Consider the following 57,671-nt stretch of genomic DNA (forward strand, 5'->3'; position numbering starts at 1 on the left):
GGAGGTCTACTGCGGTGCGGCCGAGGTCGTGGACGGGGAGGGAGGCGGCGGCGACGGTGAGAGGCAGGACGCTGGCGGGGCCGGCGTCGTCCATGCCGGCCAGTTCGATGTCGCCGGGGACCTCGTAGCCGAGGTCTGCGAGTTCACGGGCAGCGGTGGTGACGATGAAGCCGTCGGAGCAGAGCAGAACCGTCGGTGGGTCGGGCTGACTGAGCAGTGCGCTCAGGCGGGCCTTGCGTGCCTCAGGTGCCAGGAACTGGTGAGTGCTGAGTGCAGTGAGGTCCGGGCGGCTTGGCAGATCGTGTGCGCGGAGCGCTTGCTGGTGGCCGCTGAGGCGGTCGCGCACACTCGTGCAGTCGACCTCTCCCCAGAGCGTCGCCATCCGCTGGTGCCCAAGACCGATCAGGTACGTCGTCAGCTCGTACCCGACCGCGAACTGGTCAGCCAGCACCGCGTCGGTCGGCACATCGGGTTGGTACCGGTCGATCAGCACCACGGGCAGCGCCAACTCCCGCAGCACCTGAGACGCACCCTCTACTGCGTAGAGCGCGATCCCGGACACGCCACTCGCCACCGCCCGCCTTAGCGCGCGCTCCTGCAGTTCCAGCGAGCCCTTGCTGTCATAGAGCAGTAGCTCGAATCCCAGCTCGTCGCACCGCGATTCGACCCCGGTGATGATGCCCTCCTTCACCGGCCCCTGCCCATGAATCACCAGCGCGACCGCACGCCGCCGTACCGGCGCGACCACAGGACGCTCGGCGACGAATGTGCCGCGCCCCTGCTGCCGGACCAGCACCCCGTCGGCGACCAGATCGTTCAGTGCGCGGATCGCGGTCGTCGTACTGACGCCGTACCGCTCACAGACCTCGCGCTGGGTGATGAACGGCCGGTCCGGGCTGTGACCGCCCTGGGCGATCAGTGCGAGCAGCTCCCGCTTGACCTGCTCATACCTCGGGAGCATTTGACCGTCCTCGAATCGGTTGCCGCATTAATGCATTAAATCCTACGGTGCGATCATGCGACTCCTCGCCACCGCCCTCACCGCCGCCCTGCTGGCCACCGGCCTCCACGCCACGGCCACCGCTGCCCCGGCAGCCACCGCAGCAACCGCTGCCACGACCCTGACCGCCGACTTCTCGGTCGACAAGGGATCCGGGTACGCCGAGGTGTTCGGCTCCGGGATCAACGTCCCGGCCCTGACCGACACCGCCAAGATCGACACCCTGCACCAGGCCGGCACCCGGTTCATCCGCGGTGACGCCTACCTGCAGCAGATCCTTCCGCGCAACACCTCGATCGACGCCTACCTGGCCAGTCTCGGCACGCCCGGGAGCGTCTCCGACCCGAACACCTGGGACTGGAGCAAGTACGCCTGGGTCGACGAGCACCACAAGCGCGGTACGAAGACGATCCTGATCCTGAGCTACTCGATCGACTGGCTCGGCTACAACGGCAGCGACTACAGCCCGCCGAAGGGCGAGGCAGGCTTCCGGGTCTACGAGGACGTGATCAAGAAGATCTACCAGCGGTTCCGCGGCAAGGTCGACCTGATCGAGGTCTGGAACGAGCCCGATCTGCCGGGATTCCTGCAGATGGGCGGATCACCGTGGGGCGACACGCAGAACGATCGGATGGCCGCGTACAGCCAGATCTACCAGCGCGCGTACGCCGCCGTGCGCAGCGTCGACGCCGACATCCCGATCGGCGGGCCGACTGTGTCCAACCCGGGCCAAGCGCTGGCGTGGGTCGACAAACTGCTGGCCGATCCCGCGCTGAAGAACAAGTTCGACTTCCTCAGCTACCACGAGTACAACCCCTACACCGGCAACCGCACCGAGCCCGTCGAGACCTTCCGGCAGCACGCGGCCGCGCAGGGCCGGCCGAACATCCCGGTCTATGTCACCGAATGGAACTACTCCGCTGCCTACGAACGCGTCCCGATGAACGCGAGCGACGCCCGCAACCTCAGCTACTCGGCGCTGCGGATGACCAACCTCTACAACCAGCGCGCGAACGGCGCGAACGTCTTCGCCGACAACGACGAGGCGATCGAACCGAACTTCTTCGGCGTCCACAGCAACGGCATGCTCCCCGCCCGGGCCCGCGCGTACCAGCTGCTGTCCCGCGACCTCGGCCTCGGCGACGGCGTCAGCACGCTCCGCCAGGTCTCCACTCCCCCGAACACCTTCACCGGCTTCGGCGCGGCCACCACCGCGAGCGGCGACAACGTCAGTTGGGTCGTCAACGACACCGCCGAGCCACTTCAGGTCGACCTGCAACTCACCGGCCTCGGCTCCGGTACGTCGACGGTCGCGAACCTGTTCGAGGCCAGTCCGAACCAGAATCCGGTGACACCCAAGTCCGCCGTCAACCTCACGATCACCGGCGGCGCGGCGCGCGTGACACTGCGAGTCCCGCCGTACTCGGTCAGTGGCGTCCGGCTCGGAACCAATGCCCTCAGCAACAATCTCGCGCCCTCCGCAACCGCCACCGCGTCGAGCGTGAGCAAGGCCGATCCCGAACTGGTCGCGGCGAACGTCCTCGACGGGAACGTCGGCCTGCACGGCGGCGGCGAATGGGCATCGGACCAGGAACTCAGCCCCAACCTCACCCTCACCTGGCCTTCGGCCCAGACGGTCGGCCGCATCGTCCTGTTCGATCGCGCGAACCCCGAGGACACGGTGCGCTCCGGCAGACTCGTCTTCAGCGACGGCAGCGTCGTACCGATCCCGGAGCTTCCGAACAGCGGCTTGGCGAAAGACATCACCTTCGCACCCCGCAGTACGACGTCCGTCCGCCTCGAACTCACCGGCGCCGGCCTGAACGTCGGTCTGTCCGAGATCCAGGTGTACGACGGCGCCGACGTCGCTCGGGAAGGCACGATCACGGCCGGCACCGGGTCGCCGTACAACGCGATCGACAGCCGGCCGTCCTCGGAGTGGCGCTCAACGGAAACCAATCCGTGGATCCGGATCGATTGGGTGAACACCCACCAACTCGACCGCGTCGTACTCAACGATCGCCCCGACCCGGCCGCGAACATCACCAGCGGAACCTTCACCTTCAGCGACGGCACCAGTCTCGCCGTCACCGGCATACCGGCCGACGGTTCGGCCAAGGTCGTCAGCTTCCCGGCCAAGTCCGTCACGTGGGTCAAGTTCACCGCGACCGGCTCCGGCAGCAACGTCGGCCTGTCCCAGCTCCGCGTCCTCTCGGCCCCGAACCTCGCGTCCAGCGCCGCCGCGACTGCCTCGTCGACGTACCGCAACGATCCCGCGTACGGCGCTTCGGCCGCGACCGACGGTGTGGTCAACCAATGGTTCGCGGGCGAATGGGCCTCCGACGGCGAGGTGAATCCGAAGCTCACACTGGCGTGGTCCGTGCCGCAGCGTCTCAGCCAGGTGATTCTCTTCGACCGCAGCAACCTCGAGGATCAGACCCGTGCCGGCACCCTCACCTTCAGCGACGGCAGCAAGGTCGCGGTCTCCGGACTCGACAACACCGGCACTGGACTGGTCGTCAACTTCCCAGCTCGCACGACCACCTCGGTGCTCTTCGAAACAACCGGCGGGCAGGGCCTCAACAACGGCATTGCCGAGATCCAAGCCTTCGCCGTCAACGACACCCGCCGGATCGAGTCCGTCGACGAACCCGGCAAGTTCTGGCGGCACCGCAACGGCCTGGCCCGCATCGACGTCCCCGGTCAGCCCGAGGCGGACTTCGACTTCCGCATCGTGGCCGGTCTCGCCGACCGCGACGCCGTCAGCTTCCAGTCCGTCAACTACCCCGGCGACTATCTCCGGCACGCCGACGGACTTCTCCGATTGAATGCCTACAGCAACCAACCGCTCTACCGCGCCGACGCCACCTTCCACCCCGACGGCCGCACCTTCCGCGCCCACAACTACCCCACCGACACCATCCGCCACACCCCGGACGGCCAGCTCCGGATCGGCTCCGGCGGCACCTCCGCAGCGGAGTTCATCGTCCGCTGACCAGGAATTCGGTTTCCGGTTTCGACCCTGCTCGAATGGTCCAGCCGCCACCTTCGAGCAGGGTCGAACAGGTTGTCGAACCAGTTCCTCAATCGTTGGAATACCAGTGCCCACGCACATCTGCCACGAAGAGAGCACCCATGCCCAGTGCCCTTTCTCCCCGGCGCCAGTCCTGGCACCGGGCCGGCCGGATAGCGATCACCACCACGGTCGCTTCCGCCCTGATCGCCACGCTCTGGGGCCCCGCCGCCAACGCGGCGCCCCTCAAGGACGATCCGACTTGGAAGCCCAAGAAGGAAAAGTCCGTCCCCACGAAGCCCTTCAAGTCCATCCCGAAGGCGGCTGACCCGGCCGAGGCCGCGGCTGCGAAGCCGGTCACGAACAAGGTGTCCTGGCCCAAGGCCGGTTCCGCCGAGGTCGCCGTACCGGCTGCTCCGTCGGCGTGGAGCGCGGCACTGGCCGGCGGCCGCCAGGCCGGCACCAAGACGCAGGCCGGCACGCTGCCGATCTGGATCGGCTCGGCCCCGGCATCGACCGCCAAGGCCGCGGCTGCCGATGCCACTCCGGCCAAGGTGAAGATCGATCTCGCTCGCCGCGGTACCGACGGTCTGGAGCTGAGGCTCAACCGCACCGACGGCGTCGCGAAGAGTGGCAAGGTCTCCCTGCAGCTGCGCTACGAGGACTTCCGGGACGCCTTCGGTGGCGACTGGGCCCAGCGCCTGCGCGTGATCGACCAGTCGACAGGCAGACCTCTCGCCGTACAGAACAACGGGAACGGCAACCTCACCGCCGATGTCCCGGTCGGCGCCAAGACCTCCACCTTCGCCGTCCAGGCCGCGGCTGCCGGCGGCACCGGCAACTTCGGCGCCTCGCCACTCGCCCCGACCGCGACCTGGCAGGTCGGCGGCGCCTCCGGCGACTTCGCTTGGCAATACCCGATGAACGTTCCGCCGAGCAACGGCGGCCCGACCCCCAAGCTGAGCCTGGACTACAGCTCGGGTGGCGTCGACGGCCGGACGTCGGCCACGAACAACCAGCCCTCGTGGGGTGGCCAGGGGTTCGAACTCGCACCTGGCGGTTCGATCGAGCAGCGATTCGCCTCCTGCGCCTCGAAGACCGAAAGCTCGGGCAACAACGGCACCAAGGCCACCGGCGACATGTGCTGGGCCGGCGAGAACGCGACGTTCACGCTGAACGGCAAGGGCGGTGAGCTGGTCCGTGACGACGTCACCAAGACCTGGCACCCGCGCGCCGACGACGGCTCGGTGATCGAGAAGCTCAACGGCGCCGAGAACGGCGACGACGGCCGCGTCGACGCCGAGAAGGGCGAGTACTGGCGGCTGACCACCAAGGACGGCACCAAGTACTACTTCGGCCTCAACAAGTTGCCCGGTGCAACCACTCAGCGCACCAACTCCGGTTTCACGATGCCGGTCTTCGGCAACCACTCCGGTGAGCAGTGCTTCACGGCCGGCAACTTCGCCGCCTCGTGGTGCCAGCAGATCTACAAGTGGAACCTGGACTACGTCGTGGACCGTCAGGGCAACACGATGAGCCTGTTCTACGACACCGAGACGAACTACTACGGCCGCAACCAGACCGACACCGCGCCGACGGCCTACACCCGCGGCGGCAACATCCGCACCATCGAGTACGGCCAGCGCGACGGCACCACGTTCAGCACTCCGGCCGTCGGCAAGGTCGAGTTCAGCACCACCGAGCGCTGCCGCGACGGCAGCGGCTGCTCCGCCCCGGACGACTATCCGGACACCCCGCTGGACCAGCGCTGCATCGGCACGAACGGCGCACCGCCGGTCAAGTGTGACAAGTTCAACCCGTCGTTCTTCACCACGAAGAAGCTGAGCAAGGTCAGCACCTACGTGTACCGGGGTTCCGCCTTCGACCTGGTCAGCAGCTGGAACCTGCGCCACACGTTCCCGGACAACGGTGACGGCACCAAGCCGGGTCTCTGGCTCGAAGCGATCACGTACGCCGGCCACGTCGGCAACGCCGGCGGTATCGCCATCCCTGAAGTGAACCTGGACGGCATCCAGCTGGCCAACCGCGTGGACAAGGTCGGCGACAACCTCCCCGAAATGAACTGGTGGCGCGTCAACCGGGTCTCCTACGGCACAGGTGGCGAGCTTGCCGTCGACTACTACCCGACCGACTGCAAGCCCGGCGACGTACCGCCTGCGGACACCAACGGCCGCCGCTGCCACCCGATGAAATGGACGCCCCCGGGCTCCACGACGGAGCGGCAGGACTGGTTCCACAAGTACGTCGTCAAGTCCGTCACCGAGTCCGACCGGGTGACCGGCAACGAGCCCATGATCACGACGGTCGAGTACCCGGGCGCCCCGGCCTGGCGGCACGACGACGAGGACGGATTGGTCGAGATCGGCCAGAAGACCTGGTCCCAGTGGCGCGGCTACGACCGCACCATCGTCCGCAAGGGCAACGTCGGCGGTCCGCAGACCGTGACCGAGAACCGCTTCTTGCGCGGCATGGACGGCGACAAGCTCGCGGCCGGCGGCGTCAAGGACGTCAAGGTCGCGGACTCCACCGGCGCCCTGGTCGAGGACCAGCCGCCGCTGTCGGGTCAGCCGCTCGAGACCCGCACCTTCAACGGCACCGAAGAAGTTCAGCGCACGATCAACGACCAGTGGATCTCCCCCGCCACCTCGACCCGGGTCCGCTCCTGGGCCACGGTCAGCGCCTACCAGGTCCAGCAAGGCGGCAACCGGCAAGCCGAGCAACTGGCCGGTGGCGGTGAACGCAAGAGCCAGGCCTTCAACAAGTACGACGATGACGGTGTCCTGGTCAGCAAGACCGATCTGAAGGACCTGAGCACGCCCGCTGACGACACCTGCACCAGCTACGAGTACACGACCAACCCGGCCGCCGGCATCAGCGAGATCCCGAAGCGGGAACTCACGGTCGGCGTCGCCTGCGGCAAGCCGTACACCAAAGAGCAGGTGATCGGTGACGCCCGCACGTACTACGACGGTGCCACCTCGCTGACGGCCGCACCGGTCCGGGGCAACGCGACCAAGACCGAGCGGCTGTCCGGCTTCGCGGCCGACGGCACCCCGCAGTACCAGGTCACCGGCACCACCAAGTACGACGACCTCGGTCGCGCGATCGAGATGACCAACCCCAAGAACGAGACCAGCCAGGTCGTCTACACCCCCGCGGGTCCTGGCCCGGTCACCAAGGTCGAGTCGACCAAGCCGAACGGCCAGAAGAACATCGTCGAGCTGGAGCCCGCGTGGGGCCAGCAGGTGGCCACGACCGACGAGGCGGGCAAGCGGACCGAGGCGATCTACGACCCGCTCGGCCGGACCACCAAGGTCTGGTACCCCGGCCGCACCGGCGCCATCACGAGCAAGTTCGCCGCCGCGGGCGCCAACGAGGCCGGTCTGGCCTCGGCTGCCGACAACGCCGCGGTCGCGGATGTCTCGTACACCTACGGCATCCACTCCAACGACCCGCTGACCGTCACCACGACCACGCTGCAGGCCGATGGCAGCACCGAGGCCGCGATCCAGATCTACGACGGCCTGATGCGGCCGCGCCAGTCCAAGTCGGCCGGGAAGACCGGCGGCTCGATCGTCAACGACATCAAGTACGACAGCCGCGGCCTCGAGGTGAAGCAGAACGGGCCCTTCTACACCGACACCCCGGTCAGCGAGACGATCCTGACGCCGGTCGAGGAGGAACTGCCGACCCAGAAGGTCACGCTGTACGACCTGGCCGGCCGTCCGACCACCGAGCAGGTGAAGTCCTTCAACCGGGTGCTGTGGGAGACCAAGCACACCTACTCCGGTGACAGTGAGACAGTCGACCCGCCGACCGGCGAAACCCCGATCACCCGGATCACCGACGTACAGGGCCGGCTGGTCGAACTGCGCCAGTACACCGGCGACTCGGCGTCGGGCACGTACGACAAGACGACGTACACCTACGACGCGCGTGGCCAGCTGGGCGTCATCACCGACCCGGCCGGAAACAAGTGGGGTTACGAGTACGACGCTCTGGGCCGGAAGGTCAAGGAGACCGACCCGGACAAGGGCCCCACCACCTATACCTACGACCAGCTCGACCGGGTGGCCACCAAGACGGACTCGCGGGGCCAGACCCAGGCCTACGAGTACGACTCACTCGGCCGGACGACCGCCGTCCGTGACGGTTCGGCCACCGGACCGAAGCGTGCCGAGTTCGTCTTCGACACGCTGCTGGCCGGGATGCCGACCTCCTCCACCCGCTACGACAAGGACGGCAACGCCTACATCAACCGGGTCACCGGCTACGACGCTCGTGGCCGAGCCACCGGCAACGAGTACGTGATCCCGGCGAACGAAGGAAAGCTCGCCGGTACGTACAGGTTCGAGAGCACCTATCGCGAGGACGGTCAGCTGGCCACGGAGACGCTCCCGGGCGTCGGCGGGCTGCCGGGCGAGACGCTCACCTACGGCTACAACGCGCAGGACCAGCAGACCACGCTGGGTTCTGGCACGACGTCGTACGTGCGTGGAACGACATACACGGCGTTCGGTGAGGCCGAGTCGATCACGATGGGCTCGACCAACGGCAAATGGGTCTCGATCGGTTACAGCTACGAGGAAGGCACCCGCCGGCTCTCCAAGGTCACCACCGAACGCGAGCTGTCACCGAGCCTGGTCTCGGAGGTCGAGTACCTCTACGACGACTCCGGGAACATCAAGCAGCTCAACGACCGGCCGTCTTCGCTCAGCGGAGAGCAGACCGACACGCAGTGCTTCAGCTACGACTATCTGCGCCGGATGACCGGTGCCTGGACCCCGAAGCCGGGAGCGGACAACGCGCCGGGCGATTGCAACGGTGCCCCGGCAGCCGCGAACCTCGGCGGACCGGCGCCGTACTGGCACAGCTGGACGTTCGACAAGGTCGGCAACCGCAAGAGCGAGACCAAGACCTCAGCGACCGGCTCCACCACGGCGACCTACAACTACCCCGCGGCCGGGCTCGCCCAGCCGCACGCGGTGCAGAGCGTCGTCACCACCGGTACCGGTATGCCGGCCGGCGGCCGGACCGACAGCTACACCTACAACCAGAACGGCGACCGGCTCACCCGCTCCAGCGGTGGCACCACGGAGAACTACACGTGGAACTCCGAAGGCGATCTGGAGAAAGTCACCAAGGGCTCCCAGGAGACGTCGTACCTGTACGACGCCAACGGCACCCGGCTGATCCGCCGGGACAACACCGGTACGACGCTCTACCTCGGCGACACCGAACTCCTGCTCAAGCCCGGTGCGGCAACTGCCGAAGGTACCCGGCACTACGACCTGGGCAGCAAGACCGTCGCCGTCCGGGTGCAGGACAAGCTCACCTGGCTCGGTGCGGACCACCACGGGACGTCGACCACGGCGATCGCCGACGACGCCACCCAGACGATCCAGCGCCGTCGCGAGGACCCGTACGGCAACCAGCGCGGTACGGCGCCGGCGGCCTGGCCGGGACAGCGTGGCTTCGTCGGTGGTACGAACGATGCGTCGACCGGGCTCGTGCATCTCGGTGCCCGGGAGTACGACCCGACGATCGGCAAGTTCATCTCGATCGATCCGCAGCTGAACGGCGAGGATCCGCAGACCCTGAACGGGTACATCTACAGCAACAACAACCCGATCACCTTCTCCGACCCGGACGGTCTGTCCTGGTTCAGCAGCATCGTCGAGAGCATCAAGACCGTCGCGACCACCGTCACCAACCGCGTGGTGGAAACGGTCAAGGAAACGATCAACGTCGCCTCGACGGTCGTCAACTGGGTCAAGGACACCGCGACCCAGACCTTCGAAGCGATCAAGTACGTCGTCACGCACCCGGTCGAAGTCATCAAGAAGATCGAGAAGACCGTCAAGACGATCGTCAAGACAGCGGTCAAGGTCGCGGTCAAGGTCGCCAAGAAGGTCAACGAGATCCGCAAGGATCCGGTCGGCTCCTTGAAGAAGGCGGCCGCCGCCGTGGTCAAAACGGCCAAGGCCGTTGCCCACACGGTCAAGGCCGTGGCGGTGAAGGCGGCGAAGTGGGTCTACGAGAACCGCGCGATGATCCTCCAGGTCGTCGCCGAGATCGCCATCACGGTGGCCATCGGCGCGGTCACCGGCGGCGTCGGAGCGCTCGCCTTCCGCGGTGCGATGGCGGCGGTCCGGCTGGCGTCGAGCGTCAAGCGGATCGAGACCGTGGCCAAGAACATCGAGATGGCCACCAACAAGTTCCACTCGGCACGCTCCCTGATCCGCGCGTCCAAGGAACCCGGGCCGTTCCACAACTTCCCGGAATCGTTCGACGACGTGATCTTCTCCAAGGGCACCCGTACGGTGAAGCCCGACTTCTACAACAAGCCGAAAGCAGGCCTGAGCAATGACTCGATCATGTACAAGCTCCCCGGCACCGTGAACGGGAAGGCCGGCAACTTCGAGATCGCCACCCGGCCGACCGTCAGCGGGCGCTCCGAGCTGATCTGGCACCGCTTCTTCAACCCGACGAGAAGCAAGTGATCGGGCCGGCGCGGGTCTTCCCCGCGGCGTACGAGGCAGCTGTGACGGACTATCCGGCGTCCGGCGGCGTCGATCACGAGTTCGTCGAGGGGCGGGACGGCCGCAGCGTCGTCGTCCTGATCGAGCCTTCGGAAGGCGCCTCCTGGACCGGCGCGTTCGGCGGCGGCGAAGCGATCTCGCGGCGGGCGGTGTCGGGCCTGTACCCGACACCGAGCCCGGTGCGGCTGTGTGTCGTCGACCGCGGGACGGCCTTCCTGGTCGATGTTCTGGACCCCGAACGGACCGAGCGGGTCCCCACGGACGATCCGGTGATGAGTGTGGAGCCCGCCGTCGGCGAGCGCCTGCTGCTGCTGGTCGGCCGCTGGACGATCACCGCGATCGGCCCGGACGGCGTCGTCTGGACCTCACCCCGGATCGCGTTCGACGGACTGCGCGTCGACGAGATCGAGGACGGGCTGCTCCGTGGCGTGGCGGACCCGGACGACGAGGAGCCGCGCGACTTCGCGGTCGATCTGCGGACCGCGGCCGTCACCGGCGGCGCCGGGATCGATTAGTCCCAGCAAGACGGAGGAGACGGGCCGACCCGTCTCCTCCGTCACCTGCGGGCCGGCATCGTTTCGAGCTGACTCGAAACGATGTCCGGTCCGCTGTGAGCGTGTGAAAGTGAGCTGGGCCCGGCACGGTGCTCGGTTTGCCCGTTTCCGTGAGGTCTTCACAGTGAGGTGATCGCAGATGCGATGGGGAGCACTGACGGCGGGACTCGCCGCTGCTGGGTTGTTGTTGCCGTCCGCCGTCGTTCCGGCCGGCGACGCCGTGGCGGCGCCGAGTGGGCCGGCGGCCCAGGAGGCTGCACCGGCGGCGGAGGACGTGTCCCCGGCGGCGAAAGCTGCGAAGGCCGCTCGGGAGACCGGGCGCCGGGTCGAGATCGAGAACCTGCGATCCGAGACCGGAGAGGTGTACGCGAACCCGGACGGCACCAAGACGATGGACCAGCATGCGCTGCCGGTGCGGGTGCGGCAGGCGGACAAGTGGGTGACTCCGGACCCGACCCTGGTCAAGGGGGCCGACGGGAGCATCCGGCCGAAGGCGGCGATGACGCCGATCGTGTTGTCGGGTGGGGGTTCGAAGCACCTACTGACGATCGGGAAGCGCGGGCAGCGGATCAGCCTCGGCTGGCCGGGCGTGCTGCCGGCACCGCGGCTGGAGGGGGACACGGCGACGTACCCCGAGGTGCTGCCCGGGATGGATCTGCGGATCGTGGTGGGAGTCACCGACTTCAAGCACTTGCTGGTCGTGAAGACCCGGTCCGCGGCGACCAACCCGGCGCTGAAGACGCTGCACTACCCGGTCAGCAGTGACAGTCTGCGGCTGACGGTGCGCAAGGACGGGACGACGGTTGCCAAGGGCAAGAAGGGTGAGACCGTCTTCACCGCTCCCCCACCGACCATGTGGGACGCGGCCGAGCACAAGGCCAAGGTCGGGATCAAGCTCACCGGGTCGGCCATCGCGCTGACGCCGGACCAGAAGATGCTCGCCGACCCGAAGACGAAGTACCCGGTGCTGATCGACCCCGACATCGGCGGTACGCCGGTGAACTGGTTGCACGTCAGCACCAAGATGTCCGGCAGTGACCAGGGCTGGACCTACGACCGCAACGACGAGGGCGCCAAGATGGGCGCGATCTACGGCGAGACGAACCACAAGTACCGGTCGATGTTCCTGATGAACACCACCAACGGCGCCCAGACCATCGGCGGCAGCCAGATCATCAGCGCCACCTTCCGGATCACCATCAACAAGTCGCCGGACGGCACCGCGCGTCCGGTGCGGCTGTACTGGCTGCACGACCTGAAGACCACGGACGTCGTCAACTGGGGCAGCCAGGAAGACTACTGGCGCGAGCACGTCGCGACCGGCCACGGCGAGGCCTATCCCTGGAACGAGGACAACCCGATCGAGTTCGGCAACGAGCGCCTGCGCCAGATCATCCAGGACGTCGCGGACAACCGCCGTACGACGGTCTCGTTCGGGCTGCGCGCCGACAACGAGGGCGACGGGTGGCAGTGGAAGAAGTTCCACCCGTGGACCGCGGTCATCTCGATGACCTACAACACGGTGCCCCGGATGCCGAAGGACTTCAACTTCGTCCGGCCGCGGCCCTGTGGCACCCAGGCTGCACCGACCGCGATCTCCGATGCACCGGCCCAGTTCGCCGCGATCGCGAACGACCCGGACGCCGGCGACAACGTGACCACCAAGCTGCAGATCTTCGACGCCGCGGGAACCGAGGCACATTCCTCCGACGTCGGGCCGACGGTCAGCGGCGCGGCCTTCTCCTGGCCGGAGGTCCCGGCCGGCAAGCTGCTGCCGAACACGCCGTACCGGTACATCGCGACCACCCGGGACGGCCGGGCCAGTGGCCCGTCGACACCGGACTGCTGGTTCGTCATCGACACGGTTCGGCCGGCGCAGCCGATCATCTCCTCGACCGACTTCCCGGCCAGCGAGGCCTTCCTGCAGACCCGCACGGTCGGCAAGGTCAATTTCAGGATCGGCAACGCGGCCGACACCGATGTGGCCGAGTTCCTGTTCGGCTACGCGCAGGACAAGATGACGATGCGGGTGAAGGCGGCGCCGGACGGTACCGCTTCGATCCCGGCCACGCTCTACAAGGACCCGATCACCCAGAAGGCCCAGGCGACCCTGTTCGTCAAGGCCGTCGACCGGGCGAACAATCTCAGTGAGCGGTACACCCAGTGGAGTCTGCGGGCCCGCACCGACGCCCCGCCGCCGGAGACCAAGGTCCGCAACGACATCAACGCCGACGGCCGCGCCGACATCACCTCCGTGGTCGATCACGGCTTCGGCCGGACCTCGGTCTGGAACTTCGCCTCGCGCGCCGACGGCACCTTCCACTCCGGCTACATCGGCTGGGACAGCCGGGAAGGCAGTGGCTTCAACCTCTACCGCACGCGGCCGGTCCAAGGCGATCTCAACGGTGACGGCCGGACCGATCTGGCGATGTTCCGCGAAGGCGCGGGCCGGCAGATCTGGCTGTACCGGCTGAATTCCGACGGCAACCGGTACGACGCGCCGCCGGCGGTGTGGAGCAGCGGGGCGAACGGCTGGCCGCTGAGTACCGCGCGGATGATCGGCGGTGACGTCGATGCCGATGGCAAGGACGACATCGTCGTCCAGAACGCAGGTAGCGACAAGTGGAGCGCCCTGGTCTTCCGGAGCTCGGACAACTTCGCGACCCCGACGACCTGGGCCACAGCCGCGGCCGGGAACCCGTGGTCGGCCAGCGCGCCACTGCTGGCCGATATCGACGGCGACAACAAGCTCGATCTGCTCAGCGTGCGGAACCTGAACGGGTGCCGGACGACGGTCGACCTGTACCGCTCGACCGGTAGCTCGTTCGCTGCCGCGCAGACAGTCTTCGACTCCGGCGCCGGCAACCTGTGCTGGGAGAAGACCCGGCCCGCGGTCGCCGATGTGGACGGCGACGGCAAGGACGACATCGTCGGCCTGTACGAGTACGGGACGTCCGGCACCCAGACCGACGCCGGCCTGACCGTCCTGCACTCGAACGGCAGCACGCTCACGCAGAGCTCGTGGTGGCGCAAGACCGTCGATCTCGACCTGTCGAAGGCGACCTTGACCACCGGCGACTACAACAAGGACGGCAAGGACGACGCAGCGATCACGTACGCCGGGGGCACCGCGCCGGTGGATCGTCAGGTCTTCACGTTCCACTCCACCGGTACGGCGTTCGCCGACCGGGTGACCGGCTGGCAGGGCCAGGTGGGCGCGGTGACCGGGCCGAAGTTCGACATCGAGCGCCGTACCTATGAACTGGTCAACCGCAACAGCGGCAAGTGCCTGAACGTCTCGGGAGCGAGTGTCGAGAACCTGGCCAAGTACGTCCAGTACCAGTGCCTGCCGGTCGATCTGAACGCCCGGTTCCACATCACCCAGATCGCCGGCACCGACCAGTACGCACTGAAGCCGGTGCACACCGCGACCGGTGAAGGGCCGCTCAAGTGTGCCGACCTGGGCGGCTGGAGCATGGCTGACGGCGGCGAGCTGATCCAATGGCCGTGCGGCAACGGCAACGGGGAAGCGACCGCCAACCAGCAGTTCACGCTGTCGTACGTCGACGGTGCCAGCTACGACACGGTCGTCCAGTTGAAGGTCGCCCACAGCGGGAAGTGTCTCTCCATCATCGACGCGTCACCGGCCGACATGGCACCGGTGCAGCAGGAGAGCTGCGGACAGGGTGCGAACCAGCAGTGGATCCTGCGGCCGTCGTACAACGCGGCACCGGCGGTTCCGGATCTGACCGCCAAGTACCGGACGTCGGCGGCCACCAGCAACCTGGCCGTTCTGGACGTCCAGGACTGCCAGATCGAGGACGGCGCCAACGTCCGGATGTGGGACGAGGTGCCGGGCAGCCAGTGCCAGTCGTGGAAGCTGGAGAGTCTCGGCGACGACGTCTACAAGATCGTCGACGGGAAGACCTCGAAGGTGCTCGACATCGTGGGCTGCTCGAAACTGCCGACGGCCGAGATCACGCTCTGGACGAGTAACGAGTCGGAGTGCCAGCTGTGGCGTATCGAACCCAGTCCGGGCGGCAACAGCGTCATCCAGGTGGGCACCGGGTTGTCGATGGACGTGGCCGGCTGTAACCGCACCTCACAGGCCGAAGTGATCACGTGGTTCTACCACGGCGGCCCGTGTCAGCGGTGGATCTTCCAGCGGCGCTAGTCGGAGTTTGGGGCTAATCGTTGTGGCGGGTGCGGTAGTTGCCGACCTTGTGGCGATTACCGCACCGCTGCATCGAGCACCAGCGGCGGTTGCCGGGGCGTGAGGTGTCGTAGAACATCAGGGCGCAGTTGCTGCCCTGGCACATCCGTAGGCGGGAGACTCGGTCACTGCCGATGATCTCGATCAGGTCCTGGGCGGCTGCGCCCAGGACCTGGCGCATGGTGATGGGTGTTTGCCAGCGGATGGCGCCATGCTCGTCCAGCTCGGGGCGGGGCGTCTCCCCCACTGTGGAGTTGAGGTATTCGCGGTCCGCCGGTGTCAGGTCCCGGGCAGCGATCCCCGGAACCTCCTTCGCATCAGCGATCAGAGCCGGTACGACGTGCCACAGCATCGTGCGGAATTCCTTCAGGCGGGTGAGATCCGGCTTGCTGATCCGCACGTCTTCCGCAGCGAACGGCAGGTCCGCGGCCAAGTACGAGCCGGCCAGCCACGCGGCGGCGTCGTCGGGTGTCTGCAGCTGCTCGTAGCGGTCCCATGGTGGCGGGCCGCCGCTCAGGATCAGTTCCAGCGCGAAGCTGCCCGGATCGAACGTGTGACTCACGCCGTCCGAGCCGGTCAGACGCCTTGCCCCTGGCTTCATGTAACCACTATAGTCGGTGTCGAACACCGGTATAACCAGTTACAGCTTTTCAGGAGGGCGTTATGACCATCGCGGAAACCCTGCTCGAGCTCGAAGATCAACTGTGGCGCGCGAACCGGGAGGGTGACGGATCCTTCTACGCGCACTGGCTCCGCGACGACGCGCTCGCGGTCAGCAAGTACGGCATCATCGACAAGGCGACCGCCGTACCGGGCATCCAGGCGAACCACAACCCCTACCTGAAGACCCCGCGCACCGACGAGAAGGTGATCGTGGTCGACGAGCACACCGCCATCGTCACCTACCGCGTGGACGTGACAGTCCTGTTCGAAGGCGAGGAGAAGGTCTTCCCCTCCTACGCAAGCAGCATCTGGAACAACGGCTCCGGCGACTGGCGCGTCGTCTTCCACCAGCAGTCGGCCCTCTGATGCCGACCGGGCAGACCAAGGACGCCGGCTGGAACATCGGCGTCTCGAAGACACTCCCCTACCCGGTGAACGAGGTCTGGGAGTTCGTCGTGAGCCCGGCCGGCATCGCCCTGTGGCTGGGTGACGGCGTGGAGCTGACGGACGGAGCGCCGTACAAGACTGATGACGGGACCGTCGGCGAGGTCCGCAGCCTGCACGAGGACGACCGGGTGCGGCTGACCTGGCATCCGGCCGACTGGCCACACGAGAGCACCGTGCAGGTGGCGGTGTCGGCGGCCGGGAGCAAGACCGTACTGCGCTTCCATCAGGAGAGGCTGGCGGACGCGGACGAGCGCGAACGCCAGCGCACTCACTGGCAGCAGGTCATGGCCGCGGTGATCGAAGGGCTAGACGGTCGCGAGTAGCGCGTCGTCGAGTTCCTTGAGCAGCTTGGCCTTGGGGCGGGCGCCGACGACGGCCCAGATCGGCTCGCCATGGTGGAAGAGCATCAGGGTCGGCAGCGCCATCACCCGGTAGTTGGCGGAGATGGCCGGGTTCTCGTCGGCGTTGAGTTTCACGACCGTCAGCTGATCGTTGCGCTCGGCACCGATCTGCGTCAGGACCGGCAGGATCTGGTGGCAGGGTCCGCACCACTGCGCCCAGAACTCCACCAGCACCGGCTTGTCCGCCCGCAGTACCAGCTCGTCGAAGGTGGTCTCGTCGACCTCTTGCAGATCACTCATCGTTGGTTCGTCCTCCAGCTCTCGGCATCGGTCAGGAGGCCGGTCAGCCTGCCGCGCAGCGCGGTGAGTTCAGCGATCCGCTGATCCACCTCGGCGATCCGGATCCGGTACGCCGTCAGCGACGCCGGGCACACGTCGGCCCGGTCATTGCCGGCGCGCAGGCACTCGATGAACGGGTACGTCTGCTCCGCGGTCAGCCCGAGACTCAGCAACGCCTTCACCTCGCGCACGATCACCACGTCCTCGGCCTCGTACGCGCGGTACCCGTTGGACTCCCGGCGCGGCTTCAGCAACCCCTGCGACTCGTAGTACCGCACCGCCTTCACCGTCACCCCGGCCGCTGCCGCCAGATCCCCGATCCGCATCCCGCCTCCTTGTGATCCCCACGCTAAACCTTGCCCCCAGGGTCAAGGTCAAGTCCAAGTCTGCCGTACCCACACCAACTCTGACTTCGACCTGCATCGAACGGCTTGCCGGTACCGGGGTGAATCGTTGGAATGGCATCGCCCACCCATCTCGCCGAGAGGACGCACGCATGCGCCTCCCCCGCCCGAGTTCGAAGACCACCCGGATCACGATCTCGACCGCCACCGCCCTTGCGCTGCTCGCGACCGTCTGGGGGCCAGCTGCCCAAGCGGCCCCGGTCCGCGACGACCCTGCGTGGAAACCGACGAAACAGAAGTCCGTCCCCACCAAGCCGTTCACTCCGGTCCCCAAGGCCGCCGACCCTGCCGAGGCCGCGGCGGCGAAGCCACGCACAGCGAAGGTGAGCTGGCCGGCCGACGGCGCCGCCGACGTGTCCGTTCCGGTGCCGAAGGCCGGCTGGCAGACCCAACTGGCGGGCGGCCTGGCCACCGGCCCCAAGGTCCAGGCCGGCAAGCTTCCGATCTGGGTCGGCACGCCGGCGGCGAACTCCGCGTCCGCCGCCACCACTGTCGCCGAGAGCACGCCGGGCAAGGTACACATCGGCCTTGCCCGCCGCGGTACCGACAGCCTGGAACTGAAGGTCAACCGCACCGACGGCGTCGCCAAGAGCGGCAAGGTTTCGCTCCAGTTGCGCTACGAGGACTTCCGGGACGCCTTCGGTGGCGACTGGGCCCAGCGCCTGCGCGTGATCGACCGGTCCACGGGCAAGCCCATCGCTGTGCAGAACAACGGCAACGGCAACCTCACCGCCGACGTCCCCGTCGCCGCGCGGACATCGACGTTCACAGTCACCGCCGGTCCGTCCGGCGGCACCGGCAACTTCGGCGCCTCGCAGCTCGCCCCGACCGCGACCTGGCAGGTCGGCGGCTCCTCCGGCGACTTCGGCTGGCAGTACCCGATGACGGTCCCGCCGAGCAACGGCGGCCCGACCCCCAAGATCAGCCTCGACTACAGCTCCGGCGGCGTCGACGGCCGGACGGCCTCGACCAACAATCAGCCGTCGTGGGGTGGCCAAGGGTTCGATCTGCAGCCTGGTGGTTCGATCGAGCAGCGGTTCGCCTCCTGTGCGTCGAAGACCGAGAGCACCGGGAACAACGGCACCAAGATCACCGGCGACATGTGCTGGGCCGGCGAGAACGCCACGTTCACACTGAACGGTAAAGGTGGCGAGCTCGTCCGTGACGACGTCACGAAGACCTGGCATCCGCGCGCCGACGACGGCTCCGTGATCGAGAAGCTGTCCGGCGCCGACAACGGCGACGACGGCCGCACCGACCTCGAGAAGGGCGAGCACTGGCGCCTCACCACCAAGGACGGCACGAAGTACTACTTCGGGCTGAACAAGTTGCCTGGGGCCACCACTCAGCGGACAAACTCCGGCTGGACGGTGCCGGTGTTCGGCAACCACTCCGGCGAGCAGTGCTTCACCGCCGGCAACTTCGCCGCCTCGTCCTGCCAGCAGATCTACAAGTGGAACCTCGACTACGTCGTCGACAGGCAAGGCAACACCATGAGCCTGTTCTACGACACCGAGACCAACTACTACGGCAAGAACCAGACCGCGACCGACGTGGCGCCGTACATCCGCGGCGGCAACATCCGCACCATCGAGTACGGTCAGCGCGACGGCACCACCTTCAGCACTCCGGCCGTCGGCAAGGTCGAGTTCAGCACCACCGAGCGCTGCCGGGACGGGAGCGCCTGCACCGGGGCCGACGACTACCCGGACACGCCTCTCGACCAGCGGTGCATGGGTCCGAACAACACCAAGCCCGACAAGTGCGAGAACAAGCACAATGCGACGTTCTTCACCACGAAGAAGCTGTCGAAGGTCAGCACCTACATCTACCGCGGCACGAGCTTCGACCTGGTCAGCACCTGGAACCTGCGGCACAGCTTCCCCGAGAACGGCGACGGCACCAAGCCCGGTCTCTGGCTCGAAGCCATCACGTACGCCGGCCACGTCGGCAACGCCGGCGGCATCGCCATCCCCGAGGTCAACCTCGACGGCATCCAGCTGGCCAACCGGGTCGACAAGGTCGGCGACAACCTGCCCGAAATGAACTGGTGGCGCGTCAACCGCGTCTCCTACGGCACCGGCGGCGAACTTGCCATCGGCTACTACCCCACCGACTGCAAACCGGGCGATGTACCGGCCGCTGACACCAACGGCCGCCGCTGCCACCCGATGAAATGGACACCTCCAGGCTCCACGACCGAGCGGCAGGACTGGTTCCACAAGTACGTCGTCAAATCTGTCACCGAGACCGACCGAATCTCCGGCAACGAGCCGACCGTGACGACAGTCGAGTACCCCGGTGCCCCGGCGTGGCGGCACGACGACGAGGACGGATTGGTCGAGATCGGCCAGAAGACCTGGTCGCAATGGCGCGGCTACGACCGCACCATCGTCCGCAAGGGCAACGTCGGCGGTCCGCAGACCGTGACCGAGAACCGCTTCTTCCGCGGCATGGACGGCGACAAGACCGGCACCCCTGGCACCTTCAAGGACGTGAAGGTGCAGGACTCCACCGGCGCCCTGGTCGAGGACCAGGCACCCCTGTCCGGCCAGCCGCTCGAGACCCGCACCTTCAACGGCACCGAAGAAGTCCAGCGCACGATCAACGACCAGTGGGTGTCCGGAGCGACGTCGACCCGGGTGCGGTCCTGGGCGACAGTCAGTTCGTTCCAGGTCGAGCAGGGCGGCAACCGGCAGACCGAGCAACTGGCCGGTGGCGGTGAACGCAAGAGTCAGGCCTTCAACACCTACGACGATGACGGCGTACTGAAGAGCAAGACGGACCTCAACGACCTGAGTACGGCGGCCGACGACAGCTGCACGTCCTTCGAGTACACCTCGAACCCGGCCGCCGGGATCAGCGAAGTCCCGAAGCGGGAGCTCACGGTGGCGGTTGCCTGTGGCAAGCCGTACACCAAGGAGCAGGTGATCGAGGACAACCGCACCTACTACGACGACGCGACGTCACTGGATGCGGCGCCGACGAAGGCCAACGCGACCAAGACGGAGCGACTGTCCGGCTTCGCGGCCGACGGCACCCCGCAGTACCAGGTGGCCGGCGTGACGAAGTACGACACGCTCGGTCGCGCGACCGAGATGAGCAACCCGAAGAACGAGACCAGCAAGGTCGTCTACACCCCGGCCGGTCCGGGTCCGGTCACCAAGGTCGAGTCGATCAAGCCCAACGGCCACACGACCATCGTCGAACTCGAACCGGCCTGGGGCCAGCAAGTCGCCACCACGGACGAGTCCGGCAAGCGGACCGAGGCGATCTACGACCCGCTCGGCCGGACCACCAAGGTCTGGTACCCCGGCCGCACCGGCGCCGTGACGGCCAAGTTCGCCACCGCGGGCGCGAACGAGGCCGGTCTGGCGGCCGCTGCCGACAACGCCGCCGTACCGGACGTCTCCTACACCTACGGCATCTTCGACAACTCGCCGTTGACGGTGACGACCACTTCACTGCAGACCGACGGGACCACCGACGCGGCAGTGGAGATCTACGACGGCCTGATGCGGCCGCGCCAGTCCAAGGAATCGCTACGGACCGGCGGGAGCGTCGTCAGCGATGTGAAGTACGACAGCCGCGGCCTCGAAGTGAAGCAGAACGGGCCGTACTACCAGGACTCCCCGGTGACCGAGAAGCTCGTCACTCCGGTGGAGGAGGAACTGCCGACCCAGAAGGTCACCTTGTACGACCTGGCCGGCCGTCCGACCACCGAGCAGGTGAAATCCTTCAACCGGGTGCTGTGGGAAACCAAGCACACCTACTCCGGTGACAGCGAAACCGTCGACCCACCCACCGGCGAAACCCCGATCACCAGGATCACCGACGTACAGGGCCGGCTGCTCGAGATGCGCCAGTACACGGGCGACTCGGCGTCGGGCACCTACGACAAGACGACGTACGGGTACACCCAGCGTGGCCAGCTGGCCGCGGTGACCGACCCGGCCGGCAACCAGTGGACCTACGAGTACGACGTTCGCGGCCGCAAGACCAAGGAGGTCGACCCGGACAAGGGCACCACCACGTTCGCCTACGACGACCTCGACAAGGTCAGCACCCAGACCGACAGCCGTGGGCAGACGTTGGCCTTCGAGTACGACGTCCTCGGCCGGACGACCGCCGTCCGCGAGGGTTCGGCCACCGGACCGAAGCGTGCCGAGTTCGTCTTCGACACCCTGCTGGCCGGGATGCCGACCTCCTCCACCCGCTACGACAAGGACGGCAACCCCTACATCAACCGGGTCACCGGCTACGACGTCCGCGGCCGAGCCACCGGCAACGAGTACGTGATCCCGGCCAACGAAGGAAAGCTCGCCGGCACCTACCAGTTCACCAGCACCTATCGCGACGACGGCCAGCTCGACACCGAAACCCTGCCGGCTGTCGGCGGGCTGCCGGGCGAGACACTCACCTACGGCTACAACGGCAAGGACCAGCCCACCACGCTGGCGTCCGGGAACACGTCGTACGTGCGTGGAACGTCGTACACGGCGTTCGGTGAGGCCGAGTCGATCACGATGGGCTCGACCAACGGCAAATGGGTCTCGATCGGTTACAGCTACGAGGAAGGCACCCGCCGGCTCTCCAAGGTCACCACCGAACGCGAACTGTCACCGAGCCTGGTCTCCGAGGTCGACTACGGGTACGACGACTCGGGAAACATCAAGCAGGTCAACGACCGGCCCTCCTCGCTCACCGGCGAGCAGACCGACACGCAGTGCTTCGACTACGACTACCTGCGCCGGATGACCGCGGCGTGGACTCCGAAGCCGGGAGCGGACAACGCGCCGGGCGACTGCAGCACGGCTCCGGCAGCCGCGAACCTCGGCGGGCCCGCGCCGTACTGGCACAGCTGGACCTTCGACAAGATCGGCAACCGCAAGACCGAGACGAGGACCTCGGCCAGCGGTTCGACGACCGCGACGTACAACTACCCGGCCGCCGGACAGGCGCGGCCGCACGCGGTGCAGAGCGTCGTCACCACCGGCACCGGTATGCCGGCCGGCGGCCGCACCGACACCTACACCTACAACGAGGCCGGCGACCGGACGGCGCGATCTGTCGGCGGGGTCGGCGAGACGTACACCTGGAACTTCGAGGACGACCTGGAGAAGGTCACCAAGAACGGCCAGGACACGTCGTTCCTGTACGACGCCAACGGTGAACGGCTGATCCGGCGCGACAACACCGGTACGACGCTCTACCTCGGCGACACCGAACTCCTGCTCAAGCCCGGTGCGGCCGAGGCCGAGGGGACCAGGCACTACGAGTTCGGCGGCAAGACGGTGGCGGTGCGGACCAAGGGCCAGCTGTACTGGCTCGGCGCCGACCACCACGGCACATCGACCACCGCGATCGCCGACAACGCCACCCAGACCGTCCAGCGACGCCGCGAGGACCCGTACGGCAACCAGCGCGGTACGACGCCGACAGCCTGGCCGGGACAGCGTGGCTTCGTCGGCGGCACGAACGACCCGACGACCGGACTCGTGCATCTCGGTGCCCGGGAGTACGACCCGACGATCGGCAAGTTCATCTCCGTCGACCCACAACTCGACAACACCGATCCGCAGTCGCTGAACGCCTATGTCTACGGGAACAACAACCCGATCACGTTCAGCGACCCGGACGGCATGTCCTGGTTCAGCAGCATCGTCGAGAGCATCAAGACCGTCGCGACCACCGTCACGAACCGAGTGGTCGAGACAGTCAAGGAGACCATCAACGTCGCCTCGACCGTGGTCAACTGGGTCAAGGACACCGCGACCCAGACCTTCGAAGCGATCAAGTACGTCGTCACCCACCCCGTCGAAGTCATCAAGAAGATCGAGAAGACCGTCAAGACCGTGGTCAAGACGGCGATCAAGGTCGCGGTCAAGGTCGCCAAGAAGGTCAACGAGATCCGCAAGGATCCGATCGGGTCGATCAAGAAGGCCGCCAAGGCGGTGGTCAAAACAGCGGTCGCGGTGGCCCACGGGGTCAAGGCCGCCGCGGTGAAGGCGGCCAAGTGGGTCTACGAGAACCGCAAGATGATCCTGCAGGTCGTCGCCGAGATCGCCATCACGGTCGCCCTGACAGCGGTCACCGGAGGGATCGCCGGAGCGGCGATGCTGGCCGTCCGTGGGGTGATGATGGCCAGCCGGGTCGCGTCGGCGGCGAAACGGCTCACCTCGGTCGTGAAGGGTGTCGGGCAGGCCGTGCAGAAGGCCAGCGCGAACCGGAAGCTCGAGCGGATCTTCGACAAGCCGAGCCGGATCCTCGACAAGGATCCGGGCAAGATCAAGTCGGTCGTGGAGAAGTCCGGAAACTTCCGGACCGGAACACTCGGGCGGGGCAGCGCGCGCGGCCGCGGCTTCAAGGCCCAGGAGGTCAACGACGCCGGCAACCTGACCGGACGCAACCTCCAGTGGCATCCCGGCGGCGGGCATCATGGACCCAACCCGTACTGGAAGGTTTCCAGCGGCAAGGGCACCGAGCGCATCGGCCACAACCTCGAGAACATCTAAGGATCACGATGACCGGCAACTCGCGACAACTGATCGCCTTGCTGCGGGCGGTGGCCCGGCTGGCGCTGCCCGCAGCAGATCAGGAGGCCTATCTCGCGGGGATCGGAGTGGGTGACCTCGCGGACGAGCTCGCGCTCGACCTCGAGGACGCACCCCAACTGGGAGTTCAGCTCGGCCTCACCCAGGCCGAGCTGGACCTCCTGACCACGATCGACCAGCACCTCGAGCAGATGTCCGGCCCCGGCAACGAAAAGCTCTGGCGCGGCCCGGCCCTGCACACCGACGAACGCTGGGCCGAGGTTCGTCAGCTCGCTCGCCAGTTCCTGTTCCTGCAGGGGCAGTGACCTCGAGCACCCGGTCTCCTCTCAGGAGGCCGGGTGCTCAGGCGTGGCAGTACACCTCGTCCAGTTCGTCCCGGCAGCGGACGCGTCATACCTGCCGGACGTACTGCGTCAGCCACTCGCCCAGCACCTTGGCGCTGGCGTCGACCATGGCCGGCCAGTCGTAGGCGGAGTCGTCGGCCGAGTCCGACACGTGCTTGACGACCTTCACCGGTACGCCGAACTCGCGGCAGGCGTAGACGACGCCGTACGCCTCCATGTCCACCAACTGCGCCCGCTCCGCGAGCCGGTCCCGTACGACGGGGTCGGCCACGAACACGTCGCCCGACGCCAGCACCGTCCCGTCACCCCCGTCGATCGGCAACTCCTCCTGCGGATCCAGCCCGATCGCCCGGATCGCCTCCGCGTTCAGATCGTGATTGATCACCACGCTCGGCAGATAGATCCCCGACAACCCGTCCCGCAGCGCCCCCGTCGTACCAACATTCAGCACCACCAGCTCCGAAACATCTCGAGCCGCCAACGCCCGCGCCACCGCCACCGCAGCCTGCGTCTTCCCGACCCCCGTGATCAGCACCGGCAGCCCCTCCGGCACATACCGAGCCTCACCAGGGATCGCGGACACCACAAGGTAATTGGTCACGGCGCGAGGCTATCGGAGGTCGACTCCCGGGCCTTCTCGATGAGCCTGTCGAGGTCCCGGCCGCCGCCGTACCGCCATCCATGCTCCGACGGGCCGAACTCCATCTCGACCTCGTTCAATGTCGCAATGAGCTCCTCGGCACGCTCGCGACTCCACGGCCTTCCATCGCCCGTGCGGATGTCATCCAGGTGCGTTGGCTCGTCCCCCACGTTCAGCCGACCGTGACGGAGGGTTCGCCGGTGGCGGTGTCGCCCATTTCTTCGGCGATGCGGAGGGCTTCTTCGATCAGGGTCTCGACGATCTTGGACTCGGGGACGGTCTTGATGACCTCGCCCTTGACGAAGATCTGGCCCTTGCCGTTGCCGGAGGCGACGCCGAGGTCGGCTTCGCGGGCTTCGCCGGGGCCGTTCACGACGCAGCCCATGACGGCGACGCGGAGCGGGACCTCCATGCCTTCGAGGCCGGCGGTGACCTGCTCGGCGAGGGTGTAGACGTCGACCTGGGCGCGGCCGCAGGAGGGGCAGGAGACGATCTCGAGCTTGCGCTCGCGCAGGTTCAGCGACTGCAGGATCTGCAGGCCGACCTTGACCTCTTCGACCGGCGGGGCCGAGAGCGAGACGCGGATGGTGTCGCCGATGCCCTTGGAGAGCAGGGCGCCGAACGCGGTGGCGGACTTGATCGTGCCCTGGAAGGCGGGGCCGGCCTCGGTGACGCCGAGGTGCAGGGGCCAGTCGCCGCGCTCGGAGAGCAGCTCGTAGGCGCGGACCATGATCACCGGGTCGTTGTGCTTCACGGAGATCTTGAAGTCGTGGAAGCCGTGCTCCTCGAACAGCGACGCCTCCCAGACCGCGGACTCGACCAGCGCCTCGGGCGTGGCCTTGCCGTACTTCTTCAGCAGCCGCGGGTCGAGCGAACCGGCGTTGACGCCGATCCGGATCGAGGTGCCGTGGTCCTTGGCGGCGGCCGCGATCTCCTTGACCTGGTCGTCGAACTTGCGGATGTTGCCCGGGTTCACCCGGACCGCCGCACAGCCGGCCTCGATCGCGGCGAACACGTACTTCGGCTGGAAGTGGATGTCGGCGATCACCGGGAGCTGCGAGTGCTGCGCGATCTCGGCCAGCGCGTCGGCATCGTCCTGCGACGGGCAGGCGACCCGGACGATGTCGCAGCCGGCCGCGGTCAGCTCGGCGATCTGCTGCAGCGTGGTGTTGACGTCGGAGGTCAGCGTCGTGGTCATCGACTGCACCGAGACCGGCGCGTCGCCACCGACCAGCACCTTGCCCACCTTGATCTGGCGGGTCTTACGGCGCGGGGCCAGGACGGGCGGCGGCAGCGCGGGCATGCCCAGGGAGATGCTCATGATTCCTTACTCGTGGGTGAGAGGGTCAGCCGTTGAACAGACGGATCGGGTTCACGATGTCGGCGATGACGAGCAGCACACCCATCACCGTGATCACGCTCGCCATCACGTACGCGATCGGGAGCAGTTTGGCGACGTCGACGTACCCGGGGTCAGGGCGGCCGAACAGCCTGGCGAAGCCGCGCCGGACGCCTTCCCAGATCGCGCCGATCATGTGGCCGCCGTCGAGCGGCAGCAGCGGGATGAAGTTGAACAGAGCAAGGAACAGGTTCAGCGAGGCGAGCAGCGAGACGCCGAAGGCGAGCCGCTCACCGACGGTCCAGGACTGGTTCGCCGCGACCTCACCAGCCACCCGGCTGGCGCCGACCACACTCATCGGGCCGTTCTTGTCACGCTCACCGCCGACGATGGACTTCGCGACACCGACCAGCTTCTCCGGGAAGTTCCCGATCGCCTTGACGGTGGCGACGGTCAGCTCGCCCATCCGGTCGACCACGTACGCCGGCCCCTGCCGCTCGAGCTTCATCTCCGGCGATACGCCGAGGAAGCCGACCGAGACGACCTCGTCGGACCCGGCCTCCTTCGGCACCTGGTTCACGATCGTGTTGGTCTTCAGGGTCTTCTGCTGACCGTTGCGCTCGACAACGATCGTGGCGGGCTTGTCGGTGTTCGCCCGGATCAGCGGGGTGAGCTGCTCCCAGCTGGAGATCTGGGTGCCGTTGAAGGACAGGATCTTGTCGCCCACCTGGAAGCCCGCGGTCTTGGCCGGCGACACCTTGTCGGTGTCGGTGCACTTGCGCTCCGCGCTGGCCTGGCTCGCCGGGATCACGCAGTCCGTGACGGTGGAGACGGTCGTCTGCGCGACTCCGGCGCCGTACAGCATGAAGAGACCGCCGAACAGGACGAACGCGATCGCGACGTTGACCAGCGGGCCGGAGGCCATCACGATCAGCTTCTGCCACCACGGCTTCTGGTAGAAGAGCCGCCCGTTGTCGGCCGGGTCGATGGTCTCGTACTCCGCGTTGCGGGCGTTCTCGGCGATCGACTGGATCGGGCCGGTGCTTGCCTTCCGCACCTTGCCGGGGTCCGCTCCCTTAGCGGGCGGCAGCATCCCGATGATCCGGACGAAACCACCGGCCGGGATCGCCTTGAAGCCGTACTCGGTCTCGCCGCGCTTGGTCGACCAGACCGTCCGGCCGAATCCGACGAAGAACTGGGTCACCTTCATCCCGAACGCCTTGGCCGGGAGCATGTGACCCATCTCGTGCAAGGCCACCGACGCGATGATGCCGAGGGCGAAGGCCAGGATGCCGAGGAAGGTGAGCAGTGCGGTCATGCGTTCGTGGTCTCCTGTACTCCGGTGATCTCGCGCGCCCGGGTCCGTGCCCAGGCATCCGCGGCCAGGACGTCGTCGACGGACAGCTCCTCGTACGAGGGTACGTCGTGATCGGTCAGCACCCGGGCGACAGTGTCGACGATGCCGAGGAAGGGCAGCTTCCCGTCCCGGAAGGCCTGCACGCAGACCTCGTTCGCCGCGTTGAAGACGGCCGGAGCGGTACCGCCGCGGGTCCCGGCCTCACGGGCCAGGCCCACCGCCGGGAACGCCTCGTCATCCAGCGGGAGGAACTGCCAGGTGCTCGCCGTGGCCCAGTCCCACGGCGGCGATGCGTCCGCTATCCGGTCGGGCCAGCCCAGACCGAGCGCGATCGGCAGCGTCATGGTCGGCGGCGAGACCTGCGCGATCGTCGAGCCGTCGTGGAACTCGACCATCGAGTGCACCGCCTGCTGCGGGTGGACGACGACCTCGACGCGCTCCATCGGGATACCGAAGAGCAGGTGCGCCTCGATCAGCTCGAGACCCTTGTTGACCAGCGTCGCGGAGTTGATCGTGACGACCGGGCCCATCGCGAAGTTCGGGTGGGCAAGCGCTTGCTCCACGGTGACCTCGCCGAGCTCGCTGCGCTTCCGGCCGAGGAACGGCCCGCCGCTCGCGGTCAGCAGCAGTTTGCGGACCTCATCGGCCGCTCCACCGCGCAGGCACTGCGCGATCGCACTGTGCTCGGAGTCGACCGGCACGATCTGACCGGGCTTCACCCGCCGGGTGACCACCGGGCCGCCGATGACGAGCGACTCCTTGTTGGCCAGAGCGAGGGTGTTCCCCGCGTCGAGAGCGGCCAGCGTCGGGCGCAGGCCGACCGAGCCGGTGATGCCATTCAGTACGACGTCGCACGGGGTGGCGGCAAGCTCGCTCGACGCGTCCGGACCGGTGATGATCTTCGGGATCCGGAACTCGCCCTGCGCGTATCCCTGGCGCTGGGCCTCGGCGTAGAACGCCAGCTGCAGATCCTGCGCCACTGTGGCCTTCGCCACCGCGACCACCTCGACCTCGAACGCCAGCGCCTGCTCCGCCAGCAGCCCGACGTTGTCGCCACCGGCCGACAGACCCAGCACCCGGAACCGGTCGCGGTTGCGCCCGATCAGCTCGAGCGCCTGGGTGCCGACCGATCCGGTCGAGCCGAGGATGACGACGGTGCGCGGATTCACGTCGCCATCATCCCAGGTGGCCACCCAAGGTGACGACCCCGGTGTATGTGACGACCCCGGCCAATTGAGGTGCCGTCCCGACTCCGGTACGGCGTACCGTTGGCGGCATGAGTCTGGAGCAGCCGCCGCCCGGTCAACGGGCCTCTGACAACGACCGCGAACATGCTGCCGCCGTGCTCCAGGAAGCACACACCGACGGCCGCCTCGACTTCCAGGAGCTGGACGAGCGGCTGACCCAGGTCTACTCCGCCAAGACGCAGCTCGAACTGCGCGACGCGACCGCCGATCTGGTCCCGGTCCGGGACACCTCCAAGTCGACCGAGGTGACGATCCGCGCCACCCACAGCGCGCAGAAGCGCGAGGGGGCCTGGCAGGTTCCGGAGCGGGTCGCCGCCGAGCTCGTGCACTCCTCGGCCCGCCTTGACTTCACCGATGCCACAGTTCACTGGCGAGAGGTGACCGTCACCGCGAACCTCACCCACAGCTCGATCACGATGATCGTGCCGGTCGGCTGGTCCGTCACCCTCGACGATGTCGAGCTGCACGGCGGCTCCGCTTCGAACAAGACAGCTCCGGCCGGACCGAACGGCGTACATCTGATTGTGAAGGGCGCTGCGCGCTACAGCTCTCTAACTGTCCGGCATCCGCGCAAACGGCGCTGGTGGTGGCCCTGGTACCGGAAGTGAGATAAACCTCCCTTCACTGTGGTCTGGTTAGGGCTAGCGTTTGGCCATGACCGTTTCGCTGGATCTCGTTGACGTCGACTCGCTGCTGACCTCTGAGGAGGTCGATGTCCGGGCGGCTGCGCGGCGGTATGCGGATGAGCGGTTGCGGCCTTCGCTGCCGGAGTGGTTCGAGAGCGCTTCGATTCCAGCCCGGGAGTTGGCCAAGGAGCTGGGCTCGCTCGGGTTCCTGGGGATGCATCTGACCGGGTACGGGTGTGCGGGGCTGGGGCCGGTGGCCTATGGGCTGGCCTGTCTGGAGATCGAGGCTGCGGACTCGGGCATGCGGTCGCTGGTGTCGGTGCAGGGGTCGCTGGCGATGTACGCGATCTGGAAGTACGGCAGCGACGCGCAGAAGGAAGAGTGGCTCCCCCGGATGTCCGCGGGTGAGGCGATCGGCTGCTTCGGGCTGACCGAGCCCGACTTCGGTTCGAACCCTGGTGGGATGCGGACGAACGCGCGGCGCGACGGCGACGACTGGGTGCTGAACGGTTCGAAGATGTGGATCACCAACGGCTCGGTCGCTGACGTCGCAGTCGTGTGGGCGCGGACCGACGAGGGCGTGCGCGGTTTCGTCGTACCGACGGCGACGCCTGGGTTCTCGGCGCCGGAGATCAAGCTGAAGATGTCGCTGCGCGCCTCGGTCACGTCGGAGCTCGTGCTATCAGATGTGCGTCTGCCTGCTTCCGCCCTACTGCCTGAGGCTTTGGGATTGTCCGGGCCACTGGGCTGCCTGAACGAGGCGCGCTTCGGCATCATCTTCGGTGCGATGGGAGCGGCCCGGGACTGTCTGGAGACGGCGATCGCGTACGCCGGTGATCGGACCGTCTTCGACAAGCCGCTGTCCGGCTACCAGATCACGCAGGCCAAGATCGCCGACATGGCGGTCGAGCTGAACAAGGGCATCCTGCTGGCCGTCCACCTCGGCCGGCTGAAGGAGAAGGGCACCCTGCGACCCGAGCAGGTCAGCGTCGGCAAGCTGAACAACACCCGCGAGGCCATCGCCATCGCCCGCGAGTGCCGCACCATCCTGGCCGCCAACGGCATCAGCGGCGAGTACCCGATCATGCGGCACGCCAACAACCTCGAGTCGGTCCTCACCTACGAGGGCACCTCCGAGATCCACCAACTGGTCATCGGCCAGGCCCTGACCGGCCAGAACGCGTTCCGCTGACCGCATGCTCGCAGAACCCACGGTCGACCGGTCAGCCCTGCTCAAAACGATCAAGACGTCGTACGGCGTCTCCGGCGAACTGACCTTCATCCCGCTCGGCTGGGGCTCGGTCTGCTATCGCCTGGGCGACGAGTACTTCGTCAAGCTGTGGGTAGATGCGGAGAGCGCGGCCGGTGCCCTCCTCCGCTTCCCCCTGGTCGACCAGCTGCATGGCGCTGGCTTTCGCGTCCCCTATGCGCTGCCGACCAGCACCGGTGAGCTTTCGGTCTCCATTCCCGACGGCATCGTCGCTCTGTTTCCCCTGCTTCCAGGCAGGTCCCCTGACAGCTGGACGGTGCCCCTGCTGCACCAGCTCGGCCAGGTGCTGGCCCGGCTCCACACAGTCGTGCCGACAGTCGCCCTCCCCCGTGAGGAGTTCGCCCTGCCGCACGAGGCTCAGCGCGAACGCCTCATCCGGTTGCAGACCGCCGTACGGCGGCTGTCGCAGCGTCAGGTCCTGTGTCACACCGACCTGCACAACGGCAACCTGCTGGTGGACGACGCCGGGCAACTGAGTCTGCTCGACTGGGAGAGTGCGCGGCTGGCTCACCCGGAGTGCGATCTGGCGCTGTTGCTGCAGACAGCACAGCCTGTCGACACCTATGCGCTCACACACGTGCTGGAGACCTATCCGGCCGATGTGCCGCTGCACCTCGACCTGTTCGCGTTCTACCTGCTGCGGCGGTATGTGGCGGACTACTCGGCCAGAGCGTGGCGACTGGAGCAGCCCGGACTAACAACGGCCGACGAGGCTGAGGCGCGCGAGGGGATGGTGACGTGGGGCTCGGCACAGTGGGACGCGTTGGAGCGGACGCTGGATCTGGTGCGGGACGCGCTGCGCATGCGGGGGTGATGCCTTGGGTACAGGGAGTGAAATCCATTACTCCATGTCACGGAGAGGGTCACGGGGCTCAGGAGTTCCGAGAGGAGTCAGGCATGCGAATCGGAGTCGGAATCGCGCTGGTCACCATCGGCGCCATCATTGCGTTCGCTGTCCGGGACACATCGGGCAGCCTGAATCTGCGCGCTCTGGGCATCATCGTCATGCTGGCCGGTGCGGCCGGCATCTGGTTGTCCTACCGCCTCGCCAACCCGCGCAACCGCGACGAGGCCACCATGCTCAAACCGGACGTCGAGAAGCAGTACAGCGTTGCCCCGCACGACAAGGTCGCCGACACCACCATCGACGTCACCCCCACGCACCTGCGCAAGGATCACAACGACTTCAGCAAGTAGTCACACTCATCGGCATGTGACCGTACGACGCTCCCGTCCGCCGCCTGCTCGGTCCACCGATCAACAACCCGCGCCCCGGACCACAGCTGGTACCCCAGTCGTTCGTACAGCCGCCGGGCACCGTCGTTCTCCAGCCCGACACCGAGGCCGATCCACGCCCGGCCCCAGTCCCCCGCCAACGCCTCGGCCGCCCGGACGAGCGCCGTACCGACGCCTTCGTTGCGAACGAACGCGTCCAGCCCGTTGATCTCTGCCGGGTCCTCGGCAGCACGCAGTTCGGCGTACTTCGACTGCCGCAGCAGCATGGTCTGCCCCACCAGCGCACCTGCGCGGCGGGCCAGCAGGTAGACGCCGTCGCCGCTCTCCTGCGTCTGCCAGCGGCCCCGCACATGGTGCTGCGCGGCGGACGCGCCGGTCAGCGACTCGATCAACTGATCGACATCTGCACGGGTGGCCGGCGCAATCTCCATCACCCGACCGTACGACGTACCTGCGCCCGCCCGCAGCGGGTTAAGCCGAGGCCGGTCAGCTGGGGGGCACTCCACGAGCCGGTACGACGTTGAGCACGGGTCAACCATGCGCGCGGCCGGAATGTGGTTGAGGGGTGCTCAAGGTGAGCCGGCCGGGCGACCTTGAGCATGGTTCGACCACTGCGCCGGGGTGCCGGATGGTTGGTGGAGTCTCAAGGTGAAGCTCGCACCGCGATCCCGGGTCGGAGGGGTTCGCTCTGAGGTTCCCCGTAACGTCCGAAAACACGCCGACCATGCCCTCCGATCTTTCGGACGTTGTGGCGGGGGCGGGCCGAGTACGGCGGTCTTAGACCAGGCGGGCGCCGCCGTCGAGGTGGAGGACGGTGCCGGTCAGGAACGGGTTGGTGATCGCGGCTAGGACGGCGGTCGAGACGTCGCGGGTGGTGCCGATGCGGCGGGCGGGGTTCCGGGCGGCGGTGTCGGCGAACAGCTTGTCCTTGCCGACGCCGTCCCAGGCACCTGAGTCGATGATGCCGGGCGACACGGCGTTCACCCGGACCGGCGCCAGCTCGACGGCGAGGGTCTGGGCCAGGAACGCCACCGCGCCGTTGGTGGTCGCCGTCACGGCCATCCCTGCTTTGGGGCGCCAGGCAACGATCCCGGAGAAGAGCGTGACGGAGACGGTCGGCCGGAGGTGCTTGACCAGGAGCAACGCGCCGATCACCTTCGCGTCGAAGGCGCGGACGATCGCCTCGCGCTCCAGCTTCTCCACCGGAGCCTTCGCCGGCGCATTGGCGAGCGAGATCAGGTGCTCGACCACAACCTCCCGCCTGCTGAGTTCGTCGGCCAGTTCAGCGATCGATTCTTCGTTGCTCAGGTCAACGACCGCCGTGGCGACCGTGCCCTCGATGCTTGCGGCGACAGCCTGTACGGCGTCGGCGCTGCGACCCGTGATGGTCACCTGCGCGCCCTGATCCACGGCGTCCTGCGCCAACTGCCGGCCGATCCCCGAGGATCCCGCAACGATCAGCAACTGCTTGCCCGCTAGTTCTGTTGTCATGCCCTCAGCCTCGCCGCCTGCAGGCATCAGCACAAAGACTTGTTTTCGATGTCTGCCATAGGCTGCGTCTATGCCTACGTTGCGAGCCCTGGAGTGCTTCGTCGCGACCGTCGAGACCGGCTCGATCACCGGGGCCGCCGCCAAGCTGCACCTCTCGCAGCCCGCTCTCTCGCACCAGATCGCCATGCTGGAGAACGAGCTGGGCTCCCCACTCCTCGAGCGGCTCCCCCGCGGCGTCCGCCCCACGTCCGCCGGACGCGAGGCGCTCCCGTCTGCGCGAGCAGCCCTTGATGCCGCCGACCGCGTCGTACAGGCCGGTCGTGCCGCCCTCGACGAAGGCGAGCTCCGGATCGGCTGCGCCGGATCGATGACGGCGGGACTGCTAGCACCACTCCTCCGCAACTGGCGCCGCCGGCATCGGAAGATTCGCCTCGTCCTGCAGGAGCGGTCCAGCGCCGACGAGCTCGCCGCGATGGTCACCAACGACGAGATCGACGTTGCGATCTGCCCTCGCCCGACTCGCTGGGACGGCGCGCTCGAACTGCTCGCCAGCGAGGAGGTTGTGATCGTCTTCGCCACCGACGACCCCCTCGGCGACCAGCCCGGCCCGGTTCCGATCAGCGCGCTGCACGGCTACCCGGTCATCCAGTACGCCGGTCCGCACGGGCTGGCCGGCTGGCTCGACGGGCTGTTCAGGGAGCACCAGGTGTCCCCGGAGGTCGTCATCCGGACTCGTCAAACCACGACCGCGCCTGCCTTGGCCGCGGCGGGGCTCGGGGCGGCCGTCGTACCGGTGAGTGGTATTCCGGCCGGGTTCACGGGGTCCGTGCACCGGCTTGATCCGCCGCAGGCGCGGGATGTCGTCGCGTTGATGGCTGGACGGAGCGACGTACTGGTCCAGCAGTTCGTCGGCAGTCTGCGCGAGACCGGTCTCCGGATTCCGGCGGCGGTTCTGCGACAGTTGGAGGCACGGACCGATGGTGCACGGTCGGGCCGCTGATCGGGCACGGTCCTGACTGCGGCTCGACTCGCGTGGTCAACTGGAAAGAAACCTTCCAGTTGCCGGGGGCATGCATGTGCGCGGACAGACCGATCCTGATGGTTTCACCTCATCTCGACGACGCAGTACTGAGTGTCGGCGCGACCGTGGCCGCTCTGGTCGACCAGGGTCGGGATGTCACCATCTGCACGGTGTTCGCCGGTGAGCCGACGCCGCCGTTCTCGGAGTTCGCCGACGCATTCCACACGATGTGCGGGCTCGGCGACGACGCCGTACCGCGGCGACGTCAGGAGGATCTGGAGGCCACCGGCATCCTCAGAGCGCGGTCGCTGCATCTGCCGTTCCTGGACTCGATCTACCGCCTGGACGCGATCGACTCCTTTGCCTTCTTGTTCGAGGCACCGGCGAACGACGCGCTGGTCGAGGAGATCGCTCAGTCCATCCACAAGTCCTTCGGTGACGAGTGGCCGGCCGAGCTGTGGACTTGCGCGGCCTTCGGCGACCATGTCGATCATCGGATCACCAGGGCTGCGGTCGCCCGCGTGGCGCGCGAGCACAACCTGAAGCTGGTGCTGTGGGAGGACTTCCCCTACGCGGCCGGGCAGGCGCACTCCGCGGCCGGCCGGCCGGTGTCCGTGCCCGACGTGACCCCGGCGCATCTGCAGCAGAAACTGGACGCCGTCGCCCGGTACCCGTCGCAGCTCGCCATGCTTTACGACGCGGAGCGGGACTGGCGCGACGGCATGGAGCTGGACTGGCGCTCAGAGCTGCTCGGGCACGCGGCCGATCGACTCCAGCACGGCGGCTACGAGCTGCTCTGGCAGGCTGCTACTTCGCGACCTCGGTAGCCCGCGACTCCCGTACGACGGTCACCCGGATCTGGCCGGGATACGTCAGCTCCTCCTCGACCTGCTTGGCGATATCGCGAGCCATCACCTGCGCGGCGATGTCGTCGACGGCGTCCGGCAGCACCATCACGCGGATCTCGCGACCGGCCTGCATCGCGAACACCTTCTCGACCCCGTCGTGGTGCATCGCGATCTCCTCGAGCCGCTCGAGCCGCTGCACGTAAGCCTCCAGCGACTCCCGGCGCGCACCCGGCCGGCCGCCACTGACCGCATCCGCGGCCTGGGTCAGCACGGCCTCGACAGTCCGGACCTCGACCTCGTTGTGGTGCGCCTCGATGCAGTGCACGACGTCGTCGCTCTCGCCCCACTTGCGAGCCAGGTCGGCACCGACGATCGCGTGGCTGCCCTCGGACTCGTGCGTGAGTGCCTTGCCGATGTCGTGCAGGAACGCACCACGCTTGCACAGCTTCGGATCCAGCCCGAGCTCGGCCGCCATCATCCCGGCGATGTGCGCGGACTCGATCAGGTGCTTCAGCACGTTCTGCCCGTACGACGTCCGGTACCGCAGCAGGCCCATCGTCCGCATGAGTTCGGGGTGCAGGTCGGTGATGCCGACCTCGGCCATCGCATCCTCGGCGGCCCGCTCGCACAGCTCGGCGACCTCACCCTTGCTGCGCTCGTAGATCTCCTCGATCCGGCTCGGGTGGATCCGCCCGTCCAGCACCAGCGAATCCAGCGTCAGCCGCGCGGTCTCCCGCCGTACTGGGTCGAAGCAGGACAGCAACACTGCCTCGGGGGTGTCGTCGATGATCAGATTCACACCGGTGGTCTGCTCGAACGAGCGGATGTTCCGCCCCTCGCGGCCGATGATCCGGCCCTTCATGTCGTCGCTGGGCAGGTGCACGACGGACACCACCGACTCGCTCGTCTGCTCGCTCGCGAGTCGCTGGACGGCTCCGGTGATGATCTTGCGCGCCTTCGTCTCGCCCTCGTCCAGCGCCTGCCGCTCGAGATCGCGGACGATCGTGTGCGCGTGCCGCTTCGCCTCGGCCTCGATCGACGCGACCAGCTCGGCTCGGGCCTGCTCAGTGGTCAGGTTCGCGACGCCTTCGAGAATGCGACGGCGCTCGTCCTCGAGATCCTTGATCTCCGCCTTGCGCTGGTCGAGCTCGGCCAGTTGCGCGGCCAGCTCGGTCTGCCGCTCCTCAGTCTGGCGGTGCTGCTCGTCGAGCCGCTCCTCGCGCTCGGTCAGCCGGTGATCGCGCCGCTCCATCTCCAGGCGCTGCTCGCGCAGATCGTCGCGGATCGACTGCGCCTCCGCCTCGGCCTCGCGCCGGACATCGGACGCTCGCTGCTCCGCATCCCGCCGTACCTCCGAGGCCCTGTCCTCCGCGGCACGGCGAATCTCCTCCGCGCGCTGCTCGGTGGTCTCCGCCCGCACCCGCAGTACGGCGGCCTCTTCCTCGGCCTGACGCTTGATCAGCTCGGCCTGCGACTTGGCGCCACTCGTGATCGTCGAGGCTTCGAGCTGGGCGTTGGCCAAGGCGGCCGAGTTGTCGGCGGCCTTCCGGCGGGACAGCGTGAAGCCGATCCAGGCCAGCAGGCCGGCGATCACCAGACCGACCACGGTCAGGCCGATCACGGTCGGCCCGGCGGAGCTCGCCAATGCCACGAGTGCCATCGGCCTCTCCCCTCGTCGAGTCACGCACCAGGCGGGACTGTGTCAGTCGGTCGGAGAGATCACTCACTGTGACCGGGTACGGCGATATCCGGTGCCAACCGGTCCAGCTGCGACGGCTCGGCCTCCAGGCGACGGGGGCATCGTCACCAAGGCACCGTCGAACCGACGGCAGACCTGTCGCCGTCGTTCCGCTCAGCTCGTGAGAACTGCCAGCTCGCTATAACCGCCACCGTGAGGTGGAGTGATCCCTTCGTATTCCCGAGGCTAGGCGTGCCCCACCACCCGGTCAAGACGGACACTCACCCGGGGCACAACCACATCCGCGACCCGATCGCAGCAACAGACCAGCACGCCACTGGTCCACCGAGCATGAGCGTGCGCCGCGGTCGCGGCGCCGCCCGTCACGCGGTCGAACGACTACTCTCCGCAGTGAACTACTCGCGAGGGCCGGGGAGGCCGGTGGCGGTGCCGCCGGTCTCGGCGCCTTTGGCCGATGAGCCGGCTGAGGCCGCGTCGGACGGCTCGGGGGCTTCGCCGCCTACAGTCCAGCCTTCGGGATCTGCGGCCGCGGCGTCTTCCTCGGCGCCAGCTGCATCTTCCGCTGCGCCTACCGCATCTTCCTCAGCACCGGCTGCGTCTTCTGCTGCGCCTGCAGCGTCCTCTTCGGCTCCGGCTGCGTCTTCCGCAGCGCCGGTCGCGTCCTCAGCTGCGCCGGTTGCGTCGTCGGCTGCGGCGGTTGCGTCGTCGGGGGGTTGCGGGGTGCTCTCGGGGGTGGCCTCCGGCGTTGCGGTGGAATCGCCGGACTGCTTGTCGACGAAAGAGCCGACTCTTTCTTGTACCGCGTCGACCTTGGCCGCGTACTTCCCGCCGGTCTGCTGGTCGATCAGATCACCGGCTTTCGTCACGCCGGCCTTGATCTTGTCCGGGTTCTGCTTGACGACGTTCCGGAGCCAGTTCTTCGCCTGTTCCTGGAATTCGTTCATTGCACCCTCCGCGGTGTGTCAGGGGCGGATCGACGGAAAATCCCCAGCGTACGGACCCGGCAAAACACCGGGCCTACTTCGGATAACACACCGTTGCAACCGACCCGTCAACGCCCCTCGCCGCTCACACCGCCACGGATTCGGCCGCCAGCGCCCGGCTCGTCGGCGTACCGCGGTCCAGATAGTCCCCCGGCCGCCCTTCGAACAGCACCGTTCCGCCGTGCCGGCCGGGCCCCGGCCCGAGGTCGATCAGCCAGTCCGCCCGCCGGATCACCTCCAGATTGTGCTCGACCACGACCACGCTGTGACCGTGCCCGACCAGCCGGTCCAGCACCGCCTGCAGGGTCTCGATGTCGTCCAGGTGCAGCCCGGTCGTCGGCTCGTCCAGCACGTACGTCGTCTCCCCCTCCGCAACCCGCAGTTCCTTCGCAATCTTCACCCGCTGACATTCACCACCGGAAAGCGTGTTCAGCGACTGCCCGAGCCGCAAATATCCCAACCCGACCGCCGCCAGTTGCTGCAGCCCGCGGGCGATCCCCGCATCGGGCAACTCGGTGATCGCCTGCTCGATCGTGAGGTCGTCGACATCCGCGATCGAATATCCGTTCACCCGATAGGTCAGGGATTCCGGTGAAAATCGCCGGCCACCACAGGCCGGGCAGACGACTTCCTGCCCTTCCATAAAGGCGAGATCGGTGTGCAGCACCCCAAGTCCCCGGCACTCCGGGCACGCCCCGGCCGAATTCGCGCTGAACATCGCCACCGGTACGTCGTTGCTCTGGGCAAACAACTTCCGAATGGCCGGCGCGATCCCGGTGTACGTCACCGGCGTGGACCGCCGGCTCGTCCCGACCGCCTTCTGGTCGATCACCACGGCGGCATGCTGCGCCACCAACTCGGCCGCCAGACTCGACTTCCCCGAGCCCGCAACCCCGGTCAGTACCGTCATCACCCCGCGCGGAATCCGCACCGTCACATCCTGCAGGTTGTTCCGTACGGCGTTCGCCACCACCATCTCGCCGTCCGGCCGCCGTACACCGTCGTCGCCCGACCGGCCTGGCCGCCTCAGCGCGCGCCCGGTCGGCGTCTCGGCCGCCCGGAGTTCGTCGTACGAGCCTTGGAAAACCACTCGACCACCCGCGACCCCGGCGCCTGGTCCGACCTCGATGATCTGGTCGGCGTGCCGCATCACGGCGGGATCGTGTTCGACCACGAGCACGCTGTTGCCGCTGTCCCGCAGTTGCTCGAGCAGGGCGATCATCGACTCCACATCGGTCGGATGCAGACCGACAGTCGGCTCGTCGACCACGTACGTCAGCTCCGTCAGACTCGATCCGAGCTGCTTCACGGTCTTGATCCGCTGCGACTCACCGCCCGACAAGCTCGTCGTCGCCCGCGCGAGCGCCAGATAGCCGAGCCCGATGGTGACCATCGCCTGCAACCGCGCCGTCAGCGCCGACACCACAGGTACGACGGCCGGCTCGTCGATCCCCCGCACGAATTCCAGCAGCTCGGTGACCTCCCACCGAGCCAGCTCACCGATCGTCCGGCCTCGTACGGTCGCGGTCCGTGAGGGTTTCGCCAGCCGATCCCCGTCGCACTCCGGGCATGTATCCGACCGGGTGAACTTCTGGATCGCCGCCTGCTTGCGCTCCGACAGGTTGTCCGCGGTGTGCAGGTAGATGCGCTCGAACCGCTCGACGACACCCTCGTAGTCCTTCGGCAGTTTGCGGCCGAGTTCAGCGGCTGCGCGTCCGCCGTACAGCAGCGCTTCGCGCTCGCCCTCCGACCAGTCGCGCAGTGGGGTGTCGATGGCGAACGAACCGATGTCGGCGTACTGCGCGTACCAGTACTTGCCCGGGCCGAAACCGGGTAGCCGGATCGCGCCTTCGGCCAGCGACTTGTCGAGGTCCAGGAATCGGTCGATGGCACTCACCACAACCTCGCCCAGGCCGGAACACGTCGGGCACATCCCACTCGGGTCGTTGAACGAGAACCGAGTCGATTCACCGACGTACGGATCACTGAGCCGCGAGAACAGCAGCCGCAGGTACGTCCACGTGTCGGTGACCGTGCCGACGGTCGACCGCGCATTGCCGCCGATCCGGCGCTGGTCGATCACGATCACCGGCGTCAACCCGTCGATATGTTCGACCTCCGGGCGCGCCCATTTCGGCAACCTGTTGCGGGCGAACGGCGGGAAGGTCTCGTTCAGCTGGAATCCGGCCTCGGCGGCGATCGTGTCGAACACCAGCGACGACTTCCCCGACCCCGAGCGGCCGACGAACACGACCAGCTGATTGCGCGGTACGTCGAGGTCGAGATTGGCGAGGTTGTTCGTCCGGGCCTGGCGAAGGGTGATGGCTCGATCGGTCATGGGACTGACGGTATGAGCAGATGTGGACGGATTCTGGCCGCATCTTTTGCCATCATGGGTGGATGGCCGACGTCACCGCCCGGATGCTCGCGTTGCTGTCGACGCTGCAGTCCGGGCGCTCGTTCAGCGGTGACGAGCTGGTTCAGCGACTCGGTGTGAGTCCGCGCACCCTGCGGCGGGACGTCGATCGGCTGCGCAGCTACGGCTACCCGGTGCAGACCCAGCCCGGGCCGGGCGGCTTCTACCGGCTCACCGCCGGGCGCACGATGCCACCGCTGGTCCTGGACGACGACGAGGCAGTGGCGACGCTGCTCGCGCTGGCTTCGCTGGGCTCAGTCGGTTCGGCGGAAGAGGGAGGGATCGACGACGCGGCCACGCGGGCCTACGGGAAGGTCGATCAGTTCCTGCCGGCCCGGCTCCGGTCCCGGGCGGTCGCGGTCCGGGCCAGTGTGGAGACCAGCCATCAGGACGCGCCAAGCGTTCCTGCGGACCAGCTCGGCGAACTCGCGGAGGCCATCGGGAGCCGGGAGCAGATCTCCTTCGCCTATCGGACTGCGGGCGGTTCGCAGACCGTCCGCCGAGTCGAGCCGTACCGGCAGATCCATCATCTGCTCCGGTGGTACCTGATGGCTTGGGATCTCGACCGCGACGACTGGCGGGTGTTTCGCGTCGACCGCATCACCGACCTGCGGCGCAGTACGACGTACTTCGCCCCGCGGCCGCTGCCCGCGGACTCGGCGACGGCGTACCTCCGCGAGGCACTGCAGAAGGAGAAGCACCCGATCCGGCTCGTGATCGATGCGCCGGCCGAGGCCGTCGTCGACGCCTTCAAGTACCAGGACGTGGAGACCCGAGCGCTCGATGCGCACACCACGGAAGTCATCGTGGCGTTGGACAGCTGGCACTGGCTCGTACTCCCGCTGACCTTCCTCGAAGCCGACTTTCAGCTCATCGCCGCGCCACCCGACTTCGTCGCCGGCTATCAGTCCTTCGCGCGCCGTCTTCGCGCCGCGATCACGTCCTGAGCCTGCGCGGCCGGCGCGAACACCAGCCAGCCGTCGAGCAACGCATCTCTCAGCACCGGCTCCGGCACCTGATCCAGCTCGATCAGTACGGCGGCGTAGTTGTCGAAATGCGGAATCGTGAAGAACCCGTCGCCCGACCGCGCGGTCAGCACTGCCTCCTTCTCACCGAGGTCCTCGACCCGGATCGCGAGAATCGGCTCCTGCGGTGGTGTGTCGTCGCCGAAGCGCTTCAGATCCGCCTTGCTGTACGGGCGTTCCCACGCATACGCCTTGCCTCCGACAGCCCAGGTGCGATGCCCGTGCCGGGCCGTCTCCTCGGTCCCGGGCAGCTCTGCCACCAACCGCTCCACATCCTGCAGGGTCGCCATCACTCCACCTCGATCCCGGACGAATCCAGTAGCGGGAACTCCTCGTGCGACGCATCGAGCTCCTGTTTGATGATGCTCATCGCCATCCCACCCGAATAGCCCTTGCGGGCCAGCATCCCGAGTAACCGCCGCATCGCCACCTGCCGGTCGAGCGAACGCATCGACCGCAACTTCTTCCGCACCAACGCGCGAGCGGTCTCCTCCTCCTGCTCCGGCTCGAGCTCCTCCAGCGCATCCCGCGACAACTCGTCGTCCACCCCACGCCGCCGCAGCTCTTGCGCGAGCGCCCGCTTCCCCAGGCCACGCCCGCGGTGCCGCGACTCCACCCACGCCGTCGCGAACGCCGCGTCGTCGATCAACCCAACCTCGGTGAACCGATCCAGCACCTCATCAGCCACCTCGTCCGCGATCCCGCGCTCCGCCAGCACATCCGCCAGCTCCGCCCGAGTCCGCGGCTGCCCCGACAACTTGTCCAGCAAAATCGTCCGGGCCACCTGCGCCGGATCCGACCCGTCCGCCACCGCAGACTCCCCCAGCTCGTCCGCCGCATCCCGCCGCCGACGCCCACTCCCTATCGGCCCCCGAGACGCCAACCCCCGCTTCTTACTCCGCTCGCCGGAACCAGCACCCCCATCTGCCCGACCAGCCCCACCCCAACCACGACCGCCGCGCGAAGCCTTGGCCGGTCCACCAGCCTCCGCGTCGTCACCGCTCTGACGCGCAGTTAGCCAACTGCGCCGCTCCGGCTCGACACTCTCCGCCTCGCCGTCCGGCATCGGCGGCGCGGCCTCAGCACTCGCCTTGGCTTTGGGGGTAGCCGAGCGTGCAGCACTTCGCCTGCTTCGCGGCGCAACTTCCGGAGGGCTCACAGGATCTGCCGACGCACTCGATTCCACAGCAGGAGCGTCTGGCGCAGTCTCCGGTCCCGCAGGCTGATCCGCGCCCCACACATCCACCACGGCATCCCGCACGGGCTGCGCAGCCGCATCAGCCCGTCCACGGCGTACCAGTGGAACCTCGGGCGCCACGGCTGCCTCGGGCGCGGCCACATCCACCTCGGCCTTGCTCACAACAGCAGGCTCGGCTACCTCGGGCCCCCACACGTCAGCCGCATCAACTCTGACACGCCGCTTCGGCTTGGGGCTAAGGACAGGAGCATCGTCACCCCACGGATCAAAGCTCCCGGCAGAACCGTCCACCGACGGTGCGGCACCATCGCCACCAGCCTCGTCGCCTCCGGCGAACGCCTGAGCCGCAGCCAGGTAGTCAGCCCCGGTGCTCCGTCGGATCCCCGTACTCGGCCGCCGCGTACTCCCCGGGTCGTCCCCGGCAAAGTCCTCGTCCAGCTCACCCCAAGGATCAGCCGCACGCCCAACCACCTCGCGTTTGCGTCCACCCGCACCGCGCCCGCGGCTGCTGGACTCGCCCGCAGATCCCGCACCGCGCCCGCGGCTGGTGGACTCGCCCGCAGATCCCTCAGCCGCCGTACGACCATCACCTGACGCCCGCCCACCACCAACACTCCCGGCCGAACTACTGATCCTCGCCGAGGCACCACCAGCTGGACTCTCGCCCGCATCGCTCGCTGATCCACCTGCAGAAGCGGTGGATCCTGCCGAACTGCCGGCAGCATCGCGATCCCGGCCCGAAGCAGCCGGTTTCCCGCGACCGCGTGCGCGACCAGCGGGCGGCTTGCTCTCCTGGCCTTCGGGTGCCGCCGCACCGCGGGCCAGGAGCTCGCGGGCAAAGGCGAGGCGCTCTTCGTGGGGCAGAGACAGCGCCGCGGGGGCAGCCTCTTCGGCAGGTGAGTGCCGAGGAGCGCTGCCGCCCGCGGTGGGTCGATCAGAAGTCGACATCGACCTCGGCGGCCTTGGCCTTGTCGTCGGCCGGCTGGTCCAGGGTCGGACCGATGCCCATCTTCTCCTTGATCTTCTTCTCCAGCTCGTTGGCCAGGTCGGGGTTGTCGCGCAGGAAGTTCCGCGCGTTCTCCCGGCCCTGACCGAGCTGGTCGCTCTCGTAGGTGAACCACGCGCCCGCCTTGCGGACGAAGCCCTGGTCGACACCGAGGTCGAGCAGGCTGCCCTCGCGGCTGATGCCCTGGCCGTAGATGATGTCGAACTCGGCCTGCTTGAACGGCGGGGCCACCTTGTTCTTCACAACCTTGACGCGGGTCCGGTTACCGACCACGTCGGTGCCGTCCTTCAGCGACTCGATCCGGCGCACGTCCAGCCGCACCGACGCGTAGAACTTCAGCGCCTTACCACCGGTCGTGGTCTCCGGGGAGCCGAACATCACGCCGATCTTCTCGCGCAGCTGGTTGATGAAGATCGCGGTCGTGTTCGTCCCGCTGACCGCACCGGTCATCTTCCGCAGCGCCTGGCTCATCAGCCGGGCCTGCAGACCGACGTGGCTGTCACCCATCTCGCCCTCGATCTCGGCGCGCGGCACCAGCGCGGCCACCGAGTCGATCACGACGATGTCGATCGCGCCGGAGCGGACCAGCATGTCGGCGATCTCCAGCGCCTGCTCACCGGAGTCGGGCTGCGAGACCAGCAGCGCGTCGGTGTCGACACCCAGCTTCTTCGCGTAGTCCGGGTCGAGTGCGTGCTCGGCGTCGATGAAGGCCGCGATCCCGCCGGCCCGCTGTGCGTTCGCCACCGCGTGCAGGGCGACCGTCGTCTTACCGGAGGATTCCGGGCCGTAGATCTCCACCACGCGACCGCGCGGGAGCCCGCCGATCCCGAGCGCGATGTCGAGCGCGATCGAACCGGTCGGGATGACCTCGATCGGCGGCCTGTTCTGCTCGCCCAGGCGCATCACCGAACCCTTGCCACACGCGCGCTCGATCTGCGTCAGCGCGGTCGCAAGCGCCTTCTCGCGGTCGGCTTCCTTGCGCTCCGCGCTCGCTGTTGCACCAGCCATCTGACTGCCACCTGACCCATCTCGTAATCGGGGCGAACTTCCCAGCCGCCCAAAGGATTTCCGTCTCGCCAGAGAAGATATTCGGCGCCACGGACAGTTTTCGCCGCCACCACGAATCTGTGGACAACCAGGCCGTCCGCCGCCCTTCCCGGGAGCACAAACTATCCCGAACACCTGTTCGAATCACAAACTGACACGCCGAAGTCCGCCAAGGCAACCGAACTGGACCACCGGCTCCCTACTCTTGCGGGCGTGACCGAGCGCCCTGACGTCCCCGATTCCGCCGTCGTCCTCGCCCTCAGCCGGGTCGAGTTCGGCATCGACTCCGTCCTCGACGCACTCCGAACCCAGGACCCGTTCGGCATCCGGAGCCTGCTCACCGAGTACTCCGCGCAGGAGCAGCCCAACCTGGCCGAGAAGGGCCTGATCCTGGCGATCGACCGGTTGCTGCGGATGAAGGTCCCCGGCCACGCCGAGTGGCCGACGCTGCCGCTGGCCAAGCGCTGCGACTGGTGGGTCGAGCGGCTCGGCGGCTTCGCGGCCGTGATCGCGGGCCTGCCGCGAATCAGTGGCGCCGCGGCCGACCGGCTACCGATCAAGGACACCCTCGGCGCGTCCGTCCAGGCGATGGTGATCGGCGCGGTCTGCCGCGAGTACGGCGTCGAGGCGCATGCCGACCGGGTGGCGGTCATCGCACGTGTCCTCACCGACCGCCCGATCACCCCCGACGACGTCCTCCGGTACGACGACCCGACCGCCGCCGGCCAGGATGTCGCCAAGCAGCTCGGCTTCGGTGACGACTCCGAGGAGGCCGGACTGCGCAAGGGCGTCCGGCTGGTCTGGCGGATCAGCAAGCTGCTCGCCGGGCTCGGGGACGTCTTCGAGGAGCGGCCGCGCGGCAGTCTCGGCGCCCGGTTCATCGGCCAGCTGCCGGGGGTCGGAGTGATCGGCGGGTTCTTCGACGAGCGCAAGGGCATCCGCAAAGCGGCGTACGAGGCGGCGGACCTGCTCACCACCGGGACGTTCCGGGTCAAGCCGATCTGATCGACCCTGGACTCGGCGGCTGGGATGATCGATGCATGAATGCGATCTCCGTCGTGCGGCCGGACGAGACCTGGCCGGCCCAGTTCGAGAAGACCGCGCAGGCGGTCCGGGTGATCCTCGGTGAGCTCGCGCAGCGGATCGACCACATCGGCTCGACCTCGGTGCCCGGGTTGCCGGCCAAGGACATCCTCGACATGCAGGTGACGGTCGCGGCGGAGTCCGAGCTGGACGACGTGGTCGAGCGGATGGCCGCCGAGAACTGGGACTTCCGCCCGGGCGCCAAGCGTGACCACCCCGTGCCGGGGCTGCCCGCGGACGAGCACCACTGGATCAAGCGCCTGGTGGTGGAGCCCATGTACCGCCGCCGGGTGAACCTGCACATCCGCGTGGCCGGTCGGGCCAACCAGCGCTACGCGTTGCTGTTCCGCGACTACCTGCGCAGTCATCCCGACACCGCGCAGGCGTACGGAGAGTTCAAGCGCCGCGCGGCCACCTTGCCGTTCGACAACATCGGCGACTACGCGGACCTGAAGGACCCGGTCTGCGACCTGATCTATCTCCCGGCCGAGGAGTGGGCCACCCGCACCAACTGGGCCGGCTGAGCGCTCAGCGCTCGCTGGGTGGAAGCTGCAGGTGGGCCCACACGGCCCGCCAGACGGTCTTGGCCGCCTCGCCCTCGGCCAGCGCCTCGACGACCGTGCGTCCGTCCAGCTCCTCCACGACCTGGGTCTCGGCCCAGGTCCGTGCGTACGCGGGACCGAGGTGATGGTCCATCCGCGACCAGAACTCCGTCAGTCTCATGCGGGCCCGTTGTTGTCCTTCGGAGGCTGCTGTCCCCAGCCGCCCTGCTGCGGCGGCTGCTGCTGTCCGTGCTGCGGGCCCTGAGGAGGCGGCGGTCCCCACTGCCCAGGCTGCGGCTGCCCCGGATACTGCGGCTGTCCCGGCTGCGTTCCCGGGTACGGCGCCTGCCCGCCCGGCTGGCCCTGACCCGGCTGAGGTCCCGGCTGACCGCCGTACGGCCCGGGCTGTCCCTGACCTGGCTGCGGACCGGGCTGACCGCCGTACTGACCGGGTTGGCCGCCGTACTGTCCCGGCTGACCGTACTGCCCTGGGCCCTGCGGCGGATACTGCTGGCCGGGCCCGTACCCGGGCTGGCCGCCGTACTGCGGACCCCACTGGCCCTGCTGGGGCTGACCCGGATACTGCCCTGGGGGCGGCCCGTAGCCCTGGTGGGCCTTGGCCTTGCGGCTGCGCAGCAGGAAGAACGCGACACCGCCACCGGCCAGCAGCAACAGCACCACGATGAGCGCGATCGCCCAGGCCGGGAACCCACCGCCGGCCTTCGAGGTCAGCGAGATGTTGCCCAGCTTGTCGAGGCTGTCGTACGTCGCGGTCTTGCCGTCGACCCGTGCACCGCTGTCGTGCTCGAGGATCTTGCCCGGCATGGTGATCTTGAAGTTCACCTGCGGCTGCTGCCCACTGCCCGCGAGCGAGCTGAGATCGGGCGCCTTGACGGTGACGAGGATCTTGTCGTCCTGCTTGCGGAAGCCGACGCCATCACCGCTCGACTGGCCCATCTTCTCGAACGGCACGTTGTCGAACGTGCACTTCTGCCCGATGAACTGGTCGTCGTCCAGCGGCTGGCACTCGACGCCGTCCGTGGTCAGCTGCTTGATGCTGGTGCCGATCCGCTCCCGGACCTTGTCCAGGGACTGGCCACTGGCTTCCAGCAACTGTTTGTCGATGCCGATCTGCATCGATCCGGAGACGGTCTCGTCCGATCCGACCTTGAGGTCGGCATCGAGCTTCGCGCACCCGGTCAGGGCGAACAGACAGGCCACGACGATCGCGGCACGGAGGCGGCGGTTCTTCATGGTGACGATCATTCCAGACCGCGCCGACAACCTTCACACCGGAGAGTGGCGGAGCACGATGCTCAGGAGATCGGGGTGGTGGGGCGGGGAAGGTATCGAAAACTGTCGGAGGCACCCGGCAAGATGGTCAGCGTGAAGAAGACCAGTGCGTTGAGCCGGTTCTCGCCCGCCACGCGGGCGTGGTTCGGCGACGTCTTCGAGGCGGCCACCCCGGCCCAGCTCGAGGCGTGGGACGCGATCACCGCGGGCCGGGACGCGCTGGTGGTCGCCCCGACGGGCTCGGGCAAGACACTGGCCGCCTTCCTCTGGGCGCTCGACCGGCTCGCGACGAATCCCCCACCGGAGGATCCGAAGCTGCGCTGCCGGGTGCTCTACGTGTCACCGCTGAAGGCGCTGGCCGTCGACGTCGAGCGCAACCTGCGGGCACCGCTGATCGGGATCCGGGAGACCGCTCGGCGGCTCGGCGAGGCACCGATCGACGTCGAGGTCGCGGTGCGTTCCGGAGACACTCCGGCTGCCGACCGACGGCGCTTCGCGACCCGCCCCTCCGACGTGCTGATCACCACCCCGGAGTCCTTGTTCCTGCTGCTCACCTCGCAGGCGCGCGAGTCGCTACGCGGCGTCGACACGATCATCGTCGACGAGGTGCACGCGGTCGCCGGGACGAAGCGGGGCGCTCACCTGGCGCTGACGCTCGAGCGGCTCGACGCACTGCTGCCGAAGCCGGCGCAACGAATCGGGCTGTCGGCGACGGTGCGGCCGGTCGAGGAGGTCGCCCGGTTCCTCGGCGGCGAGCGACCGGTGACCGTGGTCCAGCCGAAGTTCACCAAGCAGTGGGATCTCAGCGTCGTCGTGCCGGTCGAGGACATGGCCGAGCTGGCGAGCACCGAGCTGGAGACCTCCGGTTCGGCTGCCGGGCCGCCGCAGCACGCCTCGATCTGGCCGCATGTCGAGGAGCAGGTCTTCAATCTGATCGAGCAGCACCGCTCGACCATCGTCTTTGCGAACTCGCGCCGTCTCGCCGAACGTCTGACTGCCAGGCTCAACGAGATCGCCGCCGAGCGGGCCGAGCTCGAGCTGGCCGAGGAGGGTTCACCGGCGCAGATCATGGCTCAGTCCGGCGCCTCGCTGGCTGCCCCGCCGTTGATCGCCAAGTCGCACCACGGCTCGGTCAGCAAGGAGCAACGGGCGCTGATCGAGGCGGATCTGAAGTCCGGCCGCTTGCCGTGTGTGGTTGCGACGAGCAGCCTCGAGCTCGGCATCGACATGGGCGCGGTCGACCTCGTCGTACAGGTCGAGGCGCCGCCGTCGGTTGCGAGCGGTCTGCAGCGGGTCGGTCGGGCCGGCCACCAGGTCGGCGCGGTGTCGCGCGGTGTGCTGTTCCCGAAGTTCCGCGGTGACCTGATCGACACCGCCGTCGTGGTGCAGCGGATGCGTGACGGGCTGATCGAGAGCCTGCACATCCCGGCCAATCCACTCGACGTGCTGGCGCAGCAGATCGTGTCGATCGTTGCCCTCGACACCATCGACGTCGACGAGCTCTTCACTCTGGTACGACGCTGTGCCCCGTTCGCGACGTTGCCTCGCTCGGCGTACGACGGGGTGCTCGACATGTTGTCCGGCCGCTACCCGTCGGACGAGTTCGCCGAGCTGCGACCGCGGATCGTGTTCGACCGGGTCAGCGGGGAGATCTCCGGCCGGCCCGGTGCCCAGCGGCTGGCGGTGACCAGCGGCGGCACGATCCCCGACCGAGGGCTCTTCGGCGTCTTCCTGGTCGGCGAGTCGACCAACCACCGCGTCGGCGAGCTGGACGAGGAGATGGTGTACGAGTCGCGGGTCGGCGACGTCTTCACCCTCGGCGCTTCGAGTTGGCGGATCGAGGACATCACCCACGACCGGGTGCTGGTCTCCCCCGCGCCCGGGCAGCCGGGGCGGTTGCCGTTCTGGAAGGGTGACGCTGTCGGCCGCCCGGCTGAGCTCGGTGCGGCGACAGGTGCCTTCGTGCGCAAGATGGCTTCGCTGCCGACCGCCAAGGCAGTCGAGCGTGCGCGCGCTGCGGGCCTGGACGAGTATGCGGCGAACAACCTCGTCTCCTACCTGGCCGAGCAGCGCGAAGCGACGAGCCGGGTGCCCGATGACGTGACGATTCTCGTCGAGCGTTTCCGCGATGAGCTCGGCGACTGGCGAGTCTGCATCCATTCGCCGTACGGCGGTCAGGTGCACGGACCGTGGGCCTTGGCGATCGCGGCCCGGTTGCGCGAGCGGTACGGGATGGATGCGCAGTCGGTGTCCGGTGACGACGGGATCGTGCTGCGGCTGCCGGAGACCGATGAGCCGCCACCTGGCGCCGACCTGGTGCTGTTCGATCCGGCGGAGATCGAGGATCTGGTCACCGCCGAGGTCGGTGGATCGGCGCTGTTCGCAGCGCGCTTCCGTGAGTGCGCTGCGCGAGCCCTGCTACTCCCCCGGCGGAATCCTGGCCGCCGGTCACCGCTGTGGCAGCAGCGTCAGCGCTCGGCACAGCTGCTCAGCGTTGCCAGCAAGTACGGCTCGTTCCCGATCGTGCTCGAGACACTGCGTGAGGTTCTGCAGGACGTCTACGACCTGCCGGCGTTGAAGGACCTGCTGACCGGTATCGGCGAGCGCCGGATCTCTGTGGTCGAGGTGGAGACCCCCGAGGCGTCACCGTTCGCGAAGTCGCTGCTGTTCGGCTACGTCGGCGCCTTCATGTACGAGGGCGACACACCACTGGCCGAGAAGCGAGCGGCCGCACTGTCATTGGATCAGAGTCTGCTGTCCGAGCTGCTCGGTCGCACCGAGCTGCGGGAGCTGCTGGACGCCGAGGTCGTGTTGCGGACCGAGGCCGAGCTGCAGCGCCTCGCTGAGGACCGGCGTGCGCGCGACGCCGAAGGCCTGTTCGACGTACTGCGTCTGGTCGGGCCACTGTCGGTGTCCGAGGCTTCGCAGCGTTGTGTCGACGACGCGGATGCCGAGTCCTGGTTGACGGATCTGGCCGCGGCGCGCCGAGTGGTCCGCGTACGGATCGCCGGTGAGCACCGGTGGGCGGTCGTCGAGGACGTGGCACGGCTGCGCGACGCGCTGGGCGTGCCGCTGCCGCCCGGGATCGCGGAGGCGCATGCTGAGCCGGTCGCCGATCCGCTCGGCGATCTCGTCTCTCGGTATGCGCGGACGCACGGTCCGTTCCGGGCCATCGATCTGGCCACTCACCTGGGGATCGGCGTGGCGGTTGTCAGTGAGGCCCTGCGCCGGCTGGCTGCTGCCGGTCGCGTCGTCGAGGGCGAGTTCCTGCCTGGTGGCATCGCGATGGAGTGGTGTGACAGCGAGATTCTCCGGCTGTTGCGCCGCCGTTCGCTCGCTGCGCTGCGCAAGGAGGTCGAGCCGGTCGACCCGTCCGCGCTGGCTCGCTTCCTGCCCGCCTGGCAGGGAATCACGAGCAGCCGCGGCCGTGGGTACGACGTACTGCTCGGAGCCGTCGAGCAGTTGGCCGGATGCGCCGTACCGGCGTCGGCTCTGGAGTCGATCGTGCTGCCGTCGCGGGTGCCCGGATACCAGCCATCGATGCTGGACGAACTGACCGCGACCGGTGAAGTGGTGTGGGCGGGTTCGGGGTCGTTGCCGGGGACCGACGGCTGGGTGTCGCTGCATTTGGCCGACAACTGCGATCTGACGTTGCCCGATCCGGATCCGTCGTTCGAGATCGGTGACACTCATCAGGCTGTCCTCGATGCGCTGTCGGGCGGAGGTGCGTACTTCTTCCGCCAGCTCAGCGATGCGGTGGGCACGGCGGCCGGAGCGGTGGACGACGAGACGCTGGTGACGGTGCTGTGGGATCTGGTCTGGGCGGGGCATCTCTCCAATGACACGCTGACGCCGGTGCGATCGCTGGTCGGTGGCGGTCGAGGTACTCATCGCACCCGTCGAGCAACGCCGCGTGCGCGACCAGGACGCCCAGTGCGGCCGGGTCGGCCAGCGATGCCCGCACGCAGCGGACCACCGACTTCCGGCGGACGCTGGTCGTTGCTTCCGGCCCGCAACGAGGACACGACCCGGCGGGCCCATGCGGCCGCCGAGACCTTGCTCGACCGGTACGGGATCGTCACCCGGGGCTCGGTGATCACCGAGCGGACTCCCGGCGGGTTCGCCGCTGTTTACAAAGTGCTGAGTGCCTTCGAGGAGTCCGGTCGCTGCCGTCGCGGGTATTTCGTGGCCGGCCTGGGAGCTGCGCAGTTCGCACTGCCAGGCGCGGTCGATCGACTTCGGGCGCTGGCTGAGCTGCCGGGTTCGCTCGGCAGTGCGGGTGGCGCCAGACGCGGGCGGCGCGATGAGGAGCCGGCGACGCGGGCCGTCGTACTGGCTGCATCCGATCCGGCAAATCCGTACGGGGCTGCGCTGCCGTGGCCCGAGCGTACCGGCGCCAACGGGCATCGGCCCGGGCGGAAGGCCGGTGCTCTGGTCGTCATGGTCGACGGGCAGCTCATCGTGTACGTCGAGCGCGGCGGGCGGACCGTGCTGAGCTTCACCGAGGACGTCGATCTGCTGCAGCCCGCCGTCGATGCGCTGGCGCTGTCGATCAGGGACGGTCAGCTGGGGAAGCTGAGTGTCGAGACGGCGGACGGCGAGCAGGTTCGGCACACGGCGTTTGGGGATGCCTTGGCCAAGGCCGGCTTCCACGCGACTCCACGGGGGCTCCGGCTCCGTGCCTGAGGGTGACACCGTCTGGCGGGCCTGCAAGCGCCTCGATCAGGCGCTCGGCGGGCAGGAGCTGATCCGGACGGACTTCCGGGTCCCGACACTCGCGACCACCGACCTCAGCGGCCGGACGGTGATCGAGGTCGTTGCTCGCGGCAAGCATCTGCTGATGAGGCTGTCCGGCGGACTCACGCTGCACAGCCACTTCCGAATGGACGGCAGCTGGCATCTGTACCGACCAGGTGAGCAGTGGCGTGGTGGACCCACCCACCAAGTGCGCGCGGTGCTCGAGACAGCACCCTGGACGGCCGTGGGCTATCGCCTGCCGGTGCTCGACCTCGTCGCCACCGAAGCGGAGGGCACCGTCGTCGGCCACCTCGGCCCGGACCTCCTGTCACCCGACTTCGACCGCGACCATGCGATCGCAAACCTGCAGACCGAACCGGACCGCACCATCAGTGAGGCGCTCCTCGATCAGCGCAACCTCGCCGGGATCGGCAACTTCTACCGCACCGAGGTCTGCTTCCTGCTCGGGCTGCATCCATGGCTGCCGGTCTCGGCGGTCGACATCGCGGCAGCCGTCGACCTGAGCCGCCGGCTACTGAAGGCCAACCTGCGCAACGGCGCCCAGGTCAGCACCGGCAACGACCGCCCCGGCCAGCGCACCTGGGTCTTCGAGCGCGCCGGCAAACCCTGCCGCCGCTGCCGGACCACGATCAGTACGGCGACGATCGGCGAGCCACCGCGGGACCGGATCACCTACTGGTGCCCGGCCTGCCAGCCAGAACCCAAGGATCGGGCGACCTGCTAACCAGGGACTGTCTTGCGGCTGGTATCAACTTTGGGGCTCGGGTAGACGAGCGGCGCGAGGATCCGGGCGGCGCGGCTGCCGCCCGCGACGGCCTCGGCTACGAGCGCTTCCTCGATCAGGTCCGCGGTCGTCTGGTCGGCCTCAGCGCAGTGCTCTTCGTAGAACTTTCGAGCAGCGCCGGACTTGTCCTGCAGGAGAGCGCTCGAGATGACGGCTGCCAACGGGTTCGCGCCGGCAGTGCCGGCCCAGCCGATGCAGTCTCCGTCGGCCTGGGCAGCCTCTGAGCAGTCGACCGATTCAGCCTGGTTATCGCTCATGGACCGCAGCATAGGGACCGGTCGGCCTCCGATCGCTGTTGGCGGCCGGGAGGCAGGATGCCCGCCGAAGTCGAGGCCGTGCGCCTTGACCTGCCGGCCCACGGCCGCACCTGTACACCGGCTGGGTCCCCGCCCCATTTCGAGGACCCGGCCGACTCGACCGCAGAAACCTCACAGTGCCACCAAATGAGGTTCTCCTGTCCGATGTGTGGGTGATTTGCCGCCGCGCCCGTCACAACGTCCGAAGAACCGGAGACGGGCCCTCCGATCCTTCGGACGTTAGCTCGGAGCAGCGATTAACGTCCGAACAGCCGGAGACGAGCCCTCCGGATGTTCGGACGTTGTGGGTACGGCGCTCTGCTGGCCCGCGTGCAGGTGTGCCGGGTGTACTGCGGTCACCAACTGGGGACCTCGGACATCTGATGGCGTGTCCGGGGGCCCCAGTAGGTGTACGCGGTTCGGCAGTTCGGCTGGTCGCCGCGCTGGCTGGGGAGTTCTGCCCGTCGTTTTCGGGAGGTACGACTCCCCAGCACCACGGACGAACCGCCTGCGGAACACCGCTCCAACTGGGCTGTGGACAACTTCGGTCGCGGGGCGGGAGGTGGATATCTTCTCTGCTGCATCGAACATGTGTTCGACTGGGAGGAGAAGGTGATGTGTGACGTTTGTGGTGGGATCAACGTGCCGGAGTTCTCGCGCTCGATCGAGGCGAAGGTCCGGACGTACGGCTGGACCGTGGTGTACATCCAGGGGGACGGCGAGCGGAATCCGGGGTTCGGGTACACGATCGGGCTCACGCAGTACGACCATCCCGAGATCATCGTGTTCGATCCGGTGTCGGCCTCGGCCTATCTGAGCCTGAAACCGCTGGCTTCGGCCGTGCTCGAGGGCAACACCTTCGGCGAGGGTGATGATCTGACGGCGTTCTTCCCTCCACCGGAGCGTGCCGAGCTGCTGGAGTTCCCCGATTCGGGGATCCATCTGTTCACGGCCAACAGCATCTTCCGGGCCGCGGGCGATCCACCATTGCCCGTACTACAGCTTGTGCGGCCAGGGCTGCCTGCCCTGCTGAGCCGGCGCGGGGGTCGCTGATGACAACAGCAACCGGCCGCTCCCGGTCTGCCGGGACGGCCGGATGTCGGCGACGGTCAGGCCGCGGAGGCCACGACCTCCGGCTCGATGGCCGGATGCGCCAGGACCAGGGCCTCTTCACGGGCCAGGTCTTCGCTCACCTCGGCGAACACGGCCGAGAGCGGAACTTCCAGGGCCATGCAGATCGCCGCCAGCAGCTCGCTGGAGGCCTCCTTCTGGCCGCGCTCCACCTCGGACAGATAGCCGAGACTGACGCGTGCATCGGCAGACACCTCGCGAAGAGTGCGCCCCTGGCGCAGCCGCTTGCGCCGCAGGACGTCGCCCAGCAGGCCACGAACCAGCACCATGAGGTTTCTCCCTTCCGCCTGTCCGGTCGTTGCTACTCGCACCGTAGCCCGACCGTGGGAACCAACGGTACCTGTTGCCGGGTCACTACTCCTCGCAATGTCCACCTTCGGTGCGCCGTGCCAGTCTGCCTTACCTGTTCCCATGCTGGTCTCAACACCCCGTTCAGTCGAGTTCTTCCGCCACAAGTGTCGCTACGAGCTCCAGTGCGGCCACCACAGTGCCCTGCCGGACTGCGCTCCGGTTCCCACTCAGCTGCAGCTTGCGCACCTGCACAGACCCCGGTCCGGCCGCCGCGACGTACACCGTGCCCGCCTCGACCCCCGCCTGGGGGTCCGGGCCGGCCACACCGGTCGTGGCAAGCCCGTAGGTGGCCTCCAGACGCTCTCGCACGCCGGTGGCGAGCGCTGCTGCAGTATCGGGGTGAACCGGGCCCACAGCGTCCAGAAGGTCCTGAGGAACGCCCGCAAGCTTGGCCTTCAGGTCCGTCGCGTAGACCACCACACCACCCCGGTACACCGCAGACACCCCCGCCACGTCGGTCAGAGCCGCACCAACCATCCCCCCGGTCAACGACTCAGCAGTCGCCAAAGTCTCGCCCCGAGCCTTCAGAACTCCGACCAACCACTCGACCCCACCTACCCCGGTGCTCTCCATCCCTCCATTCCACCCCATCGCCAGCCCACAGACAGTGGCCGGTGTGGCGGACACCCACACCCACCGGCGGTACGGCGCCCGCTCCGTCGCGCGGGTACTCCGTGGATGTCGGTCGCGCGGGTGCTCCGCGGATGCCCGTCGCGCGGGTACGTCGTGGACGTCGGTCGCGCGGGTGCCCCGTGGATATCCGGCGCGGTGCCCCGTGAACGTCCGTCGCGCGGGTGCTCCGGGGATGCGGTTACGGGAGGGGGTGTTTGGCGGCGGCGCGGAGGCGGAGGGCGCGGATCAGGTAGTCGACGCCGGTGATCAAGGTGACGGCTACGGCGGCGGTCATGAAGAGGATGGCTGTCCAGTGCAGGAGGCCGAAGGACTGCCACGGAAGGAGGTAGAGGCCGAGGGCGATCGCCTGGAGGACGGTCTTGAGTTTGCCGCCGCGGCTGGCGGGCATGACGCCGTGCCGGATGACCCAGAAGCGGAGGGCGGTGACACCCCACTCGCGGACCAGGACGACGACGGTGACCCACCACGGGAGTTCACCGAGAAGGGAGAGGCCGATGAAGGCGGCTCCGGTGAGTGCCTTGTCGGCGATCGGGTCGGCGATCTTGCCGAAGTTCGTGACCAGGTTCCAGCGGCGCGCGATGTCACCGTCGAAGCGGTCGGTGACGATCGCGAACACGAAGGCGCCGGTGGCGAGCAGGCGGGTGCCGGTGTCGTTGCCGTCGTGGCGGAGCAGCAGCCAGACGAACAGCGGAACCAGGACGAGCCGCAGCACGGTGAGCGCGTTCGGGACGTTCCAGGCGCTCGGCGCGTGGATCCGCCCGGCCTGCGGAACCGGGTTCGGCTGGTTGGTCACGCGGTCAGGTTAGCGGCCGGACGGTCGTCCTGGGGATTCACCACCGCGGCGAACTCCGCGATCAGGTCGACACCGTCGCTGCCGACCACCTTCGCGGAGACCAGATCACCGATCCGGACGCCTTCCGGGAGCCCCACCAACGTCGTCGAACCATCCACCTCAGGACCCTGGTGAGCGGCGCGCCCCTCACCGGACTGCCCAGCTACAACTGCATCGCCGGAGGTGCCGGCGTGCGCTGCGTCGGTGGTAGCTGATGCGCTGTCCGGCGTCTCGGTCTCGGCGGTGTCGAGGGATTCGACGAGGACCTCGACGAGCTCGCCGATGCGGGACTCGGCGCGGGCGGAGGTGAGGTCTTCGGCGAGGCGGGTGACGCGGTCGAGGCGGGCGGCGATGGTGTCCTCGTCGAGTTTGCCGTCGTAGGTCTCGGCCTCGGTGCCGTCCTCGTCGGAGTAGCCGAAGACACCGATCGCGTCCAGGCCGGCCCGGGAGAGAAAGTCGCAGAGGATGTCGACGTCTTCCTCGGTCTCACCGGGGAAGCCGACGATGACGTTGCTGCGGATGCCGGCGGCCGGGGCGGCGGCGCGGACCTGGGCGATCAGTTCGAGGAAGCGTTCGGAGTCGCCGAAGCGGCGCATCCGGCGCAGGAGTGGGCCGGAGGCGTGCTGGAAGGAGAGATCGAAGTACGGGACGACGCCCGGAGTCGACGTCATCGCGGCGAGCAGCGTCGGGCGCATCTCGGCGGGCTGCAGGTACGAGACGCGGACCCGGGTGATGCCGGGGACCTCTGCGATGTCGGCGACGAGGGTCTCCAGGAGACGGAGGTCGCCGAGGTCCTTGCCGTAGGAGGTGGAGTTTTCGGAGACCAGGAAGAGTTCGCGGACACCGTTCTCCGCGAGCCAGTGGGCTTCGCCGAGGACCTCGGTGGGGCGGCGGGAGATGAAGGCACCGCGGAACATCGGGATCGCACAGAACGCACACCGGCGGTCACAACCCGAGGCCAGCTTCAGCGGCGCCATCGGGCCACCGTCGAGCCGGCGTCGCATCACCCGCGGGCCACTGGCCGGAGCAGACGCGAGATCAGGCGCGTCGATCTTCAGTTCCTCGCGGGCGCCGGAGGAGCTGA

The 57,671-nt window shown here is 68.0% G+C and carries 44 protein-coding genes (1 of these 44 running past the window's edge); 20 read left to right on the plus strand and 24 right to left on the minus strand.

Going from position 1 to position 57,671, the window contains the following annotated elements; genetic code table 11:
• Positions 1 to 961, minus strand: a 961-nt coding sequence (locus tag E1261_RS08465) for a GntR family transcriptional regulator (RefSeq protein WP_132404507.1), incomplete at its 3' end; no start/stop codon positions are given.
• 55 nt (positions 962 to 1,016) lie between these two features.
• Between E1261_RS08465 and E1261_RS08470 the strand changes: the two genes are divergently transcribed.
• The 4 genes from E1261_RS08470 to E1261_RS08485 all read left to right on the plus strand — a co-directional run bounded on the left by E1261_RS08470 (position 1,017) and on the right by E1261_RS08485 (position 15,304).
• Positions 1,017 to 3,995 carry a DUF7402 domain-containing protein gene (locus E1261_RS08470; protein ID WP_132404509.1) on the plus strand — a complete coding sequence of 993 codons (2,979 nt, stop codon included), beginning with the start codon at positions 1,017 to 1,019 and terminating at the stop codon, positions 3,993 to 3,995.
• Positions 3,996 to 4,135: 140 nt separating this feature from the next.
• The gene (locus E1261_RS46815; protein WP_165952425.1) at positions 4,136 to 10,537 is read left to right on the plus strand and encodes an RHS repeat domain-containing protein; all 6,402 of its coding nucleotides are present in this window, start codon (positions 4,136 to 4,138) and stop codon (positions 10,535 to 10,537) included.
• Complete coding sequence (locus tag E1261_RS08480) at positions 10,534 to 11,091, plus strand: hypothetical protein (RefSeq protein WP_132404513.1); 558 nt, start codon at positions 10,534 to 10,536, stop codon at positions 11,089 to 11,091. Before E1261_RS46815 ends, E1261_RS08480 begins: the two co-directional genes overlap by 4 nt.
• 178 nt (positions 11,092 to 11,269) lie before the next feature.
• On the plus strand, positions 11,270 to 15,304 hold the full coding sequence (locus E1261_RS08485) for an RICIN domain-containing protein (protein WP_132404515.1): 4,035 nt from the start codon (positions 11,270 to 11,272) through the stop codon (positions 15,302 to 15,304).
• A 13-nt stretch (positions 15,305 to 15,317) separates the two neighbouring features.
• On the opposite strand, the gene E1261_RS08490 is transcribed toward E1261_RS08485, so the two are convergent.
• Positions 15,318 to 15,944, minus strand: a complete 627-nt coding sequence (locus E1261_RS08490) for a CGNR zinc finger domain-containing protein (protein ID WP_132404517.1) — start codon at positions 15,942 to 15,944, stop codon at positions 15,318 to 15,320.
• A gap of 62 nt (positions 15,945 to 16,006) precedes the next feature.
• On the opposite strand from E1261_RS08490, the gene E1261_RS08495 reads away from it, so the two are divergent.
• Positions 16,007 to 16,372 carry a nuclear transport factor 2 family protein gene (locus E1261_RS08495; protein WP_132404519.1) on the plus strand — a complete coding sequence of 122 codons (366 nt, stop codon included), beginning with the start codon at positions 16,007 to 16,009 and terminating at the stop codon, positions 16,370 to 16,372.
• Complete coding sequence (locus E1261_RS08500) at positions 16,372 to 16,776, plus strand: SRPBCC family protein (protein WP_132404521.1); 405 nt, start codon at positions 16,372 to 16,374, stop codon at positions 16,774 to 16,776. The genes E1261_RS08495 and E1261_RS08500 overlap by 1 nt, the downstream gene beginning before the upstream one ends.
• Here the strand turns inward: E1261_RS08500 and trxA are convergent.
• Complete coding sequence (trxA, locus tag E1261_RS08505; RefSeq protein ID WP_132404523.1) at positions 16,759 to 17,094, minus strand: thioredoxin; 336 nt, start codon at positions 17,092 to 17,094, stop codon at positions 16,759 to 16,761. The genes E1261_RS08500 and trxA overlap by 18 nt on opposite strands.
• A complete protein-coding gene (locus E1261_RS08510; protein ID WP_132404525.1) occupies positions 17,091 to 17,459 on the minus strand; it encodes a MerR family transcriptional regulator in 369 nt (122 codons plus the stop codon). The genes trxA and E1261_RS08510 overlap by 4 nt, the downstream gene beginning before the upstream one ends.
• A gap of 170 nt (positions 17,460 to 17,629) precedes the next feature.
• Between E1261_RS08510 and E1261_RS08515 the strand changes: the two genes are divergently transcribed.
• Together E1261_RS08515 and E1261_RS08520 are read left to right on the plus strand one after the other, a co-directional pair.
• Positions 17,630 to 24,052 (plus strand): RHS repeat domain-containing protein, encoded by a 6,423-nt coding sequence (locus E1261_RS08515; protein ID WP_132404527.1) that lies wholly within the window; start codon positions 17,630 to 17,632, stop codon positions 24,050 to 24,052.
• Between the two features lie 8 nt (positions 24,053 to 24,060).
• The gene (locus E1261_RS08520) at positions 24,061 to 24,396 is read left to right on the plus strand and encodes a hypothetical protein (RefSeq protein ID WP_132404529.1); all 336 of its coding nucleotides are present in this window, start codon (positions 24,061 to 24,063) and stop codon (positions 24,394 to 24,396) included.
• Positions 24,397 to 24,481: 85 nt separating this feature from the next.
• On the opposite strand, the gene E1261_RS08525 is transcribed toward E1261_RS08520, so the two are convergent.
• The 5 genes from E1261_RS08525 to dxr are packed head-to-tail and all read right to left on the minus strand — an operon-like array spanning position 24,482 to position 28,940.
• A complete protein-coding gene (locus E1261_RS08525) occupies positions 24,482 to 25,036 on the minus strand; it encodes a nucleosidase (protein WP_132404531.1) in 555 nt (184 codons plus the stop codon).
• The gene (locus E1261_RS08530; protein WP_132404533.1) at positions 25,033 to 25,245 is read right to left on the minus strand and encodes a hypothetical protein; all 213 of its coding nucleotides are present in this window, start codon (positions 25,243 to 25,245) and stop codon (positions 25,033 to 25,035) included. The genes E1261_RS08525 and E1261_RS08530 overlap by 4 nt, the downstream gene beginning before the upstream one ends.
• Before the next feature lie 2 nt (positions 25,246 to 25,247).
• Complete coding sequence (gene ispG, locus E1261_RS08535) at positions 25,248 to 26,396, minus strand: flavodoxin-dependent (E)-4-hydroxy-3-methylbut-2-enyl-diphosphate synthase (RefSeq protein WP_132404535.1); 1,149 nt, start codon at positions 26,394 to 26,396, stop codon at positions 25,248 to 25,250.
• 25 nt (positions 26,397 to 26,421) lie between these two features.
• Positions 26,422 to 27,732, minus strand: a complete 1,311-nt coding sequence (locus E1261_RS08540; RefSeq protein WP_132404537.1) for a M50 family metallopeptidase — start codon at positions 27,730 to 27,732, stop codon at positions 26,422 to 26,424.
• The gene (dxr, locus tag E1261_RS08545) at positions 27,729 to 28,940 is read right to left on the minus strand and encodes a 1-deoxy-D-xylulose-5-phosphate reductoisomerase (RefSeq protein WP_132404539.1); all 1,212 of its coding nucleotides are present in this window, start codon (positions 28,938 to 28,940) and stop codon (positions 27,729 to 27,731) included. Before dxr ends, E1261_RS08540 begins: the two co-directional genes overlap by 4 nt.
• A 107-nt stretch (positions 28,941 to 29,047) precedes the next feature.
• On the opposite strand from dxr, the gene E1261_RS08550 reads away from it, so the two are divergent.
• The 4 genes from E1261_RS08550 (at position 29,048) to E1261_RS08565 (ending at position 32,111) form a co-directional block, all read left to right on the plus strand.
• Positions 29,048 to 29,626, plus strand: a complete 579-nt coding sequence (locus E1261_RS08550) for a DUF1707 SHOCT-like domain-containing protein (RefSeq protein WP_132404541.1) — start codon at positions 29,048 to 29,050, stop codon at positions 29,624 to 29,626.
• Between the two features lie 46 nt (positions 29,627 to 29,672).
• Complete coding sequence (locus E1261_RS08555; protein ID WP_132404543.1) at positions 29,673 to 30,836, plus strand: acyl-CoA dehydrogenase family protein; 1,164 nt, start codon at positions 29,673 to 29,675, stop codon at positions 30,834 to 30,836.
• A 4-nt stretch (positions 30,837 to 30,840) separates the two neighbouring features.
• Positions 30,841 to 31,728, plus strand: a complete 888-nt coding sequence (locus tag E1261_RS08560) for a phosphotransferase enzyme family protein (protein WP_132404545.1) — start codon at positions 30,841 to 30,843, stop codon at positions 31,726 to 31,728.
• An 83-nt stretch (positions 31,729 to 31,811) separates the two neighbouring features.
• Positions 31,812 to 32,111 (plus strand): DUF6458 family protein, encoded by a 300-nt coding sequence (locus tag E1261_RS08565; protein WP_202874484.1) that lies wholly within the window; start codon positions 31,812 to 31,814, stop codon positions 32,109 to 32,111.
• On the opposite strand, the gene E1261_RS08570 is transcribed toward E1261_RS08565, so the two are convergent.
• Together E1261_RS08570 and E1261_RS08575 are read right to left on the minus strand one after the other, a co-directional pair.
• Positions 32,090 to 32,581 carry a GNAT family N-acetyltransferase gene (locus E1261_RS08570; RefSeq protein WP_165952427.1) on the minus strand — a complete coding sequence of 164 codons (492 nt, stop codon included), beginning with the start codon at positions 32,579 to 32,581 and terminating at the stop codon, positions 32,090 to 32,092. The two genes, E1261_RS08565 and E1261_RS08570, sit on opposite strands and share 22 nt — an antisense overlap.
• A 346-nt stretch (positions 32,582 to 32,927) precedes the next feature.
• The gene (locus E1261_RS08575; RefSeq protein ID WP_132404549.1) at positions 32,928 to 33,641 is read right to left on the minus strand and encodes an SDR family oxidoreductase; all 714 of its coding nucleotides are present in this window, start codon (positions 33,639 to 33,641) and stop codon (positions 32,928 to 32,930) included.
• Positions 33,642 to 33,711: 70 nt separating this feature from the next.
• Here E1261_RS08575 and E1261_RS08580 point away from each other — a divergent pair, with 70 nt between their 5' ends.
• Both E1261_RS08580 and E1261_RS08585 read left to right on the plus strand, forming a co-directional pair.
• A complete protein-coding gene (locus E1261_RS08580; RefSeq protein ID WP_132404551.1) occupies positions 33,712 to 34,641 on the plus strand; it encodes a LysR family transcriptional regulator in 930 nt (309 codons plus the stop codon).
• Positions 34,642 to 34,739: 98 nt separating this feature from the next.
• The gene (locus E1261_RS08585; protein ID WP_165952428.1) at positions 34,740 to 35,489 is read left to right on the plus strand and encodes a PIG-L deacetylase family protein; all 750 of its coding nucleotides are present in this window, start codon (positions 34,740 to 34,742) and stop codon (positions 35,487 to 35,489) included.
• Here E1261_RS08585 and rny read toward each other — a convergent pair.
• The 3 genes from rny to E1261_RS08600 all read right to left on the minus strand — a co-directional run bounded on the left by rny (position 35,470) and on the right by E1261_RS08600 (position 40,530).
• Positions 35,470 to 37,170, minus strand: a complete 1,701-nt coding sequence (rny, locus tag E1261_RS08590; protein ID WP_132404555.1) for a ribonuclease Y — start codon at positions 37,168 to 37,170, stop codon at positions 35,470 to 35,472. The genes E1261_RS08585 and rny overlap by 20 nt on opposite strands.
• Before the next feature lie 434 nt (positions 37,171 to 37,604).
• Positions 37,605 to 38,153: an antitoxin gene (locus tag E1261_RS45870; RefSeq protein WP_202874486.1), complete on the minus strand. Its 549-nt coding sequence runs from the start codon at positions 38,151 to 38,153 to the stop codon at positions 37,605 to 37,607.
• Positions 38,154 to 38,277: 124 nt separating this feature from the next.
• A complete protein-coding gene (locus tag E1261_RS08600) occupies positions 38,278 to 40,530 on the minus strand; it encodes an ATP-binding cassette domain-containing protein (RefSeq protein WP_132404557.1) in 2,253 nt (750 codons plus the stop codon).
• Between the two features lie 62 nt (positions 40,531 to 40,592).
• Between E1261_RS08600 and E1261_RS08605 the strand changes: the two genes are divergently transcribed.
• On the plus strand, positions 40,593 to 41,555 hold the full coding sequence (locus tag E1261_RS08605; RefSeq protein WP_132404559.1) for a helix-turn-helix transcriptional regulator: 963 nt from the start codon (positions 40,593 to 40,595) through the stop codon (positions 41,553 to 41,555).
• Here the strand turns inward: E1261_RS08605 and E1261_RS08610 are convergent.
• The 3 genes from E1261_RS08610 to recA form a co-directional block, all read right to left on the minus strand.
• Positions 41,513 to 41,923, minus strand: coding sequence for a hypothetical protein (locus E1261_RS08610; protein ID WP_132404561.1), 411 nt, complete (start codon positions 41,921 to 41,923; stop codon positions 41,513 to 41,515). The two genes, E1261_RS08605 and E1261_RS08610, sit on opposite strands and share 43 nt — an antisense overlap.
• Entirely contained in the window at positions 41,923 to 42,444 is a 522-nt protein-coding gene (locus E1261_RS08615; protein ID WP_238176081.1) for a regulatory protein RecX, read from the minus strand. The genes E1261_RS08610 and E1261_RS08615 overlap by 1 nt, the downstream gene beginning before the upstream one ends.
• Before the next feature lie 1,321 nt (positions 42,445 to 43,765).
• On the minus strand, positions 43,766 to 44,845 hold the full coding sequence (recA, locus tag E1261_RS08620; RefSeq protein WP_132404563.1) for a recombinase RecA: 1,080 nt from the start codon (positions 44,843 to 44,845) through the stop codon (positions 43,766 to 43,768).
• A gap of 252 nt (positions 44,846 to 45,097) precedes the next feature.
• On the opposite strand from recA, the gene E1261_RS08625 reads away from it, so the two are divergent.
• Positions 45,098 to 45,889, plus strand: coding sequence for a hypothetical protein (locus E1261_RS08625; protein ID WP_132404565.1), 792 nt, complete (start codon positions 45,098 to 45,100; stop codon positions 45,887 to 45,889).
• 35 nt (positions 45,890 to 45,924) lie between these two features.
• Positions 45,925 to 46,491 carry a GrpB family protein gene (locus E1261_RS08630; RefSeq protein ID WP_132404567.1) on the plus strand — a complete coding sequence of 189 codons (567 nt, stop codon included), beginning with the start codon at positions 45,925 to 45,927 and terminating at the stop codon, positions 46,489 to 46,491.
• A 4-nt stretch (positions 46,492 to 46,495) separates the two neighbouring features.
• Here the strand turns inward: E1261_RS08630 and E1261_RS08635 are convergent, their stop codons facing one another.
• Together E1261_RS08635 and E1261_RS08640 are read right to left on the minus strand one after the other, a co-directional pair.
• On the minus strand, positions 46,496 to 46,690 hold the full coding sequence (locus tag E1261_RS08635; protein ID WP_132404569.1) for a DUF3046 domain-containing protein: 195 nt from the start codon (positions 46,688 to 46,690) through the stop codon (positions 46,496 to 46,498).
• Entirely contained in the window at positions 46,687 to 47,763 is a 1,077-nt protein-coding gene (locus E1261_RS08640; RefSeq protein WP_132404571.1) for an LppM family (lipo)protein, read from the minus strand. Before E1261_RS08640 ends, E1261_RS08635 begins: the two co-directional genes overlap by 4 nt.
• Before the next feature lie 123 nt (positions 47,764 to 47,886).
• On the opposite strand from E1261_RS08640, the gene E1261_RS08645 reads away from it, so the two are divergent.
• Together E1261_RS08645 and E1261_RS08650 are read left to right on the plus strand one after the other, a co-directional pair.
• The gene (locus tag E1261_RS08645; protein ID WP_132404573.1) at positions 47,887 to 52,488 is read left to right on the plus strand and encodes an ATP-dependent helicase; all 4,602 of its coding nucleotides are present in this window, start codon (positions 47,887 to 47,889) and stop codon (positions 52,486 to 52,488) included.
• Positions 52,481 to 53,284 (plus strand): Fpg/Nei family DNA glycosylase, encoded by an 804-nt coding sequence (locus E1261_RS08650; RefSeq protein WP_132404575.1) that lies wholly within the window; start codon positions 52,481 to 52,483, stop codon positions 53,282 to 53,284. Before E1261_RS08645 ends, E1261_RS08650 begins: the two co-directional genes overlap by 8 nt.
• Here E1261_RS08650 and E1261_RS08655 read toward each other — a convergent pair.
• Positions 53,281 to 53,601, minus strand: coding sequence for a hypothetical protein (locus E1261_RS08655; protein WP_132404577.1), 321 nt, complete (start codon positions 53,599 to 53,601; stop codon positions 53,281 to 53,283). The genes E1261_RS08650 and E1261_RS08655 overlap by 4 nt on opposite strands.
• A gap of 630 nt (positions 53,602 to 54,231) precedes the next feature.
• Between E1261_RS08655 and E1261_RS08660 the strand changes: the two genes are divergently transcribed.
• Positions 54,232 to 54,693, plus strand: a complete 462-nt coding sequence (locus tag E1261_RS08660; protein ID WP_132404579.1) for a DUF4262 domain-containing protein — start codon at positions 54,232 to 54,234, stop codon at positions 54,691 to 54,693.
• Positions 54,694 to 54,749: 56 nt separating this feature from the next.
• Here the strand turns inward: E1261_RS08660 and E1261_RS08665 are convergent, their stop codons facing one another.
• The 4 genes from E1261_RS08665 to E1261_RS08680 all read right to left on the minus strand — a co-directional run.
• Complete coding sequence (locus E1261_RS08665; protein ID WP_132404581.1) at positions 54,750 to 55,040, minus strand: helix-turn-helix domain-containing protein; 291 nt, start codon at positions 55,038 to 55,040, stop codon at positions 54,750 to 54,752.
• Between the two features lie 163 nt (positions 55,041 to 55,203).
• The gene (locus tag E1261_RS08670) at positions 55,204 to 55,695 is read right to left on the minus strand and encodes a CinA family protein (RefSeq protein ID WP_202874488.1); all 492 of its coding nucleotides are present in this window, start codon (positions 55,693 to 55,695) and stop codon (positions 55,204 to 55,206) included.
• Positions 55,696 to 55,933: 238 nt separating this feature from the next.
• Entirely contained in the window at positions 55,934 to 56,548 is a 615-nt protein-coding gene (gene pgsA, locus E1261_RS08675; RefSeq protein WP_132404585.1) for a CDP-diacylglycerol--glycerol-3-phosphate 3-phosphatidyltransferase, read from the minus strand.
• The coding region annotated (locus tag E1261_RS08680) for a radical SAM protein (RefSeq protein ID WP_238176082.1) crosses the window boundary (this coding region is incomplete at its 5' end): on the minus strand, positions 56,545 to 57,671 show 1,127 of its 1,365 nt. 238 nt of the annotated region lie beyond the right edge of the window. The genes E1261_RS08680 and pgsA, both read right to left, overlap by 4 nt.

The sequence above is a fragment of the Kribbella albertanoniae genome (assembly GCF_004348455.1).
Classification (GTDB): Bacteria; Actinomycetota; Actinomycetes; order Propionibacteriales; family Kribbellaceae; genus Kribbella; species Kribbella albertanoniae.

Coding starts and splice junctions, on each gene's coding strand:
- E1261_RS08470 (WP_132404509.1), top strand. CDS start 1,017: ATGCGACTCCTCGCCACCGCCCTCACCGCCGCCCTGCTGGCCACCGGC.
- E1261_RS46815 (WP_165952425.1), top strand. CDS start 4,136: ATGCCCAGTGCCCTTTCTCCCCGGCGCCAGTCCTGGCACCGGGCCGGC.
- E1261_RS08485 (WP_132404515.1), top strand. CDS start 11,270: ATGCGATGGGGAGCACTGACGGCGGGACTCGCCGCTGCTGGGTTGTTG.
- E1261_RS08490 (WP_132404517.1), bottom strand. CDS start 15,944: ATGAAGCCAGGGGCAAGGCGTCTGACCGGCTCGGACGGCGTGAGTCAC.
- E1261_RS08495 (WP_132404519.1), top strand. CDS start 16,007: ATGACCATCGCGGAAACCCTGCTCGAGCTCGAAGATCAACTGTGGCGC.
- E1261_RS08500 (WP_132404521.1), top strand. CDS start 16,372: ATGCCGACCGGGCAGACCAAGGACGCCGGCTGGAACATCGGCGTCTCG.
- trxA (WP_132404523.1), bottom strand. CDS start 17,094: ATGAGTGATCTGCAAGAGGTCGACGAGACCACCTTCGACGAGCTGGTA.
- E1261_RS08510 (WP_132404525.1), bottom strand. CDS start 17,459: ATGCGGATCGGGGATCTGGCGGCAGCGGCCGGGGTGACGGTGAAGGCG.
- E1261_RS08515 (WP_132404527.1), top strand. CDS start 17,630: ATGCGCCTCCCCCGCCCGAGTTCGAAGACCACCCGGATCACGATCTCG.
- E1261_RS08520 (WP_132404529.1), top strand. CDS start 24,061: ATGACCGGCAACTCGCGACAACTGATCGCCTTGCTGCGGGCGGTGGCC.
- ispG (WP_132404535.1), bottom strand. CDS start 26,396: ATGAGCATCTCCCTGGGCATGCCCGCGCTGCCGCCGCCCGTCCTGGCC.
- E1261_RS08540 (WP_132404537.1), bottom strand. CDS start 27,732: ATGACCGCACTGCTCACCTTCCTCGGCATCCTGGCCTTCGCCCTCGGC.
- E1261_RS08550 (WP_132404541.1), top strand. CDS start 29,048: ATGAGTCTGGAGCAGCCGCCGCCCGGTCAACGGGCCTCTGACAACGAC.
- E1261_RS08555 (WP_132404543.1), top strand. CDS start 29,673: ATGACCGTTTCGCTGGATCTCGTTGACGTCGACTCGCTGCTGACCTCT.
- E1261_RS08560 (WP_132404545.1), top strand. CDS start 30,841: ATGCTCGCAGAACCCACGGTCGACCGGTCAGCCCTGCTCAAAACGATC.
- E1261_RS08565 (WP_202874484.1), top strand. CDS start 31,812: ATGCGAATCGGAGTCGGAATCGCGCTGGTCACCATCGGCGCCATCATT.
- E1261_RS08570 (WP_165952427.1), bottom strand. CDS start 32,581: ATGGAGATTGCGCCGGCCACCCGTGCAGATGTCGATCAGTTGATCGAG.
- E1261_RS08575 (WP_132404549.1), bottom strand. CDS start 33,641: ATGACAACAGAACTAGCGGGCAAGCAGTTGCTGATCGTTGCGGGATCC.
- E1261_RS08580 (WP_132404551.1), top strand. CDS start 33,712: ATGCCTACGTTGCGAGCCCTGGAGTGCTTCGTCGCGACCGTCGAGACC.
- E1261_RS08585 (WP_165952428.1), top strand. CDS start 34,740: ATGGTTTCACCTCATCTCGACGACGCAGTACTGAGTGTCGGCGCGACC.
- rny (WP_132404555.1), bottom strand. CDS start 37,170: ATGGCACTCGTGGCATTGGCGAGCTCCGCCGGGCCGACCGTGATCGGC.
- E1261_RS45870 (WP_202874486.1), bottom strand. CDS start 38,153: ATGAACGAATTCCAGGAACAGGCGAAGAACTGGCTCCGGAACGTCGTC.
- E1261_RS08600 (WP_132404557.1), bottom strand. CDS start 40,530: ATGACCGATCGAGCCATCACCCTTCGCCAGGCCCGGACGAACAACCTC.
- E1261_RS08605 (WP_132404559.1), top strand. CDS start 40,593: ATGGCCGACGTCACCGCCCGGATGCTCGCGTTGCTGTCGACGCTGCAG.
- E1261_RS08610 (WP_132404561.1), bottom strand. CDS start 41,923: ATGGCGACCCTGCAGGATGTGGAGCGGTTGGTGGCAGAGCTGCCCGGG.
- recA (WP_132404563.1), bottom strand. CDS start 44,845: ATGGCTGGTGCAACAGCGAGCGCGGAGCGCAAGGAAGCCGACCGCGAG.
- E1261_RS08630 (WP_132404567.1), top strand. CDS start 45,925: ATGAATGCGATCTCCGTCGTGCGGCCGGACGAGACCTGGCCGGCCCAG.
- E1261_RS08635 (WP_132404569.1), bottom strand. CDS start 46,690: ATGAGACTGACGGAGTTCTGGTCGCGGATGGACCATCACCTCGGTCCC.
- E1261_RS08640 (WP_132404571.1), bottom strand. CDS start 47,763: ATGAAGAACCGCCGCCTCCGTGCCGCGATCGTCGTGGCCTGTCTGTTC.
- E1261_RS08645 (WP_132404573.1), top strand. CDS start 47,887: ATGGTCAGCGTGAAGAAGACCAGTGCGTTGAGCCGGTTCTCGCCCGCC.
- E1261_RS08655 (WP_132404577.1), bottom strand. CDS start 53,601: ATGAGCGATAACCAGGCTGAATCGGTCGACTGCTCAGAGGCTGCCCAG.
- E1261_RS08665 (WP_132404581.1), bottom strand. CDS start 55,040: ATGGTGCTGGTTCGTGGCCTGCTGGGCGACGTCCTGCGGCGCAAGCGG.
- E1261_RS08670 (WP_202874488.1), bottom strand. CDS start 55,695: ATGGAGAGCACCGGGGTAGGTGGGGTCGAGTGGTTGGTCGGAGTTCTG.